The organism is Desulfogranum marinum (assembly GCF_016918565.1).
Taxonomy (GTDB): Bacteria; Desulfobacterota; Desulfobulbia; order Desulfobulbales; family Desulfobulbaceae; genus Desulfogranum; species Desulfogranum marinum.
This window is the reverse complement of record NZ_JAFFQD010000017.1, coordinates 57,672-98,589: the sequence shown is the minus strand read 5'-3', so window position 1 is coordinate 98,589 and position 40,918 is coordinate 57,672. Positions and strand designations below refer to the sequence as shown.

At 45.5% G+C, this 40,918-nt stretch carries 38 protein-coding genes, 1 tRNA gene and 1 pseudogene (1 of these 40 running past the window's edge); 25 read left to right on the top strand and 15 right to left on the bottom strand.

Going from position 1 to position 40,918, the window contains the following annotated elements:
• Nucleotides 1-422: 422 nt before the first annotated feature.
• Nucleotides 423-1,202 carry an enoyl-CoA hydratase/isomerase family protein gene (locus JWH17_RS11175; RefSeq protein WP_205222701.1) on the bottom strand — a complete coding sequence of 260 codons (780 nt, stop codon included), beginning with the start codon at nt 1,200-1,202 and terminating at the stop codon, nt 423-425.
• Nucleotides 1,203-1,489: 287 nt separating this feature from the next.
• Here JWH17_RS11175 and JWH17_RS11170 point away from each other — a divergent pair, with 287 nt between their 5' ends.
• The 5 genes from JWH17_RS11170 to nudC all read left to right on the top strand — a co-directional run bounded on the left by JWH17_RS11170 (nt 1,490) and on the right by nudC (nt 7,425).
• The gene (locus JWH17_RS11170; RefSeq protein ID WP_205222700.1) at nt 1,490-2,881 is read left to right on the top strand and encodes an aspartate kinase; all 1,392 of its coding nucleotides are present in this window, start codon (nt 1,490-1,492) and stop codon (nt 2,879-2,881) included.
• Nucleotides 2,882-3,029: 148 nt separating this feature from the next.
• Entirely contained in the window at nt 3,030-3,758 is a 729-nt protein-coding gene (locus tag JWH17_RS11165; RefSeq protein ID WP_319550231.1) for an amino acid ABC transporter ATP-binding protein, read from the top strand.
• Between the two features lie 80 nt (nt 3,759-3,838).
• Nucleotides 3,839-4,666, top strand: coding sequence for an ABC transporter substrate-binding protein (locus tag JWH17_RS11160; protein WP_205222698.1), 828 nt, complete (start codon nt 3,839-3,841; stop codon nt 4,664-4,666).
• A 123-nt stretch (nt 4,667-4,789) separates the two neighbouring features.
• Nucleotides 4,790-6,565, top strand: a complete 1,776-nt coding sequence (locus tag JWH17_RS11155; RefSeq protein ID WP_205222697.1) for an amino acid ABC transporter permease — start codon at nt 4,790-4,792, stop codon at nt 6,563-6,565.
• A 59-nt stretch (nt 6,566-6,624) separates the two neighbouring features.
• The gene (gene nudC / locus JWH17_RS11150) at nt 6,625-7,425 is read left to right on the top strand and encodes an NAD(+) diphosphatase (RefSeq protein ID WP_205222696.1); all 801 of its coding nucleotides are present in this window, start codon (nt 6,625-6,627) and stop codon (nt 7,423-7,425) included.
• Nucleotides 7,426-7,584: 159 nt separating this feature from the next.
• Here the strand turns inward: nudC and JWH17_RS11145 are convergent, their stop codons facing one another.
• The 4 genes from JWH17_RS11145 to JWH17_RS11130 all read right to left on the bottom strand — a co-directional run bounded on the left by JWH17_RS11145 (nt 7,585) and on the right by JWH17_RS11130 (nt 9,505).
• A complete protein-coding gene (locus JWH17_RS11145) occupies nt 7,585-8,028 on the bottom strand; it encodes a DsrE family protein (RefSeq protein ID WP_205222695.1) in 444 nt (147 codons plus the stop codon).
• Nucleotides 8,029-8,583: 555 nt separating this feature from the next.
• Entirely contained in the window at nt 8,584-8,910 is a 327-nt protein-coding gene (locus JWH17_RS11140) for a DUF5320 domain-containing protein (RefSeq protein WP_205222694.1), read from the bottom strand.
• 34 nt (nt 8,911-8,944) lie between these two features.
• The gene (locus JWH17_RS11135) at nt 8,945-9,121 is read right to left on the bottom strand and encodes a DUF5320 domain-containing protein (RefSeq protein ID WP_205222693.1); all 177 of its coding nucleotides are present in this window, start codon (nt 9,119-9,121) and stop codon (nt 8,945-8,947) included.
• A gap of 39 nt (nt 9,122-9,160) precedes the next feature.
• Nucleotides 9,161-9,505 carry a DUF134 domain-containing protein gene (locus JWH17_RS11130; protein ID WP_205222692.1) on the bottom strand — a complete coding sequence of 115 codons (345 nt, stop codon included), beginning with the start codon at nt 9,503-9,505 and terminating at the stop codon, nt 9,161-9,163.
• A 325-nt stretch (nt 9,506-9,830) separates the two neighbouring features.
• Between JWH17_RS11130 and JWH17_RS11125 the strand changes: the two genes are divergently transcribed.
• From JWH17_RS11125 to JWH17_RS11095, 7 genes are all read left to right on the top strand, one after another.
• The gene (locus JWH17_RS11125) at nt 9,831-10,745 is read left to right on the top strand and encodes a VOC family protein (protein WP_205222691.1); all 915 of its coding nucleotides are present in this window, start codon (nt 9,831-9,833) and stop codon (nt 10,743-10,745) included.
• A 2-nt stretch (nt 10,746-10,747) separates the two neighbouring features.
• Complete coding sequence (locus tag JWH17_RS11120) at nt 10,748-11,065, top strand: hypothetical protein (protein WP_205222690.1); 318 nt, start codon at nt 10,748-10,750, stop codon at nt 11,063-11,065.
• 63 nt (nt 11,066-11,128) lie between these two features.
• Entirely contained in the window at nt 11,129-11,767 is a 639-nt protein-coding gene (locus JWH17_RS11115) for a hypothetical protein (RefSeq protein ID WP_205222689.1), read from the top strand.
• Between the two features lie 218 nt (nt 11,768-11,985).
• The gene (locus JWH17_RS11110; RefSeq protein WP_205222688.1) at nt 11,986-13,371 is read left to right on the top strand and encodes a sigma-54 interaction domain-containing protein; all 1,386 of its coding nucleotides are present in this window, start codon (nt 11,986-11,988) and stop codon (nt 13,369-13,371) included.
• Nucleotides 13,372-14,576: 1,205 nt separating this feature from the next.
• Entirely contained in the window at nt 14,577-14,807 is a 231-nt protein-coding gene (locus JWH17_RS11105) for a hypothetical protein (protein WP_205222687.1), read from the top strand.
• A 521-nt stretch (nt 14,808-15,328) separates the two neighbouring features.
• Nucleotides 15,329-16,609, top strand: a complete 1,281-nt coding sequence (locus JWH17_RS11100) for a citrate synthase (RefSeq protein WP_205222686.1) — start codon at nt 15,329-15,331, stop codon at nt 16,607-16,609.
• A gap of 298 nt (nt 16,610-16,907) precedes the next feature.
• Complete coding sequence (locus JWH17_RS11095; protein ID WP_205222685.1) at nt 16,908-17,672, top strand: substrate-binding periplasmic protein; 765 nt, start codon at nt 16,908-16,910, stop codon at nt 17,670-17,672.
• A gap of 260 nt (nt 17,673-17,932) precedes the next feature.
• On the opposite strand, the gene JWH17_RS11090 is transcribed toward JWH17_RS11095, so the two are convergent.
• Nucleotides 17,933-19,543 (bottom strand): SulP family inorganic anion transporter, encoded by a 1,611-nt coding sequence (locus JWH17_RS11090; RefSeq protein ID WP_205222684.1) that lies wholly within the window; start codon nt 19,541-19,543, stop codon nt 17,933-17,935.
• A 678-nt stretch (nt 19,544-20,221) separates the two neighbouring features.
• On the opposite strand from JWH17_RS11090, the gene JWH17_RS11085 reads away from it, so the two are divergent.
• Nucleotides 20,222-21,394: a sigma-70 family RNA polymerase sigma factor gene (locus JWH17_RS11085; protein ID WP_205222683.1), complete on the top strand. Its 1,173-nt coding sequence runs from the start codon at nt 20,222-20,224 to the stop codon at nt 21,392-21,394.
• 34 nt (nt 21,395-21,428) lie between these two features.
• Here the strand turns inward: JWH17_RS11085 and JWH17_RS11080 are convergent, their stop codons facing one another.
• Both JWH17_RS11080 and JWH17_RS11075 read right to left on the bottom strand, forming a co-directional pair.
• Nucleotides 21,429-21,893, bottom strand: a complete 465-nt coding sequence (locus JWH17_RS11080) for a YehS family protein (protein WP_205222682.1) — start codon at nt 21,891-21,893, stop codon at nt 21,429-21,431.
• A gap of 372 nt (nt 21,894-22,265) precedes the next feature.
• A tRNA-Gly gene (locus JWH17_RS11075) sits at nt 22,266-22,340 on the bottom strand.
• 492 nt (nt 22,341-22,832) lie between these two features.
• On the opposite strand from JWH17_RS11075, the gene minC reads away from it, so the two are divergent.
• The 3 genes from minC to minE all read left to right on the top strand — a co-directional run bounded on the left by minC (nt 22,833) and on the right by minE (nt 24,771).
• The gene (minC, locus tag JWH17_RS11070; protein WP_205222681.1) at nt 22,833-23,600 is read left to right on the top strand and encodes a septum site-determining protein MinC; all 768 of its coding nucleotides are present in this window, start codon (nt 22,833-22,835) and stop codon (nt 23,598-23,600) included.
• A gap of 85 nt (nt 23,601-23,685) precedes the next feature.
• A complete protein-coding gene (minD, locus tag JWH17_RS11065; RefSeq protein WP_205222680.1) occupies nt 23,686-24,501 on the top strand; it encodes a septum site-determining protein MinD in 816 nt (271 codons plus the stop codon).
• A 3-nt stretch (nt 24,502-24,504) separates the two neighbouring features.
• Complete coding sequence (gene minE, locus JWH17_RS11060) at nt 24,505-24,771, top strand: cell division topological specificity factor MinE (protein WP_205222679.1); 267 nt, start codon at nt 24,505-24,507, stop codon at nt 24,769-24,771.
• A gap of 298 nt (nt 24,772-25,069) precedes the next feature.
• Here minE and JWH17_RS11055 read toward each other — a convergent pair whose 3' ends face one another.
• Complete coding sequence (locus JWH17_RS11055; RefSeq protein WP_205222678.1) at nt 25,070-25,249, bottom strand: hypothetical protein; 180 nt, start codon at nt 25,247-25,249, stop codon at nt 25,070-25,072.
• Between the two features lie 56 nt (nt 25,250-25,305).
• Here JWH17_RS11055 and JWH17_RS11050 point away from each other — a divergent pair, with 56 nt between their 5' ends.
• The 3 genes from JWH17_RS11050 (at nt 25,306) to JWH17_RS11040 (ending at nt 30,167) form a co-directional block, all read left to right on the top strand.
• Nucleotides 25,306-27,345: an alpha-amylase family glycosyl hydrolase gene (locus JWH17_RS11050; RefSeq protein ID WP_205222677.1), complete on the top strand. Its 2,040-nt coding sequence runs from the start codon at nt 25,306-25,308 to the stop codon at nt 27,343-27,345.
• A 303-nt stretch (nt 27,346-27,648) separates the two neighbouring features.
• Nucleotides 27,649-28,773 (top strand): sensor histidine kinase, encoded by a 1,125-nt coding sequence (locus JWH17_RS11045; protein ID WP_205222676.1) that lies wholly within the window; start codon nt 27,649-27,651, stop codon nt 28,771-28,773.
• Between the two features lie 47 nt (nt 28,774-28,820).
• Entirely contained in the window at nt 28,821-30,167 is a 1,347-nt protein-coding gene (locus tag JWH17_RS11040) for a dihydrolipoyl dehydrogenase family protein (protein ID WP_205222675.1), read from the top strand.
• A gap of 88 nt (nt 30,168-30,255) precedes the next feature.
• Here JWH17_RS11040 and msrB read toward each other — a convergent pair whose 3' ends face one another.
• The 5 genes from msrB to JWH17_RS11015 all read right to left on the bottom strand — a co-directional run bounded on the left by msrB (nt 30,256) and on the right by JWH17_RS11015 (nt 34,939).
• Entirely contained in the window at nt 30,256-31,341 is a 1,086-nt protein-coding gene (gene msrB, locus JWH17_RS11035; protein WP_232371038.1) for a peptide-methionine (R)-S-oxide reductase MsrB, read from the bottom strand.
• A gap of 55 nt (nt 31,342-31,396) precedes the next feature.
• A complete protein-coding gene (locus JWH17_RS11030) occupies nt 31,397-31,585 on the bottom strand; it encodes a hypothetical protein (protein WP_205222674.1) in 189 nt (62 codons plus the stop codon).
• A 471-nt stretch (nt 31,586-32,056) separates the two neighbouring features.
• Nucleotides 32,057-32,782, bottom strand: coding sequence for a DUF3047 domain-containing protein (locus tag JWH17_RS11025; RefSeq protein ID WP_205222673.1), 726 nt, complete (start codon nt 32,780-32,782; stop codon nt 32,057-32,059).
• Nucleotides 32,779-33,780: a hypothetical protein gene (locus JWH17_RS11020; RefSeq protein ID WP_205222672.1), complete on the bottom strand. Its 1,002-nt coding sequence runs from the start codon at nt 33,778-33,780 to the stop codon at nt 32,779-32,781. The genes JWH17_RS11025 and JWH17_RS11020 overlap by 4 nt, the downstream gene beginning before the upstream one ends.
• Before the next feature lie 157 nt (nt 33,781-33,937).
• Nucleotides 33,938-34,939: an integron integrase gene (locus tag JWH17_RS11015; protein ID WP_205222671.1), complete on the bottom strand. Its 1,002-nt coding sequence runs from the start codon at nt 34,937-34,939 to the stop codon at nt 33,938-33,940.
• A gap of 180 nt (nt 34,940-35,119) precedes the next feature.
• On the opposite strand from JWH17_RS11015, the gene JWH17_RS11010 reads away from it, so the two are divergent.
• Nucleotides 35,120-35,917, top strand: coding sequence for a hypothetical protein (locus JWH17_RS11010; protein WP_205222670.1), 798 nt, complete (start codon nt 35,120-35,122; stop codon nt 35,915-35,917).
• Nucleotides 35,918-35,994: 77 nt separating this feature from the next.
• Here the strand turns inward: JWH17_RS11010 and JWH17_RS11005 are convergent, their stop codons facing one another.
• Nucleotides 35,995-36,213, bottom strand: a complete 219-nt coding sequence (locus JWH17_RS11005) for a hypothetical protein (protein WP_205222669.1) — start codon at nt 36,211-36,213, stop codon at nt 35,995-35,997.
• A 440-nt stretch (nt 36,214-36,653) separates the two neighbouring features.
• On the opposite strand from JWH17_RS11005, the gene JWH17_RS11000 reads away from it, so the two are divergent.
• The 5 genes and pseudogenes from JWH17_RS11000 to JWH17_RS10980 form a co-directional block, all read left to right on the top strand.
• Nucleotides 36,654-37,061, top strand: a complete 408-nt coding sequence (locus tag JWH17_RS11000) for an IS1096 element passenger TnpR family protein (protein ID WP_205222668.1) — start codon at nt 36,654-36,656, stop codon at nt 37,059-37,061.
• 233 nt (nt 37,062-37,294) lie between these two features.
• Nucleotides 37,295-38,161, top strand: coding sequence for an epoxyqueuosine reductase (locus JWH17_RS10995; protein ID WP_205222667.1), 867 nt, complete (start codon nt 37,295-37,297; stop codon nt 38,159-38,161).
• 164 nt (nt 38,162-38,325) lie between these two features.
• Nucleotides 38,326-38,885 (top strand): annotated as a pseudogene (locus JWH17_RS10990) (transposase); the annotation flags it as partial.
• A 757-nt stretch (nt 38,886-39,642) separates the two neighbouring features.
• Nucleotides 39,643-40,335: an ATP-binding cassette domain-containing protein gene (locus tag JWH17_RS10985; protein ID WP_205222666.1), complete on the top strand. Its 693-nt coding sequence runs from the start codon at nt 39,643-39,645 to the stop codon at nt 40,333-40,335.
• Nucleotides 40,325-40,918: the 5' portion of an ABC transporter permease gene (locus JWH17_RS10980; RefSeq protein WP_205222665.1), read on the top strand. Its footprint extends 156 nt past the window's final position; the window shows 594 of its 750 coding nt (coding positions 1-594); the start codon lies at nt 40,325-40,327; the stop codon falls past the right edge of the window. Before JWH17_RS10985 ends, JWH17_RS10980 begins: the two co-directional genes overlap by 11 nt.

Genomic DNA, 40,918 nt, shown 5'->3' with positions numbered 1-40,918 from the left:
CATTACAATGCACCGGGCATATGGCTGTGCCTTTAAATGAGTGCGAATGGAAGCCTGACGTTACGGGATAATTTAAAATTTGGTTCGCCAAGTCGAACAGGTGTTGACAAGCCTTCTCATGGAAGCGTAGACTCCGATAGTAAGCTACCGCAAATGACCTGCAACAAAGAGTCTGCGGAAAAATCCGCTAACCCGGAGGGTGAGTTTTTTGATTATCGACGAAAAAACAGTCTGTTTTTTTAGCTCCACCGTATTTTCTATAAATATCAAAAGCTTAAGCCGAAAATGAAAAACTCATGAGAAATTCGGGCTAAGCAGTGGCCAAAGGAAATAAAACAAGCTCCCGCAACCCGCTATTGAGCAGGTTACGGGAGCTTGTTTTTTATACTCAGCAATGCTTACCAATCTGGCCGGCATTATTTTTATTTCAACGTCCACTCCGGATTACGCCTTTCAAAAAAAGCCTTAACTCCTTCCTTGGCATCGTCGGTGGTGCAGAGCCGTGCAAAAGCCTCATTCATTAGATCAAATTGTTTGAAATATTCCATATCCTCTGAAGAATAAAAACCCTGCTTTGCAATCTGCACGGCAATCGGACTTTTCTTAGCCAGTGTCTCTGCCCAGGCCATGGCCTCCGCTTCCAGATCTTCTTTTGGTACGATGCGATTTAAAAGACCCAAGTCCTTTGCTTCCGGTGCTTTTATTAAATCACCATACAGAAGCAGCTCCAATGCTTTTTTACGTCCCACACATCTGGCAACCGGAATAATCGGACCAACGCAGTTAAGCCCCACATTAATAGCAGTCAATCCCATCTTGGTATTTTCCGCACCAATGGCAAGATCTGCCGCAGCGACCAGACCCATACCATTTGCCGCTGCAACCCCCTGAACCTGGGCAATAACCGGTTTCTTCATTCTGGCAATGGTCATCAAAGGCTGCTCCATATGCTCGATCCAGGCTCTGTATTCCATGGCCGTCTTATTTTCAAGCTCATTGACATCGATCCCTGCACAAAAAGCCTTGCCTGCGCCTTTTATCAAAATCACTCGGACCGCGCTATCATCATCCATCCCTTTCAAGGCGCAGGCTAGTTCCCCGGCGATTACACTGTTAAAAGTATTCAGCTGATCGGGACGATTAAGAATAATTGTACCTACAAAACGATCATTTACTTCCGTGATAAGATGTGTGTACGACATACGTCACCTCCTGTGAGAGTTAAAACAACATGTTAGACAAACAAACTTTTATCACTTCAAAACGTAAACTGTGCTGGAATCATCCACTTCAAGGCTATCTCAATCACCGTCCCCTGAGGGCGGTGGAAAAAAGATGGCGCTGTGCACCAAGTGAATCTTTTAACAGCACCTTCAACATTATATTGATTTTTTCAGGACTTTGGCCTATTCAACAGGTCCATAAATTGAATATTTACAGCTAAATCAGCTCATCATTACTCTAGACTCAAAAAATAGCTACCTGAAAAATGAAAGTTATTAAAATCGGCGGCGGCTGCCTCAAGGGTATCAACACTATCCGTCAAATTTCACACCTGATGCCCATCTATGGTAAAGGTAACGCCATCGTCGTCTCTGCCCTTTACGGTGTTACCGATATATTGATTGGTGGAATTAAAAAAGCCCTTGAAGATGAAGATAAAATCCTTCCTCATCTTGAGACTATCCTCAAGCTGCACCTGTCGGTCGCCTCAATGCTTATGGATTCCGAAGAGTGTCTCCAGGGGTACAAAGCCGATCTGGCCGAGACTCTCAAACTGCTTGAACGTTATTATTTTGGTCTAAACTTCACAGGTGAACTCACCCCGAAAATGAAGGATGCCATCAGCTGCATTGGAGAACGTTTTTCAGCACAACTTTTGGCGTGGACCCTGAAATCCTATGGACAAAGCTGCGCCTACCTGCTTCCTCAACACCTCAAACTCTATACCGACGGCAAATTCGGTGACGCCACTGTCGATCTGGAAGCCACTGCCGAAGCAGTGAAAGAAACACTTATCCCCTACATGGCAGAGCATGAAATCGTTATTATCCCTGGATTTTACGGTATAAGCCAATCAGGAAACATCACCACTTTCGGCAGGGGCGGCAGCGACTACTCTGCAGCGGCCATTGCCGCTGCGATTAATGCTGAAGTTCTGGAGATATGGAAAGATGTTGATGGATTTATGACCTCTGACCCCAAACTCGTTCCTGAGGCTGCCTTTATCGACCGACTCTCCTATGAAGAATGTGCAGAACTGTCCTACTTTGGTGCGACCATCCTCCATCCACGTACAGTGGAACCGGTTCGACAAAGAAACATTGAAATCGTGATCAAGAACACCATAAACCCTGGTCGCCAGGGCTCTGTTATCTCGGATACATCAGAACAGGCTGCCAAGGTTATCAAAAGTATTACCTATACCGAGGACATCAGCACCCTCAAGGTGCACGCCTCCGGAGTAGGGTATCGCCCCGGTATTTTGAGTATAGTTGCCGGCGCTATTACAGATGCCGGGTTGAACATCAAATCGGTAGTTGCCACTCAAACCTGCATAACCTTTCTCCTTTCCAAGCAGGACCTTGAACCAGCGTACAATGCCCTGATGCAAATTAAACCGGTACCCTTTAGAATGCTCGAAAAAGAGGACCAACTGGTCCTGCTGGCTATTGTCGGCGAAGGGATCTCGTCCAGCAAAGGGGTGGCTGCCAGGTGCTTTTCTGCCATCGCCGACGTAGATATCAATGTAGAACTGATTTCCTTTGGCCCTTCCAGGGCTGCACTGTACTTTCTGCTTCACAAAGATGAGCTTCATCAAGGAATACACGCTTTGCATGCAACTTTTTTCGACACAAAAATGACAATACCAGCTGCATAGCAACGAAAAAGAAGAAACAGAGCGCATCATTTTATTGCGCCTGCAGAGGCTTACGGCTATGTTTATTCGCTATTATCTTAAAAAAAAACATGCTGATGCAGAACGAGACAATTTTGTTTCCTGTATCATTTTTGTCGCTGAGGCTACCGTGATTACGTTTAACAAAGTCAACAAATGGTTTGGGGATTTTCAAGTCCTCGAAGATATCAACCTGAAAATCGGCAAAGGTGAAGTTGTTGTTATCTGCGGCCCTTCAGGCTCAGGAAAAAGCACTCTTATCCGTTGTATCAATCGACTGGAACCCATTCAGGAAGGAGACATTGAAGTAGATGGAATGAATGTCAACAATCCTGCCACAAACATGACTCACCTCCGAGCTGAAGTCGGCTTCGTTTTTCAGCAGTTCAACCTGTATCCCCACATGACCGTGCTTGAAAATGTTACCTTGGCACCGACCATGGTAAGGAAATTGTCTGCCAATAAGGCAAGTGCTATTGCCATGGAACTGTTGGAAAAAGTGAACATCCCGGACAAGGCGGATTTTTACCCCTCTCAGTTATCCGGTGGTCAGCAGCAGCGGGTTGCCATTGCCAGAGGCCTAGCCATGCAGCCCAAGATCATGCTTTTTGATGAGCCGACCAGTGCACTCGATCCTGAGATGATCAACGAAGTGCTCGATGTTATGAAGTCCCTTGCCCAAGAAGGCATGACCATGGTCTGCGTCACTCACGAAATGGGGTTTGCCAGGGAAGTGGCAGACCGGGTTATTTTTATGGACCATGGTAAACTGGTAGAACAGAACAACCCGGAAACCTTTTTCAACAATCCACAGCACCAGCGAACCAAGGATTTCCTCAGTAAGATTCTCAGCCATTAGTTCCTACACAGCAGTACCTGCCGGCAGCATGGAGCTGGCGGCAGTAATTTATAAATCCTTTTCGGCACAAGGAGATATCAATGAAAGGTTTTAAAATCAGTGTGTTGACCGCAGTCTTGTTGTTTGCATCAGCCTGCATGGTTTTAGCAGGACCAACTTATGACCGCGTCATGAAAGACAAAGTTGTGAAAGCAGGAATCACCAACAAGGGTAAACCATTTGGTTTTATCGATGCCAACAATGAGTGGGTTGGTTTTGACATGGATGTTGCCAAGGAAATCGCAAAACGTCTCGGCGTTGAGTTTGAGCCTGTAGTGGTCAATAATAAAACCCGCATTTCTTTTGTTCAGACGAATCCTCCTAAAGTGGACATGGTCCTTTCCAATATGACCCACAAGCGTGTTCGCGATGAAAAAATCGATTTTTCCATTACCTATTTCTTTGACGGTCAAAAAATTCTGGCACCGGTAGGCACCGTGAAAGACCCTAAAGACTTGGTTGGTAAAAAAATTGGTTCCATGCAGGGTACAACTTCTATTGTCAACGCTAAAGCCTATCTCAAACGACTTGGCGACAGCAACCCCAATGTTACCGGTTATCAGAATGAAGTAGAGATGTTTGAAGCTCTGCGATCCGGTCGTGTACAAGCAATCAGCACCGACTCTACCCTGCTCATCGCCCTTGCTGCCAAGGAGCCGGGAAAATATGAACTGGTTGGCGAATTCATTTCTGATGAGCCTTACGGCGTTGGTCTCCCAGAGGATGATTCTGCGTGGCGTGATGCGATTAACTTCACAATCCAGGATATGTGGAAAGATGGGAAGTACATGGAACTGTACAACAAGTGGTTCGGCCCTGACACCGAAACACCTTTTCCTATGACCGAAAAAATTGAAATGTGGCCATAAGCTGCAGATAAACAAAACCATAGCAACCTGGACAATACACTGTAACTGTTTCACCGTACAGCATACATCCAACAAGCGTACATCCCGGAGCACACGCTCCGGGATGATTATTTAAGGCCTACCATGCTGCAGCACTATTTCGAAAAACCCTGGATACAAAACCTATCCCTAGTCATCCTCTTAGGATTGATAACGTGCTATTTTGGTTTCTTCTTTCACTTTGACTATGATTTTAACTGGGCGGTTCTTTACAGTGAAACAGAGTATGGCCATATGGGAGAGCTGCTCCTTAACGGGCTCAGACTGACCATCTCCATATCGCTTTACTCTTCTATTATCGCCTTAGTCCTGGGCACCCTTTTTGGCCTGGCAAGACTCTCTCGGTTCAAGCCTGTTTACGGATTTGCCACGGCCTATGTTGAATTTTTTCGAAATACCCCGCTGCTGGTGCAGCTCTTTTTCTGGAACTTTGCACTGCCCGCTGGTTTGCCCGAGCAGGTACGGCAAACACTTTTCAGCATGAACTTCGAATTCTGGGTCGCCACCCTTGGCCTAGGGATCTATACCAGTTCCTTTATGGCTGAAATTATCCGGGCAGGCATCCAGTCGGTCCCCAAAGGCTTGCTTGAAGCTTCCTACTCCTCGGGTATGACCTATGGTCAATCACTGAGAAAAATTATTCTTCCCTTGGCCTTCAGAGAAATCATGCCACCGCTTGGCAGCGAATTTCTCAACAACATGAAAAACTCGTCTCTGGCCATGACAGTCGGTGTTGCCGAGGTCTGCTGGTCAGCACAGGAAGTAGAAGCACTTACCTACAGCGGCTTTGAAGCAACTGCTGCCGCAACCGGCATATATTTGATCCTCTCTCTGCTCATCTCGCTGTTTCTCAATCTGGTCAACGCCAAACTCAAAATTGTCGACCAGTCCAGCAAAACCTTCATGCGCAGAATTGCCGATATATTGTTTGCCCCCTTACTTTTACTCAATGCAGCCCTGGCGCGAATCACATCTCTTTTTCGACGCCCCCCTGTAGACACCAAGACCCTCTCGCCGGCCCAAGTCGCATGGCGCAAATTTCGGCAACTAAGTTGGCTGGCCATAAAAAACGGGTCAAAATTGCTGTTCATCCTCTTCCTGATCAGCCTTCTTTATCAGGCGGGACGCGGGTTAAGTTCTTTCAACTATCAAATTATATGGGACAACCTGGCAGCACTGCTTTTCTGGCGTTTTCCCAAAGGGGGAAGCACCGAGGTCTTTATGGGTCTGGGTGGCTTGTCCATGTCCCTGATCATGGCTCTGATCTGCATCACGGCCAGTTTTTTCATTGGCCTGGTAGTCGGTATCGGCCGTTCGGCAAAAAACAAGGTTGCTCGGATTCCCTGTATCTTTTACATCGAGTTGATACGTGGTAACCCGCTTATCATGGTTATCTTTTGGGTTTACTTCTTTGTCCCGCCCATGCTGAAAATCCAACTCGACGTTTTTTGGAGTGCAGTGGTAGCAATGACTATCTTTTTCGGTGCGTATATTGCCGAGATTGTACGCGGCGGCATTGACAATATTCCTCCGGGCCAGGTGGAAGCTGCCAAATCAACAGGGCTTAGCTACCTGCAGACCATGCGCTGGATAGTACTGCCCCAGGCGCTTAAACAGATGCTGCCTGCCATTGTCGGTCTCTTTATCGCTGCCTTTAAAGACACCTCACTTGCCTATATTATAGGGGTAATGGAACTGACTACTGCAGCTTACTCCATTAACAACCGCCTCATGCTCTATCCATTTGAGATTTACACAACCATTGCGGTGCTCTATTTTATCTGCTGCTATGTACTCAGCCAATATGCAAAAAGGCTGGAACGTAAACTCAATCCTGAACGGATGCGGCTTGCCATGTGATGTTCCTCTTGCAGGACAACCCAGCTTAGGCAGTTAACTGACAAACTCAGAGGAACAAAGTGAAGAGAACTCTTCCTGAAAAACTACCTGCAGGGTGCCTGTTTTTTATCTTTCTTGGCGATAGCCTTCTTATCCATCAAGATGGTGACCAACTTACTCTTCCCAGTGAAATCCCAGAACCACTCAGGGACAAGGTAACGTATCATCGTTTTTTAAACAGCAACACGGATTTATATCCATCACTGGTGGTTGACCTCAACCAAGACACCACCCTGGTTGATGCTACATTCATCAGCCTGCGCAGCCTGTACCCTCATATCGAAAACAAACAGTTGACCCAGGCCGGAAGAGCACTCCAGATCCTGCGCTGGAACAGGAACCACCAGTATTGCAGCCGTTGCGGGCAAAAAGTAAAGGAAAGCTGTACTGAGCCGGCCAAAATCTGTAACAGTTGTGGCCTGGTCAGTTATCCACGGATTTCCCCAGCAGTGATCATGAGCATTATAGATGGCGACCGCATCCTTCTTGCTCGTAATAGACGTTTTTCTGCCGGCAAGTACAGTCCTCTGGCCGGATTTGTAGAAGCTGGGGAAACCATGGAACAGGCAGTCCGTCGTGAAATTCTTGAAGAAGTCAACCTAAAGGTGGACAACATCACCTATTTCGGCAGCCAGCCTTGGCCCTTTCCCCATTCCATGATGGTTGGCTTTACTACCCGTTATAGTGGTGGCCTGCTCCAAATAGACAACGATGAAATCGTGGATGCACAGTGGTTCACCCGAGATAGATTGCCACCAATACTCCCTCCCCAATCGAGCATTGCCCGCAAGCTTGTCGACCATTTCCTTTCCGGGCAGTGAGGCACCCAGCCCGAATTGCTCATCCGTCTTGGCGGAGCATCTCTCCCGGCGATCGCCTTGCTGACGTACACTGATAAAAAGACAATCTAGCACTCGGCTGTAACACATTCACGAAATCCATGCGGCAGCTTAACCGAGACATGGACATTGTGAAACATCTCAGTAATTCAAAACCGTCGTATTTGGAGCAAACAAAGCCGGCCATGTCACATCAGCACTTCCGACCACTACCCCGTCTAAAAGGTCTGTTGTTGTCATTCCACCAACATTTTTCATGCACATAGGACAAGCAATTACCTTTCCACCAGCCTGCATAAAAGATGCGAGCATCTCCTGAAGGGTCTGGCCACTCACATGGGTGCTGCCAGGAATGTTCCGGTTCACCAGTCTGACCCCGTCAACGTTGAGAAAAATCGTCACCGGAATTTTTTTCTGCGTTCGTACTCGAGTACTGAAGTTGATAGCCATTGCAGCTCGGTCCATTTCATTACTGGTTAAATTAACAAACAGGGATTCTTTCACCTCACCAGCAAACACGCTCCCTGCTCCAGCCACAATCAGCATCAGGACAAGAATCCATACACTCATTTTTTTAAAACGCATAATGGTTCTCCTTTTTTGTACTGTGCAAGATTTTCACACAGAAAGTCATGAGATATGTGAGGCGGTGTCTGGCCCATATAAACCACCACCTGATTCGATTTTTTACATGTGCCTGCTAGCTGGAAAACATTGGTAAACTCTTCGGTCCCTTTTTATCACCTCGAAGTGTACCTCCGATCGATTGACGGAAAGAACGTTCAAAACATAGAAAAAAGCAGCAGCATCTAACATTTCGCGCTGAACCCAGGCTTTTGCCAATGTTTCCAGTCTACACAATCAAAGTATAACTTCTTGTTATTAGGTGTGATGTAATTCGTCAACAAGTTTTCCCCTCAGCTTTAACATAATAATTTAGTGACGCCACAGCTGTGACAGGGAGTATAAAAAAAGGGATTTGAGTGGGGCATGCTTTGGAGGACAACGATTCTTTGATCGTAAAACCGTTTGCCCGAATTTATCAGTGAAAAATTCTGTCCACCGGGCAAAAAAAGGGCAAGGAGAAAAGGTGTTTTTTTGATAAACGGCCCGTTCTCCTTTCCCCTGGAAGTAGATTAGCTATTCTTTCTTTTCAAGGGCATCCAGACGCTGTTGTATAGCTGCAAGCGATTCCTGCAGCTGATCGGCTTGGGCTCTCAAAGCCTCTTGCTCATCTGCTGGTGCAACCGACTGACGACTGCCTGCAACAGGGCCGAAAAAATTCACTCCACGCCCCCAACCACGTCCGCCGCCACCGAAACCTGCACCAAATCCTCGACGGCAGGCCATACCTCTCCCAAAACCGTAGTATTGATCCGATGATGGTGCATCCGGGTTACATTTTCCCATGCCCCTACCTGTCTGTGGACCTTGTCCCATTGGGCCTGATCTGTCAAATCCTGGCATAATATCACCTCATATTTTTTTTGTACTCAAGATATCAGCGGTTACCGCGTCCCCGACCACCGCCGCTCCCACGACCTGTTTTTCTGTTGCCGCTTATTTCACCGCCTTGTCGGCGTTGCGACGAGCTCCCTTTTGGAACCCCACAATTGCCAAGTCCTCTCCCAGTTCCTGCTCCCTGACCTTGTGGCCCGGTTCCATTTCTTCTAGGCATTAGATTACCTCCTTGGTTTAACCAATTAACTAGTATTGCTTATTCCTTTCCTCTACCACCACCGCCCCCACGGCACCTACGTCGCTTCATACCCCGACCTCTAATCTCATAATTGCCGCCTTCAATTCTCAACTCTTTCCCGGTAACCAGGGCATCAGCAACGGTTGCCCTCGCCTTGGCAAGTAATCTGCCAAAAGTATGACGAGATACTCCCATCATGCTTGCGGCGCTTTCCTGGTCCAGGTGTTCAAAATCACTTAAGCGTATGGCTTCAAATTCCTCCACACTGATGAGTCCCTCCCCGGTCACTGCAATTCCTCGTGGCACAAAAGCTGCCATAACAGGGTAGGCTGATACAAATCTAGGCTTAATCGGGCGTGGCATATGTCCTCTCTGTTTTGCTCGTATGAGCATATAGTAAGTAAGTATCATTAAAATAGCAATGCGCAAAATGCTCATATGAGCAAAAAAAGTGATTAATCGCGCCAAAACAAGTGAATAATGGGGCTTGCAAGAGCAAAGCCCAGTCTTCCTTTTTACGATAAAAATAGACTTTTTCAGCAAAGTAAGTAAACAAAATCACTCCCTCAGTACACGTTGCCACCACTTACCAACTGCTTTTAATGGATATGTTTGCTTTGCCGAGAAAGCACTGGTACACTGCTTTCATTCAGCAAGATGGTTTTACCATTATATTAAGGGGTTCTCGATGCGATTTCCTTCTCTCTGTATCAAGGATACTACATCCTCCTCATTGCTTGGTTTCCTTGTTATTGTAATGGCCCTGAGTGGTTGCTCCAGTTTCAGCAAGTTATCTAAAGGTAGGGCCGAAATAGCCATGGCTTCAATAACAGACAATCCCAGCGGTGCGACCTTCCCCGGACGTTTCATCTGGCATGATCTTGTGACTCCTGACCTCAGATCTGCGGGCAGGTTCTACGAAAAACTGTTCAATTGGCAGATTGAGTATCTGGATTACTATGCAGTAGTCAGAAATAACGGAAAACGTATTGCAGGTATTCTACAAATGAAGCCTCAAAAAAGCAAAACTCCGGGGGTATGGGTACCCTCGGTTTCCGTCCCCAATGTGGACAGTGCATCTCAACTGGTACAAGCCGGTGGTGGACAAATAGTAAATGGCCCGGTTGATATGGAAAGACGAGGCAGGACAGTCCTGATCAGAGATCCTCTGGGAACAAACATGGTATTACTTAGTGCTAAAGGGGGCGATCCGGTTGAGACGGAGGTCGCGACCGGCGATTGGTTATGGGATGAGATATGGACCAACGACCCGGCAAAAACAGAAAATTTCTACATATCCATCCTGGGGTATGATGACGTTCTTTCAATTAAAGAGGACTACGATATTTTCATACAAAAAGGTAAGTGGCTCGCGGGCATACGCCATGTAGAAGGTAGTAGCGACAAATTGCTTTGGGTGCCCATTGTCCGGGTTGCTAATCCGGATGCAACCGCACAACTCACAAAGGACCTTGGCGGTTCCGTCTTGATCACACCTGACCAAGCACCGAATAAAGGTAATACCGCCTTAATTAGTGATCCCACCGGAGCCCTGTTACTGATACAAAGATGGCCCTCAAAATCACCTGCTGAAGGGGATTGATCATGGGGGATAAAACCACCTTGCTCATCACCTTTCTCTTGGCAAGCTGCATGCTTTTTTTGGCAGGCTGCAGCGGCTACTACGGTACTTCTATATCGAACACGAGGAGATATGGCGTGTATGATGGTTATCGTTATCCCTACCATAGGTATGGCTATAACAATGACATTGATGTCCATATTAATAATGCGAACGTAGAACAGAGACGACAGCGGAGACAGGACAACAAGCCTGCCCGTCAGCAAAAAGTTCAATCTGTAAGAACCAGGCGTGCGAGTATGGGACGCCCTGTAAGAACGGGCAGAGGCGGCAGGCGTTAAAATGATTTCTGCCCAAGATTTGTATCCATACAAGGCTATTCACTAACTTTTCAGGAAGACATAATGAAATACCGTACCCGCTGTTTTTTGGTTGCCCATCTACTCGCTGTGGTTTTGCTTGTCGCCGGCTGTGCCCATAATAAACTTACCGACTCCTGGATCAATGCCGAGTACCGGGGCAAACTCAAAGGACCGGTGTTTATCATGGGTGTGTTCACAAACCCGACTGCTCACAAAATTTTTGAAGACAACTTTGTCGAAGAGTTCGGTAAAATCGGCATAAAAGCGATACCAAGCTATGCGTTTAACTTTGGCACAGATCAAGTAAATAAAAAGACATTACAACAGACATTGCATACTACCGGTGCACGAGAAGTATTGATAATCCACCTGACAAACGAATCCACTTCAAGTTACCAGTTCCCTGAAAAAGATTACGCATGGGCAGGCGCAGTCAGCTGGCAAGCCGGTTATGGTTACTATTCGACTATTTATGCCGATGTATGGGCTGATGATAGAGAGATCGACAAGACTATTGATGTAATGGAGGCCACCTTGTTGGATGCAGAGAAAGGTACGCGAATCTGGTCGGCCAAAATGCACAGTGTTAACCTGAACAAATTTGTGCGTACAAATGACGAACAGCTGGAAGAACTTTTTCTCAAAGACATGGCACCGTTATTCTATAAAGTGCGTAATTAACCCATGTACTAAAAGAAACGTGATCATTATCAATTCACGACGCCCTAAAATCTCCCCTCTTCTGGATAATGAGTACGAATGCAAACAGCATAAAGATGTTATTATAGACAGCTGAAAACAAGGATAAGTTTTCCATGGAGATGACTCAAAAGCAAATGAATAATCGTAATGTTCACCACACATAACAGACTGTTATTGTAACAAAAAACCCTGAATCAATGTTTAATATTCTCGTTTTTGGTCTTACAAAAAACTATAATGACCTTGTAAAGAGCTATTCATCTCTTTCATGTAATTTTATTCATATAAACTCTGCCTCTGAATTTTATTCGACCGCCTTTTCTCGTATTTTTGACATTTGGCTCATTGATTCCGCACACCCGGAAATCCCAGAAATTGCCCTCCCCGAATTATTGGCAACCCATCCAGCCCCTCATATTTTTCTTTTCCATTCCCCCATTGAGAACCTGACACCTGAACGTGCCACGGTTTTTAAAGAAGAAGAGTTAGCTAAAAGCGCAAATTGTTTTTCTCAGCTGATGCATAATAAACGAGAACAAAATCGCAAAAAGTACCTTGCGGGTTATGTTCAAGAGCAACCCGGAGTAGAGGCAATTTTTACTAAAAGTCCACTGATGGAGAAATTACTGGATCTGGTTAAAGATATCGCTCCTACTGACTCCCCAATTTTTCTATTAGGCGAGACAGGTACAGGCAAAGAACTTGTCGCAAATATTTTCCATAATGAGTCGCGTCGCCGCTCTGGCCCTTTTATGGCCGTCAACTGCGGCGCGTTACCAGACAGCCTCTTAGAGTCTGAGCTCTTTGGGTTTGAGAAAGGCGCATTTACTGGAGCAAACAGAAGACATATCGGCAAGATAGAGCATGCTTCCGGAGGGACACTTTTTCTAGATGAAATTGAATCAATGTCTCCGGCAATGCAAGTCAGATTATTGCGTGTCTTGCAGGAAAAATCGCTGCAGAGACTGGGCGGGAACCTTGAGATCAATACTGACTTCAGAGTTATAGGAGCCACGAACACCGACCCATTCGAGCTTTTAAAAACAGGTCAACTACGTTCAGACTTATATTATCGACTCTCTGTATTTCAAATTCATATCCCGCCGTTACGTGACAGAGTCGAAGATATCCCTTTGTTGGTTCAGCATATCGTGAACAGAAAAAAGAGAAACGGTAGGGAGTACGTTAAAGGAGTGGATGAACAAGCCATGCAAATTCTCCTCTCTGTGCCCTGGTTTGGTAACATCAGAGAGCTCCAAAACGTATTAGAAAGAGCGGTGATGCTTGCCAACACTGAAATTATAACGGCTGACCTGATTCATATACCCAATCAACTATTCACTGACTCGGTAATTGACACTACGAATTTGGCTGACCACGCATTTCGTCCTGGTACATCATTAAAATCATATAAAAATTTCCTCAATCAATCTGCAGAAAGAAAATATCTTGTTGAGCTACTAGAATACACTGGTGGACGCATCGGCGAATCAGCACAGTTTGCGGGATTAACTCCAAGAGCTCTGTATAACAAAATGAAAATACACGGATTAAAGAAAGAAGACTTTAGAAAATCGGAATAAATTCAGCAGTTCGGAAATTTTTATTTATTACTCAAGATATCAATTAGTTACATTTCACCTTTTCATTTTACATCATTTTTCCGGAATTTTTCCATTCGACAACGGTCATCGTACGGCTTACGCTACTCTCCGAAAAAAAAGGAAACAACAGACACATACGAGATGCAAATGAGCTGGCATATTTTTTGATTGCCATTTTTCCATCGGGTTTCCATTTTTTAACATTTTAAGGAGATTAAAATGGGCAAGTTCAATAAACATCGCGTTGACAATTACCGATTTGGGAAATGCGAAATTTGCAGGCAAGACATTCCAATTGATTACTATTTTAGTAAAGGCGACTTGATAATGTGCTCTGAATGCGGAACAGAATACATACTCACATCAAAAAGTCCCGTGAAGCTATCTATAGCTGAAGGCAGTTACGGCCCAGACGACTACTTTGGAGATTTGATGTTTGAAGAATACTAAAAAGAGACCCCCGTTTGTTTAAAACCTAAATCCTGGAATCGGCAATTTCGGAGTCTTCACGACCTGCCGGAGATGCGAGGCACCGAAGGCACAGACGTATTAAAATAGTTCAAGCCTTCGGTAACCAAGCAGATTCGGCGAAATTGCCGATGCCTAAAGGCGTTGGAGGTGAAAAAAAAACAGATTCACCCATACAGTGAATAGAACTTCATATAAATTATCTGCCCAATATATTGTTTTTAAGGTAAAATTTATTTTTCCCCAACATTCGACGTGCAGGATTCAGTTAATACTCGAGGCTTTTTGGACGATATCACTTAGCCCGACCTCCCGGTACTTTGCGCTTACCTCGTTATGTTCAAATTTTCCCCAGAGGGTAAGCTTTTTGTATCAAGCCACCTCTTTTCAGTGGCAATCACCTGAAATAGAGCACAGGCTACGCATTCAACTCAATGAATAAAAGTGCAGGATAAAAATTATAAAAATCGGAAATTAACCTACAAATCGGAACTTTTGCATTTAAAAATAATAATAACAAAAAGTTAAGATTCACCTCCCCCTCCATGATATTTTTTTTCGGAATGCGATCGCTCTCCGTACTCTCACCACACGTTTTTCCTTTTTGCAGTACAATGCCCCTATAGCTACAACATATAGCATTTATTTGAGCTGGCACTTTTATTGCTGATAAATTTCATCATGTTTCCATTGTCCAACAAATTAAGGAGATTGAAATGGGCAGAGCTAATAAACATCAAGCAGACAATAACCGATTCGAGAAATGCGAAATTTGCTTGGAATACATTCCGATTATGTACTATCTCGCTAAAGGTGATTTGGTAGTTTGCTATGAATGTGGAACAGAATATATACTCACTTCCAAAAAGCCTGTGAAATTATCTATAGCTGAAAAGAGATACGATACAGATGATTATTTTGGTGATGTGATGTTTGAAAATCACTAAAAAGAGAAAGCTTTTTTTCTCCGACAAGATCGCAAGACAAAGGTGAGGCAACCTTTCCAGCTCTTTGCGGTTAATAAGGTAACGGCACTAAAATAGCTGCATTCTGAAGGGCAGGATTTTTTCTAAATCCTGCCCTTTTCTATTAGCTATAAATTGACTGTAATTCTGTTCTTTATCGATCTACAGAGTTAAATACTACAACCAGCCGGGATCAGAACATTCTATCAAGGTAACGACTGACGTCGAGTTTCGATAAAAGGTGATGTTGCTTAGCAAGCGAACATCATAAAAATAGATGGCGCTACCCTACATTTGTTCTCAAACTACGGCCAAGAGTCTCATTTTTGTTTAACAAATAAAGAATATAGAGCTATACATCGCTGATTTGCAATCCAAAGCGCATATGTTTTTAGCTTTTGGAAAATATTTAGTATATCGATGTTGAAAGGCTATAATTTCAGACATCGCCCCGTATCTTAAGTTGTCCTATAAAGCAAGTTAACGGGGTAACAGGAGGTATTATGGACGAATTTGTCACGCTTACATATCGTGGTAAAGAAGTAAAACTCCCCTTAGTAACTGGAAGTGAAGGGGAAAAAGCCATTGATATATCGAGGCTGCGCGCCGAGACAGGATTGATAACCCTTGATCCTGGGTATGCCAACACCGGCAGTTGCCTGAGTGCAATCACCTTCATGGATGGAGAAAAAGGCATCCTGCGCTACAGAGGGATCCCGGTAGAACAACTGGCTGAAAAGGCATCCTTCAAAGAGACCGCCTACCTGCTCATCAATGGCAGGCTGCCCAATCGGGATGAACTGACCCAATTATCGGTAAGGCTTAACGACCACAGTCTGGTCCATACCGATTTAAAGGCTTTTTATCAAAATTTCCCAAGAGCGTCTCACCCTATGGGTATCCTCTCTTCCATGGTTAATGCTATGAAAAGCTTTTACCCGGAGCTTGATACGCTGGAAGAGGAAATCAACATCACGGTGACCAGGTTATTGGCAAAAGTACGCACAATGGCGGCCATGTCGTATAAAATTTCCAGAGGTCATGAAATAGTATTACCAAGACCGGACCTGACCTATTGCGAAAATTTTCTCAACATGATGTTTGACACCCCGGTAACCCCTTACGAAATTAAACGGGAGGCAGTTAATGCGCTCAGGGTGTTCTGGATTCTTCATGCCGACCACGAGCAGAATTGTTCAACCTCCTCCGTTCGCATGGTAGGTAGCGCAAGGGTAAACCTGTATACCGCCATTTCTACAGGCATTGCAGCCCTTTGGGGGCCGCTGCATGGGGGTGCCAACCAGGCGGTCATCGAAATGCTTGATAATATTCACAACAATGGCGGTGATTGCACAAAAATAATACAGCGGGCCAAAGATAAAAACGATCCTTTTCGACTTATGGGTTTTGGTCACCGGGTGTACAAAACGTATGACCCCCGCGCAAAAATCATGAAAAAAATGTGTGATAACTTGCTGGCAGCAATCCAAATCACTGACCCGCTGCTGGATACAGCTAAAGAACTTGAGGAGATGACCTTAAAAGATCCTTACTTTATCGACCATAACCTCTATCCAAACATTGATTTTTACAGCGGAATTATTTTACGGGCGATTGGCATCCCCACCAATATGTTCACAGTGATGTTTGCCATAGGCCGACTGCCAGGCTGGATTGCCCAATGGAAAGAGAGTATGGATGATCCTAACTGGAAGATAAGCCGCCCTCGCCAGATCTATACAGGTCACCAGCAATATGACTATGTCCCTATTCACGCCCGGTAGCGGGCTGCAGTTCCCGAGCTTATCTGAATCCATAGTGTGACTTCCGCTCACCGGGCTCAATGAGATAATCACAAAGGGGGAGCCAACCTCCCCCTTGTCTGACCAATCATCTCAACAACATTTTAATCAACCTGACTTTTTTTTTGCACCTTTTGGTTAACGGAAATAGAGAAGCCAAAGGGAACGTCTCATTTTGAAGAACCAGCCGACCTTTTCAGTTCTTTTCAATTGCATTTCATGTCTCATATCGATACGGTAATTTAAAATCATTACTAGCCCGATTTCAAAAAAACATTTTATGAGTACCAAAAAACTGGTCCTGATATTACTGACTGTCCTCTTTTGCTTCCGGCACCCAACAACCAACGCAGAACAACAACCGTTACGAATCGCCTACCCCACCTTTACGCCTTTTCACTGGATTGATGAATCTGGTGAAATGAAAGGTATTTTTTATGATATTATCACCGAAGCGCTTCAAAAAAGGATGGGGATTCCTCTCGTCTGGAGACCGTTCCCATGGGCTCGTTGCCAGCAACACCTGAAAAACGGTAGAGTTGATGCCATACTAACTTTCCCCACTCCTGAACGACTGTTCTATGCCCGTTCCAGCAAGAGACCTTTTTACTCCAAATCACAGCATCTCTTCACTTACAACAACCATCCACGCATCGATCAAGTCAAGCAGATCAATGAAATTATTGAAATTAAAGCCATGGAGCTTGCTGTTATCACCTATAGCGGCAATGGATGGCACAAGACCAATGTCCAGTCACTAGGTATCAAGACTTACGAAAGCAGTAACCTGGAAAATGTTTGGCAGATGCTGGCTCATAAACGTGGTGATGTGGTTATCGAATGGCCTCCTGCGGCAAAACCGACCTTAAAGCGACTTGGGCTGGAAAAAGAAATTCTGGATACAGGAATAAACTTATCGACCATTCCATTCCACCTCCTGATAAACAAAAAAAGCACCCACTTGAGTCTATTAGAAGAATTCGACACGGTTATCGACCAAATGCAACAGGATGGTACAATATCTTCGATTGTGGACCGTTACTGACAGCACCAAGCACAATGGCCTTCTCGCTTCTTGGCAAGCTGCCCAACATTAAAGCCGTTATCAGGAATTGCTCATGCACTTTTTATTTCAAACTCAATTAATTGATATTATTACTTAAAGAGGAATCGTACAATTAACCGTCTGTTTTTCGTTTTCAATCAAAAAGTGCATGATACATTCGGGTTACAATCTTTTGAGAAACAGCTCTTTTTCCCTATTTTTCCCCGTTGTCAACCCCAGCCTACTAACCAAACAGTGCATCAGTGAAAACTGTTAGGATCAGCCACCACCCAGTATCTGGGATCATCGACTTTTTCCTGAATTATAGTTTTGTATTTCCGATCAGACTTATTGAGCAGCTTTTTACAATCTGAGCTCAAATGTTTGAGTGTAACTTTCTTGCCTTCTTTTTCATATTTTTCCACCACCCCTGAAATTGCTTCAATTCCTGAAAAGTCTGATACACGGGACTCTATAAAATCAATTTCCACAGTATCCGGGTCCCCTTTCACATCAAACTTGGAAACAAACATCTGGGTAGAGCCAAAAAACAAAGGTCCCCAGATTTCATACACCTTGGTACCGTCTTGTTTAAACTTTTTTCGCGCCCGAATCCTCAGTGCATTTTCCCAGGAGAAAACCAGTGCCGACATAATAATGCCTATGAATACAGCCACAGCCAAGTCATAAGCTACAGTGAGGCCGGAGACCATGATGAGAACCAGAGCATCGGCCTTGGGAATCTTGTAAATGATTCGAAAACAGGACCATGCAAAGGTGCCTATAACCACCATAAACATGATACCGGTAAGGGCTGCAATGGGTACCATCTCAATATAGCTTGCACCAAAAAGAATAAAACAAAGCAAGGCAACTGCAGCAGTAGCACCGGATAAACGGCCTCGACCGCCTGAGTTAACGTTAATTATGGACTGACCAATCATCGCACATCCACCCATCCCTCCAAAAAGAGCGGTAACGATGTTTGCAGTCCCTTGGGCTACGCATTCCCGATTGCTGTTTCCACGGGTTTCGGTGATTTCGTCCAGTAAATTTAAGGTGAGCAAGGACTCTATGATACCTATACCGGCCAGGATAAAGGCATATGGCAGAATAAAGGTCAATGTTTCCAAGTTCCAGGGAATGATGGTAAATATCTGTGTTTGCAGCACGGGAAGCCCGCCCTTAAGTCCGTCTCCACCACCATCCCGGATAAATGATCCCACCGTGGCTACGTCAAGATCAAACCCCAGAGTAAGAGCGGTTATTACCAAAATAGCCGTAAGAGCTGCTGGTATTTTTTGGGTAATCTTCGGCAAAACGAGCATAATTGCCATGGTCGCGAGCACCAGCCCTGCCATAATGAGAAGATCATCTCCCTGCAGCCAATGAGCAATGCCTTTATCCACGCTCTTAAACATATTCAATTGGGACAAAAATATAACAATAGCCAGCCCGTTGACAAAACCGAGCATTACCGGATGGGGGACAAGGCGGATAAATTTGCCAAGTTTGAGTGCTCCCATCAATGCTTGAATCACCCCCATGATGAGCACTGTAGCAAAAAGATACTGCAGTCCCATATCCATCACAGGTTCTGTCATCGCCAGCCCCATAGCATTTCCTTCTTTTACCAGCGACACCATGACCACGGCAAGTGCTCCAGTGGCTCCGGAAATCATCCCCGGCCGCCCGCCGAACAAAGAAGTGACAAGACCGACCATAAAGGCTGCATAGAGTCCGACTAAAGGATCAACTCCCGCTACAAAGGAAAATGCTACAGCTTCAGGCACAAGTGCCAGAGCAACGGTAAGTCCTGAGGTAATTTCGTTTTTCATATTTTTTGAACTTTTTCTTATCAGTGCAACCATAAATCTCGCTATATACTTGAGGTGAAAATAAAAATGGGCACAGCCCTCCAACGGAGGTCTATGCCCATGGTAGAAATACGTATAATCTTTTTTAAAAGGACGGCCACCCTATATGTTCTATAGGCAAATAGCAAGGGAAATCCGGGAGAGGTCCAGCAGATGAGAGACAACCAACCCCATGCTGCCACCGAACGACAAAATCGACCACATTAAGCAAGAAGACTTCTTACTCATCCAAAAAAAACTTGTTTTAATTTTTTTCTTAACAGATAATTTTTAAAAAGCGGGCTTACTCAGAAGCTTGGCGTTGCAAGTATGCCGGATGTCCAGCTTGCCTTTTTACCAGAATTCGATCAGCTCAGACGCTGCACAAAGTACGCTGTGTTTCAAGGCTTGGCAATACCGAGGCAAAGCGGCTTACGTATCTTCTACACGATACAACTGGCTAACATTCCATAACGATTTAAAGGATATCTTGAAAATGTGCTTTCCCCTCCAATCCCTGCGTTATGTTTTTTTCCTCGGAGGGAAGCGAAGACTCCGCTGTCAATTATATGCCTGTGGTAAAATTTCTCCATGCCACGGTGTCATGAGTTATCCGACCTTGATCAAAAAATATTTTTTTTCGAGGTACCCTAAAATCATACGCTCTAATGCGCAGAGGTTACTCCGTACAACATGACCTGTAAGATACCCTCACTAAACATTATCGACCTGCCGACAACCAGCTCTGCGGCTACTTCATTCATTCAACAGGTACAAGCGCTGGAGCTGAGTGCCGGTCTGGAGGCAAAATGTTTTGCAGCTGAAAGTGTGCTGAATGCAGACGATATAGCGGGGAGACATCTCTATCTTTCCAAAAATGATGAAGGCGAGCTGGCAACAGAAGTCCTGCTCCAGAGACACCGATTTACTCAACTGGTTGCCCAACATTGCCTGTTTCGCCAAGCAGCACTGACGATTATTCAAAATATTTATCTTAGCAAAGACAGAAAAATATTTTTCGCACGCGCCGACCGCACTTCCGAAGCAGAACGGCAGGAAGCATTACAGTTGTTCAGCCAACCAACCATGAGTGCATCCATTCCTTTGGCTAAAACCTTCCAACACCTGGTACTGGCAAGGGTATGGGCCAGGATCATCTATAAAGCCGACCCCAGCTTCACCCACAGGCCAGAATTTCGACAACTGCAAGCAGTGATCGAGCGCCTGAATACTTTGCGAAATATTTATATGCTCCTGACAACCGGACTTGTCAGAAAAATAACTTCACAAATCAGCAATACCTACAAACAATCCATTACAGCTGAAGACGCCCACCAAATCGGAAGCTTTGGCGTTGCAAGAGCTGCATACAGATACCATCCTTCCATGGGGAGCAGATTTTCGACCTATGCATCGTTTTGGATATTACGTGAGGTTCAACTCCAGTCGCTAAATGGGAGATTGATCCGGGTGCCGGCAACCATCATTGAGGAAATTTCCAGGTCTGCCAGAAAAGGAGACACGGTTGCAGAAAATGCAGCCGTAACTACCTTGATGAATTCAACAGTTATCCTTGGGGAAAAAGAAGAACCGCAACACGAATATTCCTACCGGCAAGATCCAGCAAAACATGTCGAGCAACTGGAAATGCACAGCAAACTTTTAGAGGCTGTTGATAGTGTTCTGCCTGCCAAAAGCGCCGACATAGTGAAAAGAAAATATGGTCTGGGAGAGTATGAGGGGCGTGCCCAATCAATGGTGGAGATCAGCCGTATTTATGGCGTAACCCGAGGGAGTGTATACCAACTTGAAAAAAAGGCACTGCTGAAATTACACAAACATTTGCATGTCTCGCTTAATCTGTAGCAACCGGTTCTTTTGCCGGCCACCGGCTCTCTTTTCATTTATCTGGCCTGTATTTCACCTGCACCCCTTTCAGGAAATTACGTAGAATTTGGTCCTTACATTCACGGTAATTTTTATGCCCCGGCTTACGAAACAATGCACTTAATTCATGTTTGCTTATCCGTATATAGGCAAGCTCCATAATCTCTAAAATATCTTCATTTTTAAGACTCAGTGCAATTTTCAATTTCACCAAAACGATATTATTTGTGAGGCGTTTCTCCACCTGGGGCTGGACGCCTTCTTTTTTACCACGCATCTCAACAATCAATCCATTAAGAAACATAGCCAACTTGGTGTCGCTACAATTTCGGTAAGCTGGATCATCTTCTTGTTTGAGCCAGTCGCTTATCTGCCCGCGCGTTACCTCCGCTCCACCTAAACCAAAGATGGCAATCATTTTCGAATCGTTACAATTAAAGGTATAACGAAGACTTCGCAAAACAAAATTATTGGTCACAAGAATCTCCTTGTATTATTTTCTCTGATTATATCTTGGTCGCAGATGTCTCAAGTATCAATCCATATAAAAAACGTGATACAATCACGTAAAAAAGCAGCGAGTAAAAGACGATCGTCCACAGCGACCAAGGGTTTTTCATGGGGTAACCTAGACTTCTGTTAAGGCACTCTGTAATCTGGGATTGCAAAACGCTGTAGCAGCTAAACGATTCCCCGTCTTCATTACAGACAATGGCAATCAATAACAGCAATATTTAGCAAAACAGTGTAAAGTACAGGAGTTTTATGAGCAGGAGGGGCTGAAAAGAATAACTGGACGACTTACCCTGCATCCACAACGTGATGGTAAGGTTAATCGAAAGGAAAAAACTGGAGCGGGAAACGAGATTCGAACTCGCGACTTCAACCTTGGCAAGGTTACACTCTACCACTGAGTTATTCCCGCTCAGCAATTTGTGTTCGGCAGACGGCGGGGAAGATACCCCCTCTTCCGGGCTGTGTCAATTAATTTTCTTCATTCAGAGAGCATAATCATTCGTATCAAGCCCGTTTTCTTAGCGTTCAGCTTTCACCACAAGTTCAAAAACGATCTTTATACAACATGTATACAACACCACTTCAAAGACATACAGAGAATCCGCAGCGACTGTATAATCTTTAAACAAATTTTACTTTTTTTTATTCCCCTCGCCTGACAGGTTAAAATCGCGGTCTTTTTTTATTGACGCCTGAAATTAATTGGTTGAATCAATCGTCAGCTGAGGGTACAAATATCGATCCGCTTCATTGAAAGCTACAACTCTCATGTTCGATGGTTAAATGCGGTAAATACAGCAGTTTCAAATTATAAACGCAACATTTTTTAGTTCACCGTGATAGATAAATTAGAAATTAACCACGCTCCTGGGATCATGCTTGAGCAGTGGAAAGGCTGAAAATGATGTCAGTTAGCGAACAGGATGCAGCAGCGGCTATCAAAGCGCGTATGGTGTCTCTCACAGTGTTGGAATTATTCAGTACAGACTTGGAAGAACTGGACCGCCAACTTCTGGAAAAAGTTGCCCAGGCTCCTAAGTTTTTTCGCAATGCGCCTGTCATGATTGACTTCGGACAACTTGATCAAGAAGTTGACGGGAGTTGGCTTGAAAAAGCATGTGAACTGCTGTCTGCCAATAATTTTGTCCCAGTTGGCATCACAGGTGCAGAAGAATCGTTGGAATTCGCGGCAAGGGCCCGAAACATTGCCGTCTGGCCGGCGGCTGGGACAGCTCGGCACGATACGGTTGTGGAATCACCGCAACCGGAAATAAAAGAAGAGCCGGTACAGAGTCCTCCGGCCCCGCAAGAAGCAGTTACTCCCCAAGAGGCACCGCACACTGAAACCCTTGTTATTCGCCAGCCGGTACGCTCCGGCCAAAAGGTTTATGCCCGTGGAGGAGACCTGATCGTTCTCGCATCGGTGAGCACCGGAGCAGAGATTATGGCAGACGGCCATATCCATGTTTACGGTACCCTACGAGGCCGCGCACTCGCAGGTGCACGGGGAAAGGAAAGTGCCAGAGTATTCTGTAACGATCTCCAGGCCGACCTTGTTTCTATTGCAGGCGTTTACATCATCAACGATGATCTGCCATCCGATATGCGCAAAACGGCAGTTCAAATATATCTGCAAGAGGATCAGCTCAAGATAGAGTCTCTAAGATGAGACACTTACCAGCCTTTATTGATCATAATACAAGGTGCTCCAACGCACATAAAAAGCAATTAACGAATAATTCGGAGGATAAACGATGGCAGAAGTTATCGTCATAACATCTGGAAAAGGTGGGGTCGGTAAAACTACGACCAGCGCCGCAATTGGTACAGGCCTTGCCATGCGAGGGTACAAAACCGTAGTCATCGATTTTGATGTCGGCCTTCGCAACCTGGATTTGATTATGGGTTGCGAACGAAGGGTTGTCTACGACTTTGTTAATGTCATTCGCAATGAGGCCAATCTCAATCAGTCTCTAATCAGAGACAAAAGGGTGGAAGATCTCTTTATCCTCCCTGCTTCACAAACACGCGATAAAGACACGCTTGATATTGAAGGAGTGGAACGAGTTATCAATCAGCTTGCAGAAAGCTTTGATTATATTGTCTGCGATTCCCCTGCTGGCATAGAACGTGGGGCCTTTATGGCCATGTATTTTGCCGATCAGGCAGTGGTGGTAACAAATCCTGAAGTTTCTTCAGTCCGCGATTCCGACCGTATACTCGGCTTGTTAGCCAGTAAAACCAGGCGAGCCGAAGAGGGAAGAGAACCGGTTAAGGAGCATTTATTACTTACCCGATATGAACCTGCGCGGGTTGAAAAAGGAGAAATGCTCAGCGTTGATGATGTAAAGGAAATATTAGCCATTCCGCTGTTGGGCGTTATCCCTGAATCAAAGGACGTACTGCAGGCTTCCAACGCAGGCAGCCCAATCATTTTAGCCAGTGAAAGTGATGCAGGCCAGGCCTACGAAGATGCTGTGAGCAGGTTGTTGGGGGAGGACCTCGTACACAGATTTGTGGAAGTGGAGAAGAAGGGATTTTTTAATAAATTTCGACTGTTCAGGAGCTAACGAATGCGTTTTTTAGACTTTTTCCGGAACAATCGGAAAACAACAGCAACAGTTGCCAAAGAACGGCTGCAGATCATTGTTGCCAGGGAGCGGACAACACGCAACGGTCCGGATTATCTTCCTATGATGAAGGAAGAACTCCTGCTGGTTGTCAGAAAATATATCCAGGTTGAAGACGGAGCTGTTAAAGTTCAACTGGATAAAGAAGGAGATTGCGAAGTGCTGGAACTCAATATCACCCTGCCTGACGAACCTACGGCCTCCAGTTAATGCAGCGAACAATATCTAAGCCCTCCTGATTTTTTTTGTTACTCACACAGGATTGTATTTTTGGGACGTACCGATTCCCATCATCACAACAAGGGTCAAAGCGATTATCGCCGGAGGCCCTTGTTGAAAAAAGAAGAGTGCGCAGTCCTACTACGGTTGATGAGAAATCCGGGCTAATGCCTTCCAGATAAAGCATCGCATTCAACTCGAAAAAATTCTTACCAAAACACGACACAAAGCCCTATACCTCTTTTCTTCTCCTCTCTTGCCCCCTCCTCTTCCAGCCTTTTCCAGTTGGTTACTGCTTGATATACACCACCAATTCTGGTGCATATGCACCAAAACCTGCTTTTCTTGTCCCCTCTCTGTCACTTCTCTTTTCCTGAACAACAGCACTACAGTAGATTGACCACTGTTTATCTTTTTGCCGGGTCGATGGCACATCCTTTGCTTCAGTGCCAGGCAGAGCGACCATCATGACCATCAACGGTTTCAGGTTTCGTCACCCCAGCTACACATACAGGAAAAACTGCTATGTCTGATCACACACGCATCCCAAACATCGGAAACGATGGAAATTCAAACAAAAATATCTCTCAGCCGAAATCCTTCAATACCCTGGTAAACCATACCAATCATGGACATGATGTGGAAAAAAGCCTGAAGCAAATTGATTTCACCGCACTCACAGATAAGCAGAATTACTACCCCTCCCCAGTCAACTGGGAAGACGAGGTACTCTATTTTCTCCTGGTTGATCGTTATTCTGATGGAAGAGAGTATAACGGCTTTGCAGATAGTGCCGGCAATCCAATAACAGGACCGGAATCCGGGCGCACCACCCCACTGTTTAACCTGGAAAAAGATGCAGGCAAGGCAGACAGGGAAAACTGGTTTCAATCAGGGAAAAAATGGTGTGGCGGGACCATCGCCGGCCTCCACGACAAACTGGGATATCTTCAACGATTGGGCATTACGACAGTATGGCTGAGTCCTGTCTTCAGGCAGGTGGAAGGAAGCGACAACTATCATGGATACGGTATTCAAAACTTCCTGGACGTTGATCCGCATTTCGGCAGCCGTGAGGATTTAAAACAATTTGTCACTACAGCTCACGAGCATAACATTCGAGTCATTCTCGACATTATCCTCAACCACGCCGGTGATGTGTTTGCCTACAAGAACAATGATCAATACAGGTATTACCAGGGTCAACAATGGCCGGTTAATGGTTTCCGTCAACACAGTCATGACCCAGGCAGTATCCCCTTTGCCCAAATCGATACCCATCTTTTTCCAGACACCTGGCCGGGGGGTGGTGTCTGGCCTGCTGAATTTCAGCAATCAAACGCATGGACACGGAAAGGGGAGATAACCCACTGGGATAATTTTCCCGATTATCTTGACGGCGATTTTTGCGCACTCAAAGATCTGGATCACGGCATTGCGCCTAAAGCACCGGAGATTGCCGGGGACGTACACAAACGAATCAGGGAGTTTCGGGCATCACAGACCTTACTCCACTTAGCTGAGGTGTACAAATTTTGGATTGGGTATGCTGACATTGACGGCTACCGAATAGATACAGTAAAACATATGGAACCCGGGGCAGTACGCCTGTTCGCTAATATCATACATGAATTTGCCCAGTCGATCGGCAAAGAAAACTTTTATCTGATAGGCGAGATAACGGGTGGTCGGGCACACGCTGTCAACATCTTGAATACAACCGGCATTGATGCCGCTCTCGGTATCAACGAAATTCCGGACCGACTTGAATTTCTTGCTAAAGGGTGGCGCAGCCCGGGAAATCCTTCTACCGATGCGCAAGAAGGTTACTTTGATCTGTTCCGTAACAGTCTGCTTGAGCACAAGCATACCCACCAATGGTTTGGTGAACACGTAGTGACCATGTTTGATGACCACGATCAGGTCGGGACACAACACAAATTCCGTTTCTGCGGCCAACAACAGGACAGCTTTCGCTTCCTCGCCATGGCCCTTGGATTAAACCTGACCACCACGGGGATGCCCTGTATCTATTACGGTACGGAACAGGGATTCAATGGCGCTGACTATCGTACCAATGAGGATGCATACAGCGATGTATTTCTCCGCGAATGTATGTTTGGCGGCCCATTCGGCTCCCTGCAAAGTACCGGGCGGCATTTTTTCAACGAGAACCACCCAACCTACCGTCTTATTCAGGACCTCTGCCGGTTGCGAAAAAAACATATTGCTCTGCGCCGTGGCCGTCAGTATCTGAGACAGGTGGAAGGGAGCGACGGAGCATTTCACTTTCCCCAGCCTATACATGGTACACTGAGATGGATTATTGCCTGGTCACGAATTTTTGCTGACCAGGAATATGTATGCGCAATCAATACCGATACTCACCAGTCATTAACCGTCAGAGTAACGGTTGATTTCGCCATTAACCCTCCAGGTAGCAGCATGTCATGCATTTTCTCCACCGATGCCAGTCAAAAAGGACATCTACTCAAAGTTGAAAAAGGCAACGGCTCTGCTATCAATGTCACGGTTCCGGCAGCTGGTTTTGTAATTTACCTATGATTACAATTGCTCTGCAAGGTAACCAGACAAACAAGTGAGAGATACATCATAACCTCTCCATAATACGGTGAGATAATACCCTGTCGCATTCCAAGCGTATCAAAAAATAAAAAACGAAGTGTATCTATTAAAAGACAGTTTTCATGTTGGCAGGTTTGTATTTTTCTGTTCATATGCTTAATAGAAAAAAGAACATTCATTACTAACTACTTAGAATCTAAAAAAATAGCTCCCTAACAAAAACCAGCCGGCCCAATATACCGCTCCACGGGTTTCTTTGGTACAATGAGTATATCAAAAACAATGATAGAAACTTATTTTGCAGAAGCCAAACGCAACGACGAGCTTACACTCCAAAAAAGAATTCGACAGGTCAATGATGATCCGGTTGTTTCAGGCCTGCTGCACGTAGTAAGCGGCCTGCTGGCCATCCTGGATGATAAACGGCAAATTATCAGCTTAAATGATTCTTTCTGTGCAATGCTCGGCATTCAATCTCCTGTTGAAACGCTGGGGTTACGGCCGGGAGAAGCGCTGCACTGTATCCACGCTCATGAAGGACCGGCAGGCTGCGGCACTACCAAATTCTGTTCCACCTGCGGAGCGGCCATTGCCATCGTCGCAAGCCTGACCTCTAATGAAACAGTGGAGCGCTTGTGTGCCATGGCCGTTGACAAGAATGGGCATACCACAGACATTGCCTTGAAAGTTCGGTCCCAGCCCATTGAAATTGATGGCAACAGGTTTGTTCTTTTATTTTTGCAGGACATCACCGTCGAACAACACCGTGCGGCTCTGGAGCGTACCTTTTTTCATGACATCAGTAACATGCTCACCGGGCTCCTGGGAGCAAGTGAGCTGCTGTACTATGAAAACAGTCAGTCAAACCTGGCTAAAATTATTCGCAACCTGTCTGTGCGCATGACCAAGGAACTGACTATTCAAAAATTACTGATCAACAGTGATCTGTCTGCTTACAAGCCGAAATGCGAGCCTGTTGATGCGTATGAATCCCTCAAAGAACTACAGGATTTTTTTGCCTGTCACCCGTTGACAGAGAGCAGAAAGCTCGATATTGCACAACCACTGCATTCCTTTTCCATCACAACAGACAGATCACTACTGCTCCGAATTGTGTCCAATATGATATCCAATGCCTTAGAAGCAACCAGTAAAAACGGAAAGATAAAGATTTGGCTAAAAAAAGAGACCAACCGAGTTTCCTACTGCGTGTGGAACCAGGCAGTCATTCCACAAGACATCGGGCGCAGGATCTTCCAACGTAATTTCAGCACCAAGGATGGTGCCGGTCGAGGGGTTGGAACATATTCGATGAAACTTTTTGCAGAAGAATATCTTGGCGGTAAAGTGGACTTCTCGACCTCCAAAGAACAGGGAACGATTTTTAGACTTACCTTACCTTGTTAATACAATGACCATCCAATAACTATCCTCTTACAATACAAACACTACATATGAGCACTACACATTTTCATACCATCGTGGTCGGTTCGGGAACAGCAGCCTATTATGCTGTGGATGGCCTTGTACGCGCAGGGCAGCAGGTTGCCATGGTTGACGAAAGGTCGTTTGGGGGCACCTGTGCCCTCAGAGGCTGCCAGCCAAAAAAATACCTGGTCAGTAATGCAGAAGCGGTTGCCATGGCAAGCCAACTGGTTGGTCAAGGAATCACAGCTGCGCCAAAAACAAATTGGGAGGCGCTGCAAAGCTTAAAAAACCAATTCCTTGAGGGCCGCTCGGAAGCCGATGTACGCCAATGGCAGAAAAAAGGGGTCACCACCTTCCATGGCCAAGCGGTCATGACCGATACAGATACCATCAAGGTCAACGATACCCACCTCCATGCCGACCATATCGTTCTTGCAACCGGGGCATTGCCAAAAAGCAGTTCGATCCCGGGGGCAGAATACATCCACGACAGTGAATATTTTCTTAACCTGCCTCATCTCCCCAAACGGTTGCTCTTTATTGGCGGTGGCTATATTTCTTTTGAATTTGCTCACATTGCCATCCGAGCCGGTGCTGAAGAGGTGATCCTCATGCATCGCTCAGCAAAGGCTTTAAAAACTTTTGAGCAGGATGGGGTCGAAGTCCTGATTGAAGCAAGCAAGGAAGCAGGCATTAAAATGCAGTTCAACCGGTTTCCCACCAAGATCACCCCTGCCGGCGAGCACTTTATTGTCCACGACTCAGAGGGGCAAACCTATGCAACAGATTGCATCATCGGTGCAACCGGCAGAATACCCAATGTGGCAGTACTGGAAGGTGACCATGGACAGGTGGCCCATGGTACAGATGGCATAGAGGTGACCCCTTACCTGCAAAGTACCTCCAACCCGAAGGTGTACGCCATCGGCGATTGTGCTGCAACCGGCCACATGCTCGCTCCGGTAGCCGATTACGAAGGCCAGATTGTTGTCGGCAACATCCTGGGTACCAACAAGACCCCCATTGATTATGCAGTGGTGCCCAGTGTTGTCTTTACCATTCCAGCTATAAGCTCGGTGGGAGTAACAGAGAAAGAGGCCATGGAACAGGGGTTGTCGTACCGCACCAATCAAGGCTCGACAAACAAATGGCCTTCATCACTGCGTATAGGTGAGCACCATGGGTATTACAAAGTCCTCATCGATACCAACAACGACCACATTCTCGGGGCACATATAGTCAGGCACAATGCCGAAGAGGTGATCAACATCTTTGCCCTGGCCATAAAACACCGAATTAAGGCACATGAGCTTGCCGAATTTATGTGGGCCTACCCCACGTACACATCAGACCTGAAATACATGGTTCGTTAAACCGGGGCACGGGCAGTCAACAAACATTCCCCTCTATAAACTGCCCAAGAGTTAATAAAGGGGAATGCGAATGCACATGAAACGGGACTTATTCGAACAAAGCCAAATATTCGCCAAGTCCTTCTTTTTCCAGATCTTCAACCGGTACAAATCGCAAAGACGCAGAGTTGATGCAGTAACGCAGCCCTGTTGGTGCAGGTCCATCCTCAAACACATGACCAAGGTGGGAGTCCGCATTCTTACTCCGCACTTCGGTACGGACCATAAAAAAGCTTCGATCCTTTTTCTCAATAACATTTTCTGCAACCAATGGTCGGGTAAAGCTTGGCCACCCTGTACCTGACTTAAATTTATCGGTTGAACTAAACAGCGGCTCTCCAGATACGATATCCACATACAACCCAGGCTGCTTATTGTCCCAGTACTGATTATTAAAGGCCGGTTCCGTACCATCTTCCTGGGTCACTTTATATTGCAGCGGAGTTAACCGTTTTTTCAAATCTTCTTCACTTATCGGCTTCATTTTTTCCTCACTCCATATTTTTTCCAAGAAAGCATCACGTCCGGAACGGGAACGGTAAAAGTTATACCTGATCGGGTTCTTTTTATAATAATCCTGATGATACTCCTCTGCCGGGTAAAACGGGGTAGCTTCCACAATCGGGGTCACAATAGGTTTACTGAAAAGCCCTCGCTCCCCAAGGAGCTTTTTGGATGCTTCAGCAAGTTGCCGCTGCTGCTGATCATAATAATAAATGGCTGTTGTATAACCATGACCACGGTCTACAAATTGACCGCCGTCGTCTGTGGGATCCACCTGCCGCCAATAGATATCAAGGAGTTGTTTATAGTCTACCACCTTGGGATTATACCTTACCTGGACCACCTCTATATGCCCGTTTTGCATATAATTTTTATAGGTAGGGTTGGTAGTGGAGCCCCCTGAATAGCCGGACTCCACAGACAATACGCCGTCAAGCTTTTCAAACGGCTTTTCCATACACCAAAAGCAGCCCCCGGCAAACATGGCAAGGGCAACCTGGTCATTGTCGGTTGCCATACCACTCGTCTCATTGGTTTGGGCGTGGCTTCCCCAGTTTCCAGTAAACAGTAAAATTCCAATCACCAGCCCACAAATGATAGAGAGGAATGATGTTTTTTTTCTCATCTGCATATATATCTCCCTGTACATTCTCTGCTTACAATTGCGATCTTCCGGTTCGGGATCGCTACGCCCATCTTGCAAGCATAACGCTTGGTCCCTCGGATCGCTTTTTTTCACCGTCTCCAGTCGATAACGTCCTGATATATGTCCCAGTCTCTTGCAAACGTTGCTCTCTGTTCTTGGTGGTAATCAATTCCTCGTCGTACAGCACTCGATTAAGCTTCAGGTTTTCCACACCACCCTTTGGTAACATCTAAAATTCCTTTCCGCCCTTCCAGGGTAGCTTTGCCTACATTATCTCAGCCAACAACAAAGGTTGCGGTACGTACTGTTTACCCATAGAGGGTAGAGCAAGTTATTACTAATAACAATAATGCTGCCCCAACGATAAGACGACCCAAATGTATCATATTCGTAACTATTCACTAGCACCCCAAATGTTCACGATCTGCCCGCCCAGCATACCGATGTATAGCTAATCGGTCAGCTTGTGAACATTTGGAGCGCTGCTGAACAGTGACAGTTTGAAGAAGATTGATAGTTTTAAGATTTTTGCTGAATAGTTACTCATATTCTTACTCCTGGGCTTTTTACGGAGTAAATCCGGTTACTCCTTTACCCGTCGAGGTAGGACAGCTGTGTAAACCTGCCATAAATGGGATGTAAAGATTGGTTTAAAAAAAGTAACTATTCACCCAATGGCCGACAAGAGAGCGGGAACAGGTCAGCGGAAAATGCGGATAAAATCTATACAGGCACGGGCAGTCTCTCCGGTGTCGTCGGCATCAATCATGACCGCCACTGTAGCCTCTTTGGGTGGCTCTTTGCGAAAGGCTTTACGGTAATCCGCTACAATGTCGACCGTATATGTTTGCCAGCTGCCGAGATCTTTTTCGCCCTTGCTCACCGGGATCATTTTGGCCTGATCCGTATAGGCATTGGTTATGATATCGCGTGCATCAACGCGATTGGCCCAGATATAATTAAGGGAACTGTCCGGTGGATACTCGCCATACAACAATTTGGCGATCCCATACTGTATTTGCTTGGCAAAAGAGGCTGTTTCGGCATCATAACGAAACATCACATACAGCCGAGCCGGGTAGTCATCCCCCTGCTTCGTGGTACTGTCGCCCTTGTGATAAACATTACGGACTTTCCAGCGCCACTGGAGTTTGGGATACTCATACACATTAAAGAGCTGGTCGAAAACCAGTGCCGAAGCACCACCGTCACTCTCCATATGGAGGCAGGGAACGGCATCCTCCGTTGTCAGCCGATACTCCGAGGAGACGGGAATACCGGGAAAGGTGAAAAGCTTCCATCGGGAGAGCGAGGTAAAAGATTCTTCAAAAAAAACGCTTTCTTTTCCATGCACCGTTGCCATACATCCAAAGAGCAGCATCCATACCAAGAGCAATTGCAGGCTGCATTGAAACCGGCTGGTCACAACTTCCACCCATGAAAATGCAAAAAACCGACAAAATCGTTCAAATCCGACGAATGTCGGTACCACGGCTGAAGGCTGGTATAAAAAGGATTACCGGTCAGCTCCGTATCCCCGTAATCCTTGTCCATACCCACCAAAAGGTCCAGGCTCGGCACACTGAGCAGCAGCATCTCCCACCACTTCACCGCCCCTTTGACATGGCCCTGCAAAGGCCAGTTGCCATAATAAAAACTCGTTTCACCGCCACCAGGTAAAGGAAGATGACGCAGCGATTCCAGTGGAACCTCTGGTGCAACAACAGCCTCAGCGTCGGCAAATGCATCTCCAGCCCTCACCCGCACATCCATCACCCGGTGCAGATCAGGCCGTAAAAGGATTTCAAACTGTTGATCGGAAAAAATCTTGGCCAACCGCGCAGGCAGCTTTTCGCCATAGACAGACTGGGTTTCCTTTGGCCAGTCATCTGGAAATACTGCTTCATCCAACCATCCTGTGGGAACAACCGCGGCATAACAGCCGCAGGTGTGCACGGTGGTTACCAGGAGCGGTTGCATGGACTGGTTGAGTGTTATGATAACAAGCAGCCCAGGATGTTTCCCAGCGGTGAGGTGAAAAGGAAAAAGACTGTGCGGAGTTGCTTCAAAATGTATCCGGTAAACGTAATTGGTGTAGGTTGCCCGGGCTGTGGAAAATTCCCTGACAGCAGTGTACAGAGTCGGCTCTTGCCCATTAACAACCACCTGGACCTCGCCGTTCTTGTGTACAGCCTGGACAGTACCAATCCTGTTGTGCCTACGATCGGCGCCAAACAGCAGAAAAAGGGGCGGATTGCGAAACTGTTGCTGCGGCGAAGCAGTAACGACCTGTAGCCCAGTAGGATCAACTGATGCAGGAGGTACAGAAGCACATCCAGCTAGCAACAAGATACAAAAACAAAGCGCACCAAGTACACAAGCGAGAGAACCTTGACGGTTCGGCATACCTGTTGTCTCGTCCATAGGAGCACCGCAGCCTGGTCAAGTGAGTGAGAGAGTCCATGTTTTTCTCGTAACAAGAGAAAATTTATGCAGCAGATCCGCAATCGTCAACCTGTTCCTCAGAAATTCAACCACCTGCCTGGTTGAAAACAATGCCCCGCGGTACTTTCACTCACCATTATTGGTTATAGAGGCGGTCCAAGGGACTTTTTACGCCATCAATATCTCTTCGCATCACATGGGTATAGATTTCAGTCGTTTTTACATCTGCATGTCCGAGTAGTTCCTGCAGCACGCGGATGTTGGTCCCATTTTCGAGTATATGCGTTGCAAAAGAGTGACGCAGAGTATGCACGGTGGCCCGCTTATCAATGCCGTTTTTTTTCACTGCCGCTTTCACAGCTTTTTGGAGACCAGACTCTAAAACATGGTGCCTCCGCTCTTTACCGCTACGAGGATCAACTGAGCGTGTTTTGCTCGGAAAAACGTATTGCCATGGTGTTTTCCACCCTGCCTTTCGATATTTCTTTGCAAGTGCATTGGGCAAATACACTTCCCCAAACCCCTCTGCCAAGTCTCTTCGATGGAGTTCTTTAACCCGTTCGACGTGCTGGCGCAACTCGCCCTGTATACTGCGCGGTAAAAAGGTAACTCTATCTTTCCTTCCTTTTCCACCGCGGATAAAGAGCTTCCCCTGCCCAAAATCAAGATCTTGAATGCGCAGACGAATACACTCCATCAGCCGTATTCCCGAGCCATATATCAACTTGGCCATCAACAGATGGGTCCCCTTCATTTGTGCCAACACGTTTTGTACTTCTTCTTCTGTTAACACCGTGGGAGGATGGCGTTTACGCTTGGCGCGAACCGGCGCTATGGACTGATCCAAGGGGAGGTGAAGAACGTCACGGTAGAGGAAAACCAGTGCATTTAAGGCCTGCCTTTGGGTAGTGGCCGCAACATTTTTAACGGAAGCCAAATGGGACAAAAAGGCTTCTACCTCTCGTTCCCCCATATCTTTGGGATGGCGCTCTTTGTTAAAAAAATAGATATATTGCAGAATCCACTGGCAATATGTCTTTTCCGTTGAGCGAGCGTAATGATAATATCTTAAAGTCTCGAGTACTTGATCCATCAACTGAAGCTGAGGATCTGGGATAAACTTTGGCTTGTTTTCCATAATACCTGTGATAACATCAGATTTAATGGAAATTTCGAAAGGGAAAATAATAACTGGACATGGTTTTCCACTTCGGACTTTATGATATTCAATATTATGGAAAACATGTCCAGTTATAAGGCAATATTATGGATCTTTTCCATGTATTGTACTGTTATGTGTCAAAGGAGAGTTAAGGGCATGGAGCCAATCTCGTCAACCGTTGGTGCTGGCTTGATCGCATACGCATCTAAAGATCTTGTCGCAAAGCTACTTGGGCCATCCGCAGAATACGTTGGTGGAGAAATCAAGGGATTGGTAGACAAGTGCAATATAAACATCGGAGATATTTTCAACAAAGCTGGTCGTAAAGCAGCAGGTACCCTTGATGACGGTTCACAGGTAAATCCCCGCGTAGTTAAATCCGTTATTTCAGAAGGCAGCTTTTGTGATGACGATACACTCAAGGAATATTACGCTGGCATTCTAGCTGCGTCCCGGACCCAAGATGGAACCGACGATGTCGGCGTGAGTATTTTAGGTGTCCTAAAATCACTTTCTGTTTATCAAGTACGTCTGCACTACATATTTTACCGTGAATTCCACAGACTGTATTCTACAAATCCAGCACGACTCGGTGATGTAAGTGAACGTAATAAGCGTAAATTGTACATCCCTATTAACACTTTGATATCAGCTCTGAAACCGGGAAGAGACCTTGAATCATTGATAACTCATACAGTTACAGGCTTAGTCAAGCACGATTTGCTCGGTACAACATGGCAATTTGGCATGCCTGAACATCTTAAAAAAATATACGTAAAAGCTACACAACCGGGCATTATTCTTGAGCCAACTCTGTCGGGTGTCGAGTTGTTTGCATGGGCCAATGGTAAGCAAAATATTTCACCAACAAAATTTCTTGAATCGTCACCATTAGACCCTGATTTCAATTTTTCAATTATTCCAGGAACCGAGCCTATACACCAAAACACATAATCGGGTAGCCGGGGGATTCTCTCCCCCAGCTCCCACACCACCTAGCAAGCGGGTCCGCACTAGGCGGTTCCCATGAGCTACCGAGCCGTAGCCGGGTAATGGATGTTTACCCATAGATCTTTGATAGAAAGCAAACCTTGATCCTTAAGCCATTGATTGGTCATGCCCGAATGGGTCGCCAAGGGAAAAATAAATCTGTCCCCTTTTCGTTGCTTTTCGTTGCGGTCCTTCGTCCGCTGGCGACGAACTACTATGACCTCTGCTGACTCCTGCCCGGGAACCAGACATGTTGCCATGCATAGCGCTTTCCAACGGGAGTTGGACTGCGTACCGGACAGGCCTCCTCGGATAAGGACGTGATCTTTCCTTATGCAACCGCGGCATTTACCGTATCTCCTAAACCCGAGGCTTTGTCATGTTGTGCTAACTTACCTGGAGACTCGGCCTTGTATGCCGTTTCTGTTCGTCGGCTCATAATTTTGCGCTCCAGCTTCCTCCAGACGAACCCTTACAGGATCGCCCTTGCTTTCGGCTAGTATTTATGTTCCTGTCATCACGACAGTAACAGGGTTTACATACAGGGGACTTGCACCCCATTAGATCACGCCCATGCCGGGCGTACACAAGTCGTTTCACCATCGCTCCACTGCGTTCCGCTGGACTCGCTGAAGCTCGCCGGTGAACTTAAACGTTGTGCATAAGAAAACATGAGATAAAAAAAAATATGATTTGGACAATGAAAATCGTGCTATGGTCAGGATATTGTGATGAAATTAGCTGGGAATCAAAAATAGAAATAGATTCATCATCAACGCTTGATGATTTGCATTTTGCGATCCAAGAATATGTTCAATTTGACAATGATCATCTTTATGAATTCTATACTTCTCGTAACGAACGTAGCTATAAAAGAACTCGATATAGTGAAGAAGATGATTTGATATATGAAACTACGTTGGAAATGCTATATCCGTTAAAAAAAGGAAATAGTCTGTTTTATTTATTTGATTATGGAGATCATTGGGTATTCAAAATCACACGAACAAGAAAAAAACCTTTTGAACCATTAGTGGGGGTGGAATATCCTATATTAATTGAAGAATCTGGCAAGAAACCAGTGCAATACTCTGGATTCGAAGAATAATTCGCACAACAAAAAGTTCGAGAGGGACGGCTTTGAGTTCGGGGCATTTTTCAAAGTTGACGGTAAAGAGAAGGAATCCTTTCTAAGAAAGTTATTCTTAGATTTCGCCGCCCCTCAACTGCACGTTATAATTTTGGAGCCAATGAAGAGAACTGAGCCCCAATTGATATAAAAACAGATCGTTACCTGATGAAAAAATATTCAAACATCCACTTCTCCTCATAAAAAACCGTATGGATAACATAACTGAAAAAATTGAATTGTGGATGGACGATCTCACCCACAATGCTTTAGAGCCAGATTCAGAGTTGAAAGCATTTTCCAAACCATTGGTTGGGTTCGCAACCGGAGACGACGAACTGTTTTACTTCATAAAAAATGATATTGGCCCAAACTTTTATTGGCATCCTAAAGATGCTTTTGAAACAGCATTTCCTGATGAAAAAGTAACACCTGGTGAACTGACTGTCATTGCATGGGTATTACCCCAAACTGAACAGACAAGGCTGGCACACAGAAAAGCTGTCGATAAACCAAGTATCGAATGGAGTAAGGCTAGGCACTACGGTGAGATAGTAAATGAAAATTTACGCCGTTATGTAGTGGACCTGTATTTACAAGCTGGCTATCAAGCTTGTGCACCTGTTTTGTTACCACAATGGACAAGAGCTGAGTCGAGTAAATATGGCTTTGCTTCATCTTGGTCTGAACGCCATGCAGCCCATGTTTGCGGGCTTGGTACTTTTGGGGTCTCCGATGGCCTGATAACCCCTGTCGGGAAAGCCATTCGGGTCGGTTCTGTTATTGTAAGGAAAAGGTATACACCTACTCAAAGAACATACCAACACCACAACGAATGGTGTCTATATCATTCAACTGGAAAATGTTTAGTATGTAAGCGTAGATGCCCAACGCAAGCCATATCTACATCAGGGCATGATAAAATTCGATGTAAAGAATTTATCCGAAACGTGACTGCTGTTTATGTTGAAGAAGAGCAGTTAGGGTTCAGAGTAAATAGCTGTGGATTCTGTCAGACAAAAACTCCCTGTGAAAACCAGAACCCTACTGACAAAGTAAAACGAAAACGTTCTGCATGACGGTTTCCTGAGAAGGGGGTCGGACCAAAGTAATCAACTGTTTTGGCGCTATAAAATTCACTAAAACCCCCATTTTCCATCCTTAAAGTTCTCTTTTTCACCCCAAAAAGAACCTTCTAAAAAATTATTCTTTTACTGCACAGCAACTAACACAAATTCCTTTTATGCCAAGAGCGCACAGACACTACATCCCCGGACTCGTCTGGCACATCACCCACAGGTGCCATAAGCAAGAATTTCTGCTCCGCTTTGAAAAAGACAGGAAACGTTGGCGTCACTGGCTTTTTGAAGGAAAAAACGATACAGCTTGTGCGTACTCAACTATATCGTAACCTCTAATCATGTTCACCTTCTGGTTGTCGATACTAAAAAAAATGTTATTGCCAAGAGTCTACAGTTGATTGCAGGTAGAACCGCGCAGGAGTTTAACCAGCGCAAGAAAAGGAAAGGAGCTTTCAGGGAAGACAGGTACCATGCCACTGCAGTGGAGACAGATGCGCACCTGACAAAGTGTATGGTCTACATCGATCTCAACATGATACGAGCAGGAGTAGTTAGCCATCCCTCTGAGTACAGGTTAGGCGGGTTCCATGAAATCCAAAACCCGCCAAAACGATACGCGGTGATTAACAGGAAGGCTCTGCTCGATCTTTTTTCCATAGGCAATCATGCGCGTTTCCAGCAAGAACATAGCTACTGGGTGGAGGCAGAATTACAAACTGATATCTGATTACGTACAAAACTCAGCCAATTATCTACTGAAACAGACAGGGGACTGATTTTATTTCTCTTTTAAACCCGGGAGACTGAGCGAAGACTCCGATCTGTCTCCCGAGTCCCCAAAAAAAAATGGCTGAGTTTCATGGGTAATCAGAAACTGATATTAAAAAAAGAAAGAGCCTTTGGAGTGAATATCTTGCAGTCGGAAGCGAGGACTTTGTAAGGAAGATACACCAGCAACTTGGCTTACGAGCGAAGGGGCGCTCGATTGTCTCAGAGAAAGAAGGAATTGTTTTGAAGGAGGCTTCAGCCCCCTACAATAGCCTTTTTGTGGACAAAAAGAGTACGGTAAGGCCAGAAAACAGCTATTTCACTGATTTAAACATCAGTAATTCAGCATGATAGCCTGGTCCGACCCTGTAAGGGAAACAGTACCTTAGAAAACTCTTGATATTGTTACGGGTAATCGTGTTGTCAGGTGAAAACACCCTTCTCCCGTCGGTCACCACATATCCCCATAACGCTGTAAGTCATTTAAAGAAATTAGAACGTGAATTTCCGGCTAATTGATTGCCGGGAACAATCACTAATGCTACAGTAATGGTTTGAAATGCAGGATAAAATTTTCAATAGCGGTTCCTGATTTGTGAGCTAGTCCGCAGCGTTGCTCGCCACGGTTCGATCCATGACAAATAAAGTGTCGAATCGCATTTTGCACGTTCGGTGATTATTGAGTAAACGTCAATTTTGAATGAAGTACTATGTCTCTACTCTGCAAAAATATTGCTTTCACCTACTCTGGAGCAGAAAATCCTATTTTTGCTGATGTGTCTTTTCACTTGTCTGCACCCGGATTTCATTCGTTCTCAGGCCCTTCAGGTGTCGGAAAAACCTCTCTTGCAAAAATCATCGCCGGCGACATCACCAGTTATTCCGGCGAGGTTTCAACCAACGGCTTACAAACAATCCTCTATTCACATAATAAGGAGCGACTCCCCGGCTGGTCCAATGTGGATAGGCACTTAAATCAGGTCATCTTGCCGTCGATGCGTTCGCAAAAGGATGAATTGATAAAAATTTTCGGCTTGTCCGACTGCATCAAATCCCGATTTGACCAACTTTCAATGGGACAACAAAACCGGGTCAACCTGATCCGTTACCTGCTTCAGGACTGTGAAGTACTGATCATGGACGAAAGCATGTCGAACGTCGACGAGTCCACCCGAGAAAACATTATTTTGGCCATCAAGGCAATGTTTCCTCATCGCTATTTTATCTATATTTCTCATAACGTTATGGAAGTTGCTAAATTCTGTGATTCCATCCTGGTCTTCCGTACCAACGGCAAGGCATCACCAGTCGTTATGATTAAAGGATGTAACATTGGAAAAGGGGAAATTCTTTCGCCCGCAGCCTTGGATGCAACCCTGCTGGAGATCATGAATGCTTCTTAGACGCGTCTTCCAGTTCTTTGTCATCTATTTCCTGTTCATCCTCGGTTTGATGGCACTGAAATACAGTTTGAATCTCTCCGATTACGTCATCCCTGCACCATCGGGTATTTTCCAGACACTGGTCGTGGAGTATCGCCAGTACAGCATCGCCACCATAAATACGATGACAGTGGCCATCATCGGCCAGATTCTTTCGGTCATCATGGCTTTTGTTATCGGAATAACAGGGCGTCAGTCTACTTGGCTTGGCTCATTTATAAAAGTCGCAGCCTATAATATTCAGGCATACCCTATTGTAGCGCTGGCGCCGATACTCTTTATCCTGCTTGGAGACGGTTTTCTTACACGGTTGCTGATAGCTGCCATGATCTGTTATTTTCCGGTATTGCTCTCCGTTTTAGGAATCATGTCAAAACCGATTGATGATATAGAACATTTTTACAGGGTCACCAACCGCATGCGATGGCAACTGGAAGTCAAGATCCGGACCTTTGAAAATTTAACTCAACTGACGACCGTCGTTGCCGGCAGCGCCACACTGGCTGTGGCCGGAACCATCGTCGCAGAATTCATCGCAGCCAAT

Bases quoted from the DNA above. Each gene is read 5' to 3' on its own strand.
- JWH17_RS11175 (WP_205222701.1), bottom strand. From the start codon at position 1,202: ATGTCGTACACACATCTTATCACGGAAGTAAATGATCGTTTTGTAGGT.
- JWH17_RS11170 (WP_205222700.1), top strand. From the start codon at position 1,490: ATGAAAGTTATTAAAATCGGCGGCGGCTGCCTCAAGGGTATCAACACT.
- JWH17_RS11160 (WP_205222698.1), top strand. From the start codon at position 3,839: ATGAAAGGTTTTAAAATCAGTGTGTTGACCGCAGTCTTGTTGTTTGCA.
- JWH17_RS11155 (WP_205222697.1), top strand. From the start codon at position 4,790: ATGCTGCAGCACTATTTCGAAAAACCCTGGATACAAAACCTATCCCTA.
- JWH17_RS11145 (WP_205222695.1), bottom strand. From the start codon at position 8,028: ATGCGTTTTAAAAAAATGAGTGTATGGATTCTTGTCCTGATGCTGATT.
- JWH17_RS11140 (WP_205222694.1), bottom strand. From the start codon at position 8,910: ATGCCAGGATTTGACAGATCAGGCCCAATGGGACAAGGTCCACAGACA.
- JWH17_RS11135 (WP_205222693.1), bottom strand. From the start codon at position 9,121: ATGCCTAGAAGAAATGGAACCGGGCCACAAGGTCAGGGAGCAGGAACT.
- JWH17_RS11130 (WP_205222692.1), bottom strand. From the start codon at position 9,505: ATGCCACGCCCGATTAAGCCTAGATTTGTATCAGCCTACCCTGTTATG.
- JWH17_RS11125 (WP_205222691.1), top strand. From the start codon at position 9,831: ATGCGATTTCCTTCTCTCTGTATCAAGGATACTACATCCTCCTCATTG.
- JWH17_RS11120 (WP_205222690.1), top strand. From the start codon at position 10,748: ATGGGGGATAAAACCACCTTGCTCATCACCTTTCTCTTGGCAAGCTGC.
- JWH17_RS11115 (WP_205222689.1), top strand. From the start codon at position 11,129: ATGAAATACCGTACCCGCTGTTTTTTGGTTGCCCATCTACTCGCTGTG.
- JWH17_RS11110 (WP_205222688.1), top strand. From the start codon at position 11,986: ATGTTTAATATTCTCGTTTTTGGTCTTACAAAAAACTATAATGACCTT.
- JWH17_RS11105 (WP_205222687.1), top strand. From the start codon at position 14,577: ATGGGCAGAGCTAATAAACATCAAGCAGACAATAACCGATTCGAGAAA.
- JWH17_RS11100 (WP_205222686.1), top strand. From the start codon at position 15,329: ATGGACGAATTTGTCACGCTTACATATCGTGGTAAAGAAGTAAAACTC.
- JWH17_RS11095 (WP_205222685.1), top strand. From the start codon at position 16,908: ATGAGTACCAAAAAACTGGTCCTGATATTACTGACTGTCCTCTTTTGC.
- JWH17_RS11090 (WP_205222684.1), bottom strand. From the start codon at position 19,543: ATGGTTGCACTGATAAGAAAAAGTTCAAAAAATATGAAAAACGAAATT.
- JWH17_RS11085 (WP_205222683.1), top strand. From the start codon at position 20,222: ATGACCTGTAAGATACCCTCACTAAACATTATCGACCTGCCGACAACC.
- minC (WP_205222681.1), top strand. From the start codon at position 22,833: ATGATGTCAGTTAGCGAACAGGATGCAGCAGCGGCTATCAAAGCGCGT.
- minD (WP_205222680.1), top strand. From the start codon at position 23,686: ATGGCAGAAGTTATCGTCATAACATCTGGAAAAGGTGGGGTCGGTAAA.
- minE (WP_205222679.1), top strand. From the start codon at position 24,505: ATGCGTTTTTTAGACTTTTTCCGGAACAATCGGAAAACAACAGCAACA.
- JWH17_RS11055 (WP_205222678.1), bottom strand. From the start codon at position 25,249: ATGATGGTCGCTCTGCCTGGCACTGAAGCAAAGGATGTGCCATCGACC.
- JWH17_RS11050 (WP_205222677.1), top strand. From the start codon at position 25,306: ATGTCTGATCACACACGCATCCCAAACATCGGAAACGATGGAAATTCA.
- JWH17_RS11045 (WP_205222676.1), top strand. From the start codon at position 27,649: ATGATAGAAACTTATTTTGCAGAAGCCAAACGCAACGACGAGCTTACA.
- JWH17_RS11040 (WP_205222675.1), top strand. From the start codon at position 28,821: ATGAGCACTACACATTTTCATACCATCGTGGTCGGTTCGGGAACAGCA.
- msrB (WP_232371038.1), bottom strand. From the start codon at position 31,341: ATGCAGATGAGAAAAAAAACATCATTCCTCTCTATCATTTGTGGGCTG.
- JWH17_RS11030 (WP_205222674.1), bottom strand. From the start codon at position 31,585: ATGTTACCAAAGGGTGGTGTGGAAAACCTGAAGCTTAATCGAGTGCTG.
- JWH17_RS11020 (WP_205222672.1), bottom strand. From the start codon at position 33,780: ATGGACGAGACAACAGGTATGCCGAACCGTCAAGGTTCTCTCGCTTGT.
- JWH17_RS11015 (WP_205222671.1), bottom strand. From the start codon at position 34,939: ATGGAAAACAAGCCAAAGTTTATCCCAGATCCTCAGCTTCAGTTGATG.
- JWH17_RS11010 (WP_205222670.1), top strand. From the start codon at position 35,120: ATGGAGCCAATCTCGTCAACCGTTGGTGCTGGCTTGATCGCATACGCA.
- JWH17_RS11005 (WP_205222669.1), bottom strand. From the start codon at position 36,213: ATGGCAACATGTCTGGTTCCCGGGCAGGAGTCAGCAGAGGTCATAGTA.
- JWH17_RS11000 (WP_205222668.1), top strand. From the start codon at position 36,654: ATGAAAATCGTGCTATGGTCAGGATATTGTGATGAAATTAGCTGGGAA.
- JWH17_RS10995 (WP_205222667.1), top strand. From the start codon at position 37,295: ATGGATAACATAACTGAAAAAATTGAATTGTGGATGGACGATCTCACC.
- JWH17_RS10985 (WP_205222666.1), top strand. From the start codon at position 39,643: ATGTCTCTACTCTGCAAAAATATTGCTTTCACCTACTCTGGAGCAGAA.